Raw genomic sequence first — 56,404 nt, forward strand, 5'->3', positions numbered from 1 at the left:
GCTCTGGTTGTGAAAGAGCGTGCAGGGTAGACTTTGACATGGCGTATCATCCCTCTGTTGGTTGTGATCTTGGTCGAGATCAACCAACAGGATACGCCACCCTTTCAACCTGCCTCCATACACCAGAAATCACCATAACTCCCGGCGAAAATGGCGGCAGTAATCGAAAACTTGATATTTGAATTGCGCATTTGATTTGCTCCAGTTAAAAACTCGCAAGGCATTAATGTGCACACGAGGCTTTATTGTAAGAATTAACGGAAATAATCTTGCCGCAATGGGCAAAAATTCGGATTAAGACTCAGGAGCGGTTTTCTGGAGGGGGTGTGATAAAGGCCAGGTAAGGGGCTTGGTAGCTGCCCTCAAGTGCACTGAATAGCGGCTGGGAACCGGCATCGATCAGGCCACTAAGGCCTGTTGGAAAAAGACCGATACTGACGCCACAGCTGTTCAGCCCGTTGGCCGTCGGACAGGCCGTGTCTGAACCTGTGAAACAACTAGCCACGTCATCATAAGCAGATCCGTTGGTTCTGGTTGCATCGGCGATCATGGAACCGCAGTCCATCATGGACGCATCAACCTGAACGTCGGCCATTTCGGAAACAGCCAACGCCGGAGCGCTTATCACCATTATGAGTGATAACAACAAGAAAAAAATCTGGCTTTTCGTTATGGTCATTTAATTTCGGTCACTAAGTTATCAATCTCCAACACTGTGACACAACCTTCGCCACATCGTTCACCAGATCCTAGCAGTTTTTTATGCCAATGCCATTACTTTCTGGAAATTCAAAGTCGCGTAGTAAGGTCGATCCGTTTTTTTCACAAAACACTTGACCTTAAACTTTACTTCAACGTTATCTTTTTGAAATCGCTAGTTGTAGAGCTTTTCTCCGCTCCAGCGGTGAACGTAAGTGACGGAGAACGGTTCTGGGAAATGAGGGAATTATAATGAGTTGCTGTAACAAAACGAACTGCGACGAAAAGAGTAAGACGGTTCCGGATACCGGCTCACGAGGACTTATGGGGTTGCTGACAGGGCCACGGCGCTGGTGGGTGTTAGGTGCCATCGGTGTCACCGCCGGACTGATTTTTGGCTGGGATAAGCTTGTGCTGCTTGGGGTCGCGCCTATATTGATCTTCCTCCTGCCATGTCTGATCATGTGCGGTATGGGGTTGTGCATGAGCAAATGCAAAGACAAGAAAGGCTCGGTGGCCGCAGTTGAACAGGCGAGCGTGGCTGGTGATGTCCAGTCGGCAGCTTCTCAGTCCAAGGTCTCGGGTGCTTCACACTCGACGAAAGCATTCCGACAATGAATGTGCGCTACGAGGTATATCGTGGCGTTTAGCCTTGCACCTGAAAATAGCGCATCATTCCTGCATCTTCATGTTCCATGTTATGACAGTGGTAGATGTAAAGGCCGTCAAAGCGCTCGAACTTCATCGTCACCTGAACCGTTTCACGAGGCATAACCAAAACCGTGTCGTGCCAGCCACTGTCTACCAGGCCGTGCTGTAAGCTATCCCATCTGCCGCCTCGTCGCCCTACAACGTTGAACTGCAAGCCGTGAACGTGCATGGGGTGGGGCATTGGTGTGTTGTTTCGGAATTCCCAGATTTCCGTGTCTCCCAAGCGGACTTTTTCGCCATCTGCAACCGTGGTTCCGGCAAAGCGCCGACCATTGATGGCAAAACCCCGCATCATCGCGTGGCTTAACTCAAACTGCCTGACCGGTGTGGCATCGGTAACGGGTATTTTCTTGCGTGCCCGGGCAAGCTCCGCGGGCAGCGGCTCGATGGTGTTGGTTGAGTCGGTCACCTCCAGTGTCATCAGGGTGAAACGACTGCCGGCGGGCAGGGTGGCGTTACCCATCATCCCCATGCCCCCCATCATTCCGTCATTCATCATGCCGCCGCTCATCATTCCAGCTTCATAACTGTCGCTTACAAGCTTCAATGTGCTACCGGGTCGGGAATCGGAAAGATCTACCCAGATATCAAGCCGTTGCGCCGGAGCCAGAACCGCATAGGGTTTGTTTTCCGGTTGTTGAAGGAGGCCACCATCGGCTCCGATAACCGTGATGGATCGCCCGTCACTCCAGGCCAGCTTGTAAATGCGGGCATTGGAACCATTGAGAATTCGAAGTCGGTATGGGCGGGTGGCAACTTTGCGGGTGGTTGGGGGAGTTCCATTGACCAATATCCGATCTCCCAGAAAACCGCGCATGCGATCCATCATGGCACCCATGCCACCGTCGAGGTATACCAGTTCGTTGGCGCCCTCGAAGGTCCGATCCTGGAGCACCAATAACAGTTCATTATTACCGGCCGGCAGTCGTAGCCCCAACTCTTCGTCGTCTTCAACGATCAGGAGTCCAGCAAGCCCCGCGTAACTCTGGAACCCCACGCGCCCGCCCTGGTCGCCGTGAGCATGGGAGTGGTACCAGAACAGTCCGGCGCGGTCCAACACCTCGAAGCCAACGGTCATCATTTCGCCAGGGCGGATCGGCAGCCTAGGTTGGCCGTCTACGTCGGACGGCACATGAAGCCCGTGCCAATGCACAGTAGTGTCTTCCGGGAGCTCATTGTGAATATGGATTTTTACTGTCTGGCCTCGGCGCAGCCGAATCGTTGGCCCCAGGTAGCTGTCTGGGTTTTCGGAGATAGTGCCTTCCGGTCCTTTGAGTAATTCCGCCCTGTAGCGCCACACCTCACTGGGCGTGCCTGGAAGTATGGACAAAGAGTCGGGTGTTGCATAAAGATTCAGTTCAACATCGTATTCTTCGGAATCAAGGCCGAGTGTTCCCAATTCAGTCGCACTTACCCCGCCATCACAGCCTGTAAGCAGAAATCCCGGCGACAGCGTGAGAAGAAATCCGGTGCCTGCCATGGCCTGAAGGACTGTGCGCCGGTGGACTCTTTTCCGGCTCATCACTTGTTCCTCAGGTATTTGATCAGCGCCAGAATCGCGAGTATCAGAAGCACAGCCAGAAGAATCATGATAACCATCATGAATATCCCCATACCGCCCATGCCCTGCATCATGCCCTCTCCCATGCGCCCGGGCCCCTCAGCAAGAGCGAAGATTGGCAGGACAAGCCCTATCATTAAAATAAACAGCTTCTCAAAAACCTTCATCGCAGTGTCTCCGGGCTCTTCGCCGTTCATGTAATAAAAAGCGTGTCGAATGAGTCTTGAGCATCTGTTTGGATTTTGCAATAACGAGTCGTTCAAAAATCCCTTGACCTTAAAGTTCACTTCAAGGTTATGGTAACTAACAGTTATTGATGACTCAGCTTAAGGTGAATAAATGAAAACGTTCAATATCGGCGAACTCTCTGCCCAAAGCGGCGTGGCCAGTCATGCGATTCGCTTTTACGAGCGAGAAAATCTCATGCCTGAGCCTGCGCGAACCCAATCCAATTATCGCCGTTACCCCGAGGATGCGATTGCCAGGCTGCAGTTCATCATCCATGCCAAACAATGGGGTTTCACTCTTGATGAGATTCGTGAACTCCTGATGCTTCAGGATGCCAATGGTGACCGTGCAGAGGCCAAGCGCATCGCGAGCGAGCAACTGGAGAAAATCCGACACCAGATCCAGAACCTTTCCCGTATCGAGGCAGTCCTGTCACAAACTCTGGAGAAATGCTCGGGGGAAGGCCCGATGGAGGGTTGTCCTATTGTCGAAGCCATCGCCGAAAAGGGGTGACGCTGCGGTTTGCTGGCGAGATAAATTTGTGAGAAGCGCGCTGGATCAGCCACGCGGAGGAGCAGGATCGGGATGCAAAAAATAGAGATTGGTATTGAAGGAATGTCCTGCGCGTCGTGCGTAGGTCGCATTGAACGGGCTCTCACGACTCAGCTCGGTGTCTCGGCAGCCCAGGTCAACCTGGCCACTGAAAAAGCTACTGTGGAATTTGATCAGCCCGCCACTCCGGCTACCCTGGTCGACTCAATTGAGAATGCCGGTTATCAGCCACGGGTACAGTCCGCGGAAATTCCCGTTACCGGCATGACCTGCGGCTCCTGTGTGTCTCGGATTGAGCAGGCATTGAACAAGCAGCCCGGTATGGTCAAGGCCAGTGTCAATCTGACCACCGGGAAAGCCTTTGTGGAGTTCCTGTCGGACACCCTGTCGCTGCCGCGAATCCATCAGGCCATCCGGGACGCTGGCTATGAACCTCAGGAACCGGATACCAGCACTCAAGCGGAAGAGCAGGACAAGGAGGGCAATGACCTTCGCCGGAAAGTGATCTTTGCTGCGGCATTGACCATCCCGGTGGTTCTTATTGCGATGGGCAAGATGATTCCTGCTCTTGAGGCTATCTACGCCAATGTCTTGTCTCATCGGGGCTGGATGGCTATTGAATGGCTACTGACCACGCCGGTGCTGTTTTACGCCGGGTCGCGGTTTTTCCGGTCCGGCTACGCTGAGCTGCGCCATGCCAACCCAGGCATGAACAGCCTGGTCATGATCGGCTCCAGCGCCGCCTATTTCTACTCCGTTGCAGCATTATTGGTTCCCGGATTTTTCCCCGCCGGCACCGCCGAGAGTTATTTCGAGGCGGCGGCGGTGATCGTGACGCTCATTTTGCTGGGGCGCTACTTCGAGCACATCGCCAAAGGCCGGACGTCGGAGGCGATCAAAAAGCTTCTGCAACTGCAGGCCAAGACCGCCCGTGTCATTCGGAACGGGGAAGCCGTCGAGGTTCCGATTGAAGCGGTAGTGCCTGGTGACCGTATCCAGGTCCGTCCGGGCGAACGCGTTCCTGTTGATGGCGTGGTGGAAGAGGGTCAGTCCTACGTGGACGAGTCCATGATCAGCGGCGAGCCGGTACCGGTCGCCAAGCAGCAAGACGCCGAACTGGTGGGTGGAACCATCAACAAGAATGGTTCACTGACGTTTCGGGCTACCCGGGTGGGCGCGGACACCGTTCTTGCACAGATCATTAGCATGGTGGAATCGGCCCAGGCCGATAAGCCCCCGATTCAGGAGCTGGCTGACAGGATTGCCGGGGTTTTCGTACCTGTTGTGATCCTGCTTGCGATCCTGACGTTCATCACCTGGTTTAGCTTCGGGCCTGCTCCGGCACTGTCCTTTGCTTTCGTCACAACGGTCAGTGTGCTGCTGATCGCCTGTCCCTGCGCGATGGGGCTGGCCACGCCGACGGCCATTATGGTCGGAACCGGCAAGGGCGCCGAAATGGGCGTGCTGTTCCGCAAAGGGGCGGCGCTTGAGACGCTGGCTCGAATGGACACCATCGTCCTTGACAAGACCGGCACCCTGACCCGGGGACGGCCCGAGCTGACAGATTTCATCGGGGTGGAAGGCCGTGAGGATGAGGTGTTGGCCTGGGTCGCGGCTGTGGAAACCGAGAGCGAACATCCCATTGGGGAAGCCATCGTCAAGGGTGCCAGGGATCGGGGGCTCACGTTGCCAGCGGTCAGTGATTTCCAGGCAGAGCCAGGCTACGGGATCCAGGCTCAAGTGGCCGGGCACCGGATCAATGTGGGCGCGGACCGTTATATGCGCCGCCTCGGTATCGATTTGGCCAGCGTGGCCGACAACGCGGTGTCACTCGCTGAAGAGGCAAAAAGCCCGCTTTATGTTGCCGTCGACGGCCGCCTCGCCGCGCTGATTGCAGTGGCCGATCCGCTCAAGGATGGTTCGTTGGAGGCGATTGCTGTGCTTAAGGCCGCAGGGCTGAGTGTGGCCATGCTCACCGGTGACAATCGCGCTACCGCCGGGGCCATCGCGCGGCAGGCGGGTATTGAACGGGTGCTTGCGGAGGTATTGCCGGACCAGAAAGCGGCAGAAGTAAAGCGTCTGCAGGAAGACGGCGCACGGGTCGCTTTCGTCGGTGACGGCATCAACGATGCCCCGGCATTGGCCCAGGCCGATGTGGGTATTGCCATCGGCACGGGTACTGACATTGCGATCGAGGCAGGCGACGTGGTTCTGATGCGCGGCGACCTTCGGGGAATTGTGGATGCCGCCGCGCTCTCCCGGCGTACCCGCAAAACGATCCTCGGCAATTTCGTCTGGGCTTATGGGTATAACCTGGCACTTATTCCGGTGGCTGCGGGCGTTCTTTTCCCGTTTACCGGCTATCTGCTCAACCCCATGCTGGCCGCCGGTGCAATGAGCCTGTCCAGCGTATTTGTGGTGACCAACTCGCTCCGGTTGGGTCGGTTTAAACCCGCTAGCGGACAAACCGTGGCCAGCGACATGAACGACGGCAGTGCCGTACAGGCAAGCGCCTCATGAGAGAGCCAATACACAGAACCAGGAGATTGACATGATGACAAGTGAGGCATGCATGTTTGGAATGGCGGGAATGGGGTTGATATCCCTTTTGCTCATCGTCGCCCTTGTGCTTGGCGTCGCCGCCCTTGCCAAGTACCTGCTTTCCAGAAACAAAGATGAATCTGGAAGCGCGAGAAAGAACACCAGAGGGGATTATGAACACCACTCTGGAGCCTAAAATCCATCGGGATCCCACGGAAAGTAATGGAGAACGACTGAACGCAACAGCAAAAGTTGCCGGGGTTCTGCTTCTGTTGGTTGTTCTGGCCGCAACCTACTGGGTCATGCTGGAGACGGGAGCATTGGCCACAGTGACCAACAAAGTTGCGTTGCGGGAATGGATCGATCAACTGGGGTACTGGGGGCCGGTGGGCATCATCGGCTTGATGATCATGGCCATCGTCCTGAGCCCGATTCCCAGCGCCCCGATCGCCATGGTTGCCGGTGCGGTCTATGGTTCTCTCTGGGGGACGGTGATTGTGGTTGTCGGTGCCGAGGCTGGCGCATTGATCGCTTTTACCATTGCTCGGTCCCTGGGGTACGACGTTATCCATCGCTGGAGTCGGGTGCGCCCGATGTTGAGTTGGTTGGGTAAGGAGCGCTCCCAAAGTGCGTTGATGCTGGCCATTTTTGCGTCACGAATGGTGCCCTTCATCTCTTTCGATGCAGTCAGCTATGCAGCAGGCCTGACGCCCCTCGCGCTCTGGCGTTTCGTCGTCGCAACGCTGGCCGGAGTTATTCCGACGGCCTATTTGATTACAGCATTTGGCGGATTGCTCATGGCATCCGAGTCAGGGCTGATGACGATCATGCTGATTCTCGTCAGCGGCATTACCCTGTTGCCGGTTGTAGCGAAGCTGTTTTTTTCTCGACGCAGTGTGCTTAAGAGAGCGCTCGAACAATAACATTTGGAGGAACTTATCTGCGCATGTCCAGTCTCAATTGGCCGACGGACTATTGTGGATAGACGACGGTGAGTCGTTTCTGCCTGCTTGGCGACGCCCACTGATGTGGGTTATGGTACCGAAGTATGTTTTACACGTTAAAGGCATTTTATTCAGCTGTTCTCTAATCGGGATATCGACGCGATGAAGAAGCGGTTTTTGGGACTGGCAGCAATGCTGCTCGTAGCTTCTTTCCTTGTTTCACAGGGAGCGGCTGCGACCTCTTTTGAGGTGGAGCCCATGGCTGAGGCTTGTGTTCTTTTGCCGGATGCCCGGGCGATGCCTGACTGCGCCATGCTTCAGGCTCAGGGTAGCTGTAGCAGCACATGTATTTCTTCCCATGTCGCCAGATCTGTCATTCCGGATTTGCCAGTGTTATCGTCCTCTCCTTTTCCCAGGGGCTATTCTTCTCATTCCGGCCGTGTACTTTCAGGGCCAGACCCTTTTCCTCCCAAGTATTCAGCAACTTCCTGAACCTTTGATCGCCTGGGGTTCCCGCGTCGAGCAACTGTCGTTCGACCTTGAGCGGTATACCACCACGTAGTCAGTCACTCCTGGCGGTTTTACTGCCTGATGAATACCTAAAAATGGGAACGTACTTGTGATGTCACTCTTTTTGGAGCACTCCGTGTGGCGCATGACCATGCTCTGCCGTAAGTTTTCGATAGCACTTTTTTTAAGTCTATTTGCAGCTCTGGCGTCTGCGGCACCGACGATGGATCCAGGAGTCAAGGCGCTCCAGGAAAAAGTCGGTTTTACGGTGATCGAACGCTTCTCCACGCCAGCCGAGGGCGTTACCGGTTATGTCGTAAAGGCTGGGGACGGAAAAACCGGAATCGTCTATGGCCTCGGTGACTACGTTCTTTCCGGCGCGCTTCTGGAGAGCAACGGCAATGACCTGACCCGCGAATACGCTGCACGTTATATAGCGAATCCGGCCTACGCATCAGTTGCCGAGCAGCTTGCTCAGGATAGCCATCTGGTGAGCGAGGGCGGTGAGGGTGCTCCCGAGATCTACGTATTCGCAGATCCAAATTGCATTTTCTGCCACAAATTCTGGCAGCAGACCCGGAGCTGGGTAGCGGAGGGGAAAGTCAGGTTGCACTGGGTCATGGTTGGTTTTCTAAAGCCCTCCAGCCGGGGCTTCTCCGCCGCTATCATGGATGCAGAGGACCGGGCCGGCGCGCTGCAGGCATTTGAAGATAATTTCGGCAACAACGGTAATGGTAGCGGAATTTCTGAACTCACCCCCATCCCGGCGAACCTTGAGGCCGCGCTCGAACAACACAATCAGTGGATGGCCGAGTTGGGTTTCAGCGGAACGCCAGGGTTACTGTTCAGGGACACGAACGGCCAATGGCGAGGCCAGACCGGTGTGCCCAAGCTGGAAGCGCTCGGTAGGATGCTGGGGATCGCTGAGTAATGGATCAGTTTCCCTCATTAATTATCGCCGGCCAGATCATGATGGCGGTTATGGCAGGTTTGCTGCTGAACCTGACGCCCTGCGTGCTGCCCGCGATTCCCATCAAGGTCCGGACCATCCTGCGGGAGGCGGGCAGCCAGCGGTCACATCGCGTGCTCGCTGCACTGGCGTTCAGCGCCGGCACACTCACCTTTTTCCTGACGCTGGGTGGCCTGACCGCGCTGCTGCAGTGGAATTGGGGCACGTTATTCCAGTCGACGGTATTCGTGGCCGTCCTGGTTGCGTTGATGGTCGGCTTTGCGGTGGTCACCTGGCTGGATCTGCCTATCCCGGTCCCTGCGTTTGCCGCCTCGGCCCATGGCCGGCGTTACTTTGAGGCATACGTCTCAGGGCTGTTGAGCGCGGTTCTGGCCGCACCCTGTGCAGGGCCTTTCCTGGGTGGCGTTCTGGCTTTTGCCGTCACTCAGCCAGCGCCGGTGATCATGGGGATATTCGGCAGTATCGGGCTCGGGCTGTCATTACCCTACGCGGTACTGATGCTTAAGCCTGAGTGGCTGAGTCGGTTGCCGAAGGCGGGGCCCTGGACCCTCGCTATTCGTGAAGTGCTCGCGCTGGTTTTGCTGGCCGCGGCCGTCTTTTTCAGCGCGAGCCTGGTGCCCAAAGCGGTTTACCCATGGCTATGGTGGGCCTGGCTGGCACTGGTCCTATTATGGGGTATCCGCCGATTCATCCAGGGTAACGGCGCCGTGCGTGTGATCGCAGCTACGGCAGCAGGCCTTGCCCTTGCGGTGGCTGTGGTATTTGCCTCCCCGTTGGGGAACAGTGAGGGCGAACTTGTCTGGCAACCTTACTCACCAAAACTCCTGACAGACACAAAAGCCCGTGGCGCTCCTTATTTGCTGGAGTTCACCGCAGACTGGTGCATCAACTGCAAAGTGCTGGAGCGCACGGTGTACAAGGAGCCCGCTGTGGCCTCTGCCGTGCGGCGCGCCAACATGGTACCGATTCAGGTCGACGTGACAGCGAGTGACCCTGAGAAGGACGCATTGTTAACCGCGACGGGTGGGCAGGCCTTACCTTTTGCGGCGGTGATTGACGGCGACGGTACTGTTATCGCCCGTTTCACGGGGCTCTTTGACACCGACAGCCTGGTTGAGGCGATCAACCGCACCGGAAACTCACAACTTTAGATACTGGAGATCAAATATGGTGACCCGACCCAAGGCATGGCTGGCTGGCATAGCAGTTTTACTGATCGTAATCGCAGCCGCATTCGTGTTGATCGATAACAATACCGGAAATACCGCCAGCACTACCCAGACTGCACCGGCCAGTTCTGAAGGCCCGGCACCAGGTGCCAGAACCGGGTTGGCGGACTCTTCCGACAAGGTGCGCCTGAAAATTGTTGGCGAGAATAAAGCACTGATTGGTGATACCGGAGAAATTGTTCTGGCACTGGACATTGACCCCGGCTGGCATGTGAACGCCAACCCGGCCTCCATGGAGTTCCTGATTCCCACGGTCGCGAGTTCCGCGGTTAATGGCCAGTCGCTCGACATTCCGATTCAGTATCCACGTGGCCGGGTCAGTGACATTACCCTTGATGATACCGCCCTGGAGGTTTACGACGACGACGCGAGCATTCGGCTACTGCCCGACGAAACGCATACGGCTATCTTGAAAGAAGCCGGCAAGCTCGAAATGACAGTGCGGGTACAGGCCTGCAGTGACGAAGGCGTTTGCCTGGCACCGGCTGACCTGCCCCTTACCCTGAATCTGGACGATACCAACACACAATGACCCCAAGATTTTCCTTCCAAAAAGGAATTAAACGGAGAACCACTGTGAACCGCATAATAAGAGTATTCCTGATTTCCATGGTCGCCCTGGGGAGCCTCAAGGCTTATGCCCACTCCATGGAGGATGTCGAAGCGTCGTTAAATGAAAAAGAGCGGTATGCCCAGTTTGTCGATCAACCGGCCCCTCCGTTCGACCTGACCGGCACCGACGGCAAGACCCTCTCCCTGGCGGACTTAAACGGTAAAACCGTCGTGCTCAATTTTCTCTACACGCGTTGCACTGAGGCCTGCCCTTTGCACATGAACCTGATCCGGCAGTTGCAGACCGGGGTTGAAGAAGAAGGGCTAAGCGAAGAGGTGGTCTTCATCACCATCGCCACCGATCGCGAAGACGTCGCCGGGACCCGGAAGAACATGCGTGCCTACGGCGAAAACTTTGATCTCAACCCCGGCAATTGGCACTTTCTCTACCGGGCAAAGAACGAATCACCTGGGTTGACGTCGGAACTCGCTAAGGCCTATGGCGTTCAATTCACGGACACGGGTGACGGAGTCCAGGTACATGGTGTAGTCACTCATGTGATTGATCCACAGGGACAGATGCGTGCCCGCTTTCACGGCCTGAAATTCGAGCCTCAGCATCTGGTGACCTATCTTAAGGCCATCGCCATAGGCCCCAATGCCGCAGCCGATGATGGGTTCTGGAGCCGGCTGCATGGGCGTATCGAAGGCCTGATGCAGGGTGAGTAGTCTCTGTGGGCAGCAACGAGGCAAGAGGCAGACAACCGTGAACAGGAGCAACTGTCAATGTGGCAGCAACCTACACCTGTAGCCCGGGTACTGGCTGCAATGCTCGTTTTTGCTATTTCATTTGCCCCTGCTGTTTCGACGGCGGGGGACGTTCCAGAATCGGTCGGCCCACAGGGATTTCTGACCTGGGAAACAGCCCGGAATCTGCCCGAACTGGCATTCGAAGACGAAAAGGGCAAACCTTTAACGCTGGCAGATTTTCACGGCACAGTGGTGTTGCTCAACATCTGGGCGACCTGGTGCGCACCCTGCCGCGAGGAAATGCCGACACTGGACTCACTCCAGGCTCAACTGGGGGGCGAGCGATTCGAAGTGGTTGCTCTGTCGATTGACCATGCAGGCATCGGTGTTGTTGAAGAATTCTACCGGGAAACGGGTATACAACACCTTCGTAAGTATATTGATCCGTCCACACTGGCTACCTCAACCCTTGGCATAGAAGGCGTCCCTACGACCTTGCTGATTGATCATAAAGGTCGTGAAATTGGCCGTCTGGTCGGTGCCACGGATTGGGACAGCCCGACCATGGTGGATTTTATTAGCCGTGCCATCGCCAGGGTTCCGGACTGACTGCGGCCCGCGCGTTTGGAATAGCGGGTATCTGGTAGAGTGCACCCGAGCATCAGAATGAGACAAACTGACATATTGTCAGATTACTGCTGATGCGTGCTGCTCGCGTTGATTCCTGCAAGAACCCCGCACGCCTCAACTTCCCGGTCATCGTTGCAACTTGCTCTCAGTGAAACGAGTTGTTTCTCAAGCGCCTGCAGAGCGGTTATCTGCGACCGCACATGAGAGATATGATCGTCAAGCAAGGCGTTGACGGCAGTACAAGGCTGATGAGGGTTGTCCTGATAGCTCTGTAGTTCGTGAATTTCAGCCAATGACAGGTCCAGGATCCTGCAGCGACGGATGAAAGCCAGCCATTCACAATGCTTCTCGGTATAGGCGCGGTAACCGTTTGCCTGCCGATCAGGCGGCGGCAACAAGCCCTGCTGTTCATAGAAACGGATCGTCTGGGTATCGACCCCTACTGACCGAGCCAACTGTCCAATGCGCATCAGGTTCCTCCTCAACGGATTCTTTCGGCTTTATTGACCTTATAGTGACTATATGGTTTTAAATCATCACTCAATAATACTCAAGTGGAGTCGTATCATGAGCAAATCCTCTGAAGACGTCTGCGGCTGCGATGCAACGTCCCAAGCAGATACCGATAGGGGGAACTCCTCCGAAGCATCGGGAAGTTGGGTCAGCGTTTATGCCGTGCCGAAGATGGACTGTCCGTCAGAAGAACGAATGATTCGCCTGGCCCTGAATGGCTTTGATGAGATTCGGGCGCTGTCTTTCGATCTGTCGAACCGCCGGTTGAAGGTCGTGCACGATGGAGAGGCTGATCCTTTCACTGCGCAACTGACGACCCTGGGGCTGGGCGCCTCGCTTCAAAAAACCGTCGCTGCTGATCCGGAGACCATCAAGGCCGCTGAATCCTCCGTAGCCTCTGCTACCCAGGAGTCCGCCACCCTGAGGTGGTTGCTCGGCATCAATGCAGCCCTGTTCGTAGTGGAAATGACAGCCGGTCTGATCGCTCAGTCTACCGGCCTGATTGGTGAGTCCCTCGATAATTTTGCCGATGCGGCAGTCTACGGGCTCGCCCTTTATGCCGTTGGGCATGGCGTGAAAATGCAGGTACGCGCCGCGCATCTTGCGGGGGTACTCCAGCTGATTCTGGCTGTTGGCGTGCTCGCAGAGGTGGTGAGACGCTTCGTCTTCGGTAGTGAGCCGGAATCGATGGTGATGATGCTTATCGCATTCGTCGCACTGATTGCCAATACCACTTGTTTGCTGCTGATATCCAAACATCGAGAGGGTGGGGCGCACATGAAGGCAAGCTGGATATTCTCGGCCAATGACGTGGTGATCAACCTGGGCGTCATCACTGCTGGCGCCTTGGTCGCGTGGACCGGCTCCAATTATCCGGATCTGATTATCGGTACCATCGCGGGGGTTGTCGTGCTTAACGGAGCCAGACGCATTCTGGCCCTCAAGGGTTAGGCAACGTCCATGATTGGCAAATACCTCTCGCCGTATGCCCTGTTGTCCATCTCCGGCCTGATAGTCGCGTCTGACCAGGTTGTAAAATGGCTGGTCCAGCTATCAATGGCATATGGCGAGTCGGTTTCGGTGACACCATTCTTTTACTGGGTGCAGGTATGGAACACAGGTGCCGCATTCAGTCTTTTGCCAATAAAGAACTTATTGAATCGATTCCGTGGGATTGGAACAATCGCTCGTTAAGCCGCTTCCTTTTAACTCTTTATGAGAAATCCGGGGCAGAAGATTGAAACTGGAGACGAATTTGTTGCTTGGCATTAGAAGAATGGGTAAGCTCCGACCCTATGCATCGATCACAATTAATCACGCTCAAGAAAATTTTCTGGGTAACGTATTTGGCTGCCGCCCTGGTCTTCATCCAAGGCGCGCGATTGCATATGCATACTTATGATCATGAGCCGACCACGTCGGAACATGTGCATCAGGAACAAAGCCACGTCGACTACGGTGTTTCGGGCAAGAAACATCCTGACGAAGTGGGTCACATCGACCTGTCTCAACAAGGATCCCTGAAAAAACTGCCGCTTGGATCGATGGTCCTCGCCTTGTTTGCGTTAGTGATTCTACTTCTGCCGAGACGATTTTGCTCTCAGGTATTATGGCGCCTCTATCGCCATACGAGGTTTCTTTCTTCCCCTTTCAATCTAAGGCCGCCTCTGCGCGCGCCCCCTCTCTGAGAATCTGATATTTCCTGTTAGATGGTTTTGCCTGCGGAGACTTAACGTTGGTCTGTGCATTAGCAATACCACATGGCTTTTTATCTTGGATTCATTTGTGCGCGTGTCGTATCACCGACGCAGCGCTTAGGAGTGGATGATGTTCAATGTTTTTTTCTTGGCACGCCGAAAAAATCGGCGAGCGGTGGTGCTGTGGTTCCTGCTGTCCTGTACTGCGTCGGTATCGGTCATGGGTCAATCGCGGGGTATATGGACACTGGAAGACAGTATCCGGCGTGCGGTTGAGATTGCGCCGGAAATTCGTAGTGCGCAGGCGACTGTCAATGCCCGCCGGGGAGCTCTGCAACAGGCTGGTGTGTGGCCGAACCCGCAGATCGAATTGCGTGCCGACGACCGTATTGGCAAGGACGCGGGCACCGGAGGCACTGATTTCACCCAGTTTGCGATTAGCCAGCCGCTGCCACTGAGCGGTCGTATCGGGTACCAGAAGGCGGTTGCCGGGGCGGGACTGGACGCTGCTCAGGCCGAACAGAGCTATCAAAAGATTCGCCTGGAAACCCAGGTAGCGCAGCGCTATCACAGCATGCAGTTGGCCTGGGAACGCCTTCGCTTGGCGGAGGAACGCTTGCAACTTGCCGATGACCTGCAGAACACCGGACGCCGCCGCGCTCAAGCCGGTGAGCTTTCCGACCTGGAGCGCTTGCGCATGGATCTGATCCGGGAAGCCGCGCAACAGGCATTGAATAGTGCAGAAGGCGCATACAATGAAGCGCTCAGCAGATTTCGCGTCTATTTGGAGCTACCCGGAGAGGCGACACCTCGACTGACTTCCCTTCAACCGTTCGGCCTCGTCCACGCGCTGGAGCAGTTGCAGGCTGGTCTGACGAATCATCCGGCGCTGCTCGCCGCGAAACACCGAGTCGAGGCAGCGCGATCAGGTGTGGACTTGGCCCGTGCTGAGCGTTTGCCGGATATCAGCTTGCGCGTGTTTCGTGAGCAGGATTTACTCAACGGACGTCGTCAGGATGTCACTGGAATCGGCCTGGGTATCACCATTCCTCTCTGGGACCGAAACAGCGGTCGTATCGGAGAAGTCCGGTCACAAGTAATTGAGGGCCAGTCGGAGCTAGAGGTGCTGGAACGGAATTTGGAAAGTCGCTTGCAGCAGAGTTTTCTGAATCTGAATCAGCTCATTAAGCAGGGTGAGCATTACCGCACGCGAGTTTTCCAGCCTGCGCAAAAAGTATTCGAACTGACGCGCAAGGCATACGCCAACGGTGAGGTAGAAATCCTATCGGTAATCGATGCCAACAACACCTATTTTGACGCCCATGAACGCTATTTGGAACTGCTGCAAAAGGCCTGGTTGGAGGCTGCAGATTTGCGCCTGGCGGCCGGTCGTGCCCTTGTCCTCACTGAACAGGATACTGACAATGAATAAGCCACTAGCCATACTGTTTTTCCTGCTGATTCCGGCGCTGGCGCCGGCCGCTGAACTGGAGCTGACCCAGGAGCAGTTGACCAGCGCCGAACTTACGACCACCACTTTAACTACCCGCGAGCTGAAGCCGCGTCTGAAACTGACCGCTACCCTCACTGCCGACCGGCGCAAGAGCAACCGTGTTACCCCTGTCGTGGAAGGCATGGTGACCGAACTGCTGGCGGTGGAGAACGAGGCAGTGCGCAAGGGGCAGGTGCTGGCCCGCCTGCGCAGCAACAGCCTGGGCCAGGCGCAGGCCGACTATCTGGAAACGTTGGCCCGTTTCGAACTGGCGCGCGCCGAGCGCGCCCGTATCGAAGGCTTGTGGAAAGACGGCATCGTAGCCGAAAGCCGTTGGCTCAAAGTGGACAGTGAATACAAGAGCGCCCGCGCCACGCTGGATGCGCGGCGTCGCTTGTTGTCGCTTGCCGGCCTGTCTGATCCGCAGATACAGGCCTTGGCGCAGAAACCGGACCGCCTGGCGGAGTTCGAGTTGACCAGTCCTATTGATGGGATGGTCACCGGGGTCGAGATCGAGTCAGGTCAGTTGATTACCGCTGGGCAGACCGCCTTTCACGTGGACGACCTGTCCAGTCTGTGGGCCGAGGTACGCATCCCTGTCGCCAACTTGTCTGAGATCAAGCCGGGTGCGGAGGCCACGGTCCAGGTACAGGCCAGTCCCGGGCGTGGATACCGGGGCCGCCTGCAATCGCTTGCGGCTGAGGTGGACCGGCAAAGTCAAACCCTTGGCGGACGCATCTCGGTCGATAATCCGGACGGCCGGTTGCGACCCGGCATGTACGCCACCGTGACCCTGACCGGTGTGGCCTATCGAGGACTCATGGTGCCCGCCAGCGCTGTGTTCCGGGTGGGCGAGCAGGCCTACCTGTTCAAGGTGCTGGGCTCACGGCGCTATGCGCCAACGCCGATCGAGATCGGGCTGGAATCGGAAGGCTGGATTGCGGTGCCCAGCGGCATCGAGGCGAATTCCGAGATCGTTAGCGGCGGCGTGGCCGAGCTCAAATCCCACTGGCAGTACCAGGGGGGTGAGTAATCCATGATCGCTTCATTGATTCGTTTTTCCCTGATCCAGCGGCTAATGATACTGCTGTTGGCCGCTGCACTCATTGCCGGTGGGTTATGGGCGTTTCGCACGCTTCCCATCGATGCTTTCCCTGATATCGCCTCGCCCCAGGTGTTGGTGATCGTCAAGGCACCGGGCTTGTCGCCCACCGAGGTGGAAAGCCGCATTACCTTTCCGATTGAAAGGGAGATGCAGGGCCTGCCACGTCAGACCGTGCTACGCTCCACCACCAAGTACGCGTTGAGTTCCATCACCATCGACTTCGAAGACGGCACCGACATCTATTGGGCACGCCAGCAGGTGGCGGAACGCCTCAATCAGGTCTGGGGAGAACTACCCGCCGGGGTGGAGGGCGGATTGGGGCCCATCACCACGCCGCTGAGCGAGGGATACATGTATCGGGTTGAGGGCAAGGGCTACAGCAACCGGGAACTGCGTAGTATCCAGGACTGGGTGATCCGTCCGCGCCTACGTACCGTGGAGGGGGTGGCCGACGTCAATTCTCTGGGCGGCGAAGTCAAGGTGTTCGAAGTCGTTGCCGATCCTGAGGCGCTGTTGGCCCACGGCCTGGCAATTGATGACGTGGAACGTGCACTGAAAGCTAATAACCGCAATGCCGGCGGGGACCGGATCAACCGTAACGACGAGGTGCTGTTGGTGCGTACCGTGGGACAACTACTGGATATGGAGGATATTCGCAGCATCACCGTGGCGAGCCGTAATAGCGTCCCGGTGCACGTCACTGATGTGGCCACGGTCCGCATCAACTCCATGACCCGCTACGGCGCGGTAACCGCCGATGGCGAAGGCGAGGTGGTGACTGGCCTGGCGCTGCTGCGCCGGGGCGCCAACAGCAGGACCATGGTCGAAGGCGTCAAGCATGAGCTCGAGGCGCTCAAGGCGGCGTTACCCGAAGGTGTACGTATCGTGCCGTTCTATGATCGCTCCGAGTTGGTCCGCCAGGCGGTGTGGACGGTGGAAAAAGCGCTGGGCGAGGCTGTGGTCCTAGTGCTGTTGGTGTTGATAGTCATGCTCGGCAATTTACGCGCAGCCCTGACCGTGGCGCTAATTTTGCCGTTGTCGGTGCTGTTCACTTTTGTGATGATGCGTCTGTTTGGTGTCAGCGCCAATCTCATGTCTCTCGGCGGGCTGGCGATTGCCATCGGTATCCTGGTGGATGCTGCTGTGGTGGTGGTCGAGAACACTCATGCGCAACTCAGCCAGGCGCCCAGGGGGGTTGATCGTCTGCATCTGGTCTACCGCGCGACGCTAGAAGTGGCTACGCCAGTGATCTCTGCCGTGCTGATCATCATTGTGGTATTTCTGCCCTTGTTCAGCCTGTCCGGCCTAGAAGGCAAAATGTTTACGCCGCTGGCGGTGACCATCGCTTTTGCCCTTTTCGGCTCGCTGCTCCTGTCGCTGACGGTCATTCCGGTGATGGCCAGCTTGTTGATGCGGGGTGGCGCTGAGGAAGACAGCCGGGTGTTGAAGTTGTTGAAGCGCGGCTATGTGCCGGTCATGCGCTGGGCGCTGCATCATGGAAAGACGGCCGTGGGTGGCGCATTGATGCTGCTGCTCGGCGCCGCCCTGCTGTTTCCCCTGATTGGGAAGGAGTTCATGCCGGTCATGGACGAAGGTACCACGGTGGTCATCATCGAAAAGCTGCCCAGCATCTCGCTGGAGCGTTCCCTGGCGCTCGACGAGCCCTATCAAAAGGCCATGATGGAGCTGCCGGAGGTCACCGGCGTGGTGTCCCGAACCGGCGCCGACGAGCTGCGTATGGACCCCATGGGTTTGTATCAAACCGATAACTTTCTCATCACCAAACCACGGAACCAGTGGACGGTGAGCCTGGAGGAGTTTCAGGAGCGGTTGCGCGAGAAACTCGACCGCTTCGTCGGTATCGACTACGCCTTCACTCAGCCCATCGACATGCGGGTCTCCGAGATGTTGACCGGCGTGCGGGCTGCGATGGCCATTAAGTTGTACGGCGATGACCTGAAGGTACTGAAGGAAAAGTCCAAGCAGATCGAAATGCTCATCAATAACATTCCCGGGGCGGTCGATGTCTTTCGCGCTCCGTTGTCAGGCCAAACCTATCTGCAGGTTGAGATTGATCCCCAGGCCATTGCCCGATTCGGCATTAACATCGAGGATATCAACCAGCTTGTGGAAATTGCCGTCGGCGGCCGGGTTGTCACGGAGGTAATCGAAGACAATCGACGCGTTGGTGTGTTGTTGCGTTATCCGGAACAGGCGCGCACGTCGCCGAACGATATCGCGGCGCTAAGAGTGGAAACGCCCGCTGGGGAAAAGATTCCCCTTGATAGCGTGGCCGCAATCCGAGAAGTCGATGGGCCAGTTGGGATCACCCGGGAGTCGGCCAAGCGCCAGGTAGTGGTGCAGGCCAACGTCGAAGGTCGTGATATGGTGGGGTTCGTAGAAGAGATTCGTGCCACCCTGGAACGTGAGGTGCAATTGCCGACAGGTTACTACGTGACCTATGGTGGGCAGTTCGAGAACCAGCAGCGCGCTGCGGCCCGTCTGGCGTTGGTGGTGCCGATTGCCATAGCGCTGATCTTCGTGATGCTGTTCATCACGTTCCGATCCCTGCGCCAGGCCGGTTTGATTATCCTCAACATTCCCTTCGCCATGATCGGCGGCGTCGTCAGCCTGTATCTGTCAGGGCTGTACCTGTCGGTGCCGGCCTCCGTGGGGTTTATAACCCTGTTCGGTGTGGCGGTGCTCAACGGCGTGGTGATGGTGACTTACTTCAACCAGTTGCGTGAAGCCGGGAGAACGCTGCTCCAGGCTGTGCAGGAAGGCGCCGAGCGCAGGTTGCGACCGGTACTCATGACCGCATTAATCGCCAGCCTGGGTCTGGTGCCGCTATTAACGGCGACCGGGCCGGGCTCAGAGTTGCAGCGCCCGCTGGCGGTCGTGGTGATCGGCGGACTGTTCACGTCGACGCTTCTCACACTGGTGCTGCTTCCTACCTTATATGCCTGGATAGAAGGGCGGGCGCAGCGACGCCTCGCTCAGCCCACAACGGAGGACCACGCGTGAAGATTCTGACGCTTATTGTGCATGCCAATACCCAGCAGGAATTGGGCGATCAACTGCGAACCCTGAGCGAGGTATCCGGCTTTACGTTCAGCCATGTGGAAGGGCACGGGGCTCAGGTGGAACGCGACCCGTTTCTCTCGGCACGTGATAAAGTGGTCGGTTACACACCGCGGGTGCGAGTGGATATCCTGCTTGATGACGCGGATGTAAGTGTCGTACTGGAGGCGCTTCGCCAAGAGGAAAACACTGTGACCGGCCAAGGCGTGTATTGGACAATACCTGTGGAAGATGGAGGACACCTGTGATTTAGACCGCTGAAAAGTACCTGAGTAAGAAGAGGGATCTTGTGAAGAAGCTAAGATCCCTCTTAGCCCGGATTTCTCCAGTACCTTCCGCTTTTGATATAAGGCGTGAAGCTGGTATAGGCATCGTTAAATGGTTGCACGCCTGGAGTACGGCGCTCACCCCCCCCCCCCCTTCCCGATTCGTCATCAGCTCCCGTCGTGATAAGGGGTTCAAACGTTACACAGTGTTGTGCTCGTGGTGACATGGAAAACCGAATCAAGGATAAGGAAATGGGGCTGTTCGCCGACCGCACCTCCAGTATCCAGTGGTTGAGCAATCAGTGGCGGCTGGTCCTCCCCGACTTTGCCTATACCGTGTTCAAGCGCCTGCGGTAGAAACTGATCAAGTTCAGAGTCGTGATTATTATCCGCAATACCGTTGAATCCGGGTGTTGATGAGTGACAGCTCGAGTATTCTGCAGTGCCGGATCAAGGCAAGCCACTCAACATGCCGTTCAGTGTAAATTCGTTAGCCGTTGTTCTGACGATCCGGCGGCGGTAACAAGCCCTCCCGTTCATAAACACGGATGGTCTGGGTATCGACCCCTACAGACCGTGCCAACTGACTAATGCGCATCGGGTTTCTCCCCAACAGATGGTATCTGCTTTATTGACCTTATAGTGACTATACGGTTTTAAATCATAATCCGACAATACTCAAGCGGAGCGGTATCACGAGTAAATCCTGTGAAGACGCCTGTGGCTGTGACGCAACACCCGCAGAGGGTAACGCCGGATCGGAGGACTCTGAAGCGTCCGGCAGCTGGATCAGTGTGTATACGGTACCGAAGATGGATTGTCCTTCGGAGGAACGGATGGTTCGCCTGGCCTTGAAAGGTTTTGAAGACGTTCGCGGGCTGTCTTTCGACCTGTCTGATCGGAAGGTTGAGGGTTGTGCACGATGGCGAGGCGCTTTTTCTTCGGCAGTGAGCCTGAACGGCTGGTAGTGATGGGGATTGCGTTCGTCGCGTTGATCACCAATACCACCTATCTGCTGCTGATATCCAAACATCGGGAGGGCGGTGCCCACATGAAGGCGAGCTGGGTATTCTCAGTCAACGATGTGGTTATCAATCTGTGGGTCATTACCGCTGGCGCCTTGGTGGCATGGACTGGCTCCAATTACCCGGACCTGATCATCGGCAGCATCGCGGGGATTATCCTACTCAACGGTGCCAGGCCCATCCTGGCGCTTAAGGGTTAAACAATGTCCATCGTTGCCAAGAAACTCTTGCCGTATGGCCTGCTGGCTATTTCCGGCCCGATAGCGGCGTCTGACCTGTCCCGAAGGCAGAATTGGATAGGACTGGCTGAAGCCAGGTTGCGAACAATCCCATGAATGATGTAGCCGAAAAAAATGCAACAAACGCCTTGACTTTAAAGTCAACTTTAAAGATACCGTCTGTGCTGGCGAACCAATAAAGACAGCCAAAGCAAAGGAGAACGAAACGATGACATTGCAACTTGGAGAAACCGCTCCCGATTTCACTGTGGAATCCACCGAGGGAAACATTCAGTTTCATGAATGGCTTGGCGGCGATTGGGCCGTGTTGTTTTCACACCCCGCAGACTACACGCCAGTCTGTACCACAGAGCTCGGTGCCTTCGCCAAGCGTAAGGACGAATTCGCCCGGCGCGGTGTGAAGCTGATCGGGGTGTCTGTTGACCCGCTCGATTCACATAACGACTGGGCGAAGGACATCGAGAAAACCCAGGGCGCAGGGCTCAATTTTCCGCTCCTGGCGGACAAGGATCAGGTTGTTGCAGACCTTTACGGAATGATCCATCCAAAAGCCGACCCCAAGGTGACGGTTCGTACGGTGTTCGTTATCGATTCCGCGAAAAAAATACGTCTGACGCTGACGTATCCGCCCAGCACCGGGCGCAATCTGGACGAGATCCTGCGAGTCATTGACTCACTTCAACTGACTCACAACCACAAAGTTGCCACGCCGGTTGACTGGAAAAACGGCGAGGATGTGATTATCGTCCCGTCGCTTTCCAACGACGACGCCAGAGAGCGCTTCCCCGATGGATGGGATGAGCAGACGCCGTATCTGCGGGTTACCCGTCAACCCGGTCGGAAGTGAAGCGGAAACCGCTAACATTGCCCCCGGATGTATTTGATTAGCGCCCGGGGGCACTTTCAAACATTTAATCAGGATAAACAATGCTGCAATACCCGCAAATCGATCCAATAGCGATCTCTTTAGGTCCGCTACAGATCCATTGGTATGGCCTGATGTACCTTGTCGGTTTTCTCGCAGCGTGGTGGCTCGGGCGTCGTCGGGCTCATCGACTGGGATTGGATGCCGAGACCGTCGAATCACTGATTTTCTATTGTGCAATGGGCGTCATTCTCGGCGGCCGCGTCGGTTATGCGCTCTTCTACGGCTTTGACAAAGTGGCAGACAATCCGCTCTGGCTGCTTAAAATCTGGGAAGGGGGCATGAGCTTTCACGGAGGCTTAACCGGCGTCCTGATTGCAGCCTTGGTATTTGCGCGTAAGCAGAACCTGCGATTTTTCCAACTCACGGACTTTATTGCGCCATTGGTGCCGATTGGGCTGGGGGCAGGGCGCCTTGGTAATTTTATCAATCACGAGCTTCCGGGGCGGGTCAGCGATGTCCCTTGGGCCATGGTGTTTCCCAATATGGGAGCTGCGCCACGCCACCCGTCGTCACTTTATGAGTTTGCATTGGAAGGTGTCGTGCTGTTTGTCGTGTTGTGGTGGTTTTCACGCCATCCTCGCCGGATGGGCGCAACGTCTGGCCTGTTCCTGTTGCTCTACGGGGTCTTCCGTTTTGCGGTCGAGTTCGTTCGCCTCCCCGACCCGCAGTTGGGGTTCATCGCCTTTGACTGGATGACGATGGGGCAGTTGTTGACCCTGCCGATGGTCCTTGGAGGCCTTGCATTAATTGCCTGGTCAAGACGTCAACCGATCAATAACGCAACGGTAGCGATAGCCAGATAAAAGCTGTTTTGTTTACACGTTGACTCACTAAGGACATTTGACATGACAGAAACTATTACTCATTCCGGAGCCTGGGGTATAGCGGCAATCATGATCGTGTTGATCTCATGGGTCATGTACCGTTGGCTTGCTCCGAGTACCTGGCGCGAGTGGGGCAGTGCCGGAATAGTGCAGGCGTTCATTATTGCATTGTATGCAGAAATGTATGGCTTTCCTCTCACTGTGTATTTGCTCGTGAGGTTCTTCGATTTGGATGGCAGCGAGCTCAGCGCGAACCTTTGGTCCTCACTGCTCGGTGTCGGCGAGATGGGTATGCTTATCTCGATGCTGCTCGGCTATGGTCTGGCGGTGGTCGGCATCGGTCTTTTCCTCCAGGGATGGCGAGAACTCCACCGTGCGCATCAACAGAATCGGCTCGCAAAGGATGGACTCTATGGTTTGGTGAGACACCCGCAGTATACAGGCCTTTTCCTCATTCTGTTCGGAGAAGGAATCGTGCATTGGCCGACGCTGTTCTCCGTTAGCCTGTTCCCCCTCATCGTCCTTGCCTACAGCTTGCTCGCACGGCACGAAGAACGACAGGTTATTGAGCGGTTTGGTGAGGAGTACCGAACCTATCAGCAGAAAGTGCCAAGGTTTATTCCGCGAGTTGGCCGACTTACAAAGGTGATCGACAAGTCCAGCTCAGGTTTGGACCCGACCAAGAAGCCTTAGCCTTAGGTGATGTCGGGTTCCCATGGACAGTCACTGGATATCACTGCCTTCCGTCCAGTAGGTTTGTAGCCACTGTTGAGTGTAATGGTTGTAAAATAGATGTTTCCTGGTTGGGGAACGATGAGAGCCAAATTAAAAAGTGGTGGTAGTTGAGGGGGATATTTGTTTTTGACGTGTAATAAATAGCCGGGCCAGACACAGAAGGCAGATCAGGACGTTGAGACGTGGCTTCATTGGAGAGATAGTGATGACAGCTTTTTCAGGAATTGCCCGGGACTATGATGATCTCTGGCTTTTAACCGATGGCTACCGGGACTGGATGCTGGCCAAGACTCTTGGGCATTTGAGAATGCGCAAGCATAGCAAGTTCGCGGACCTGGGAGGCGGAACCGGTATGTTTGCTCACCTTCTGAAGCTAGGTGTGCCACTTGATTCTGATGCCATATGCGTGGATCCCTCCGACGCCATGTTCTTGAACGCAGGGCAGTACCGAGGCCTTCAGACATACTGTGAATCTGCGGAGACCTTTGCCCAGAGGCAGGTGCCGCTGGACCGGATTCTTATCAAGGAATCGATCCATCACGTCCGGAATCGTCAGAGCTTCTGGAAAAAAATAAGCTCAAGTTTAAGACCCGACGGCCGTGTTTTGGTGGTGACTCGGCCCAGTTTGCCCGAGCTCCCCCTTTTTAAGCGGGGGATGACGGCGTTTTCAGAAAGTCAGCCAGAACTTGACATTCTCCTCGAAGAAATCGCTGCCTCCAGCCTTAGCTCTGTGACAAATACAGAAGCACATTACGTTGAAATGCCGAAGGAACGTTGGTACGCCATGCTTCGGGCCCGGTTTATGTCGAGTCTGGCCGGCTTTACCTCTGGTGAAATTGAGCAGGGTATTCTGGAAATCGATGGCCAGCTTGACGGAAATCAGATTCGATTCACCGATCATTTGTTCTTTGTGGTGATAGAACACGAGTCAAAGTAATCATGCTGGGCTGGGGTGTACCGGGTTTTTTCATGAGAGGGATGTGGAGACGATGAAGGTCAAAGAAATTGCAAAAGTGGCGGAGGTCTCTCCGGACACTGTTCGTTTTTATAATCGCGAGGGATTACTACGGCCAAGACAAGATCCTCAGAATGGCTATTACGTGTATGGTTCGAAAGACCTGTGCCGTTTACGTTTTGTTCGTGTGGCTAATAAGCTGGGTTTGAGTCTGGATGAAATCAAAGTCCTTCTGAGTCAAACGATGGATGAAAGCTTCGCCAGCGGCGATTTGAAGGAACTATTTGCAGATCGCCTTGCCAGACTGGAGCAGGAATTAAATGAGCTCAAGCGACTTCGTGACGATATGAAAGCTGCAATTGAGGTATGGCAACAGATGCCTGATGGCAGTCCCAATGGTCATTCTGTCCAAGAATTAATAGAACGATGGAGCTAATGCCAATCCGGACAATGGAACGCTTGACCTTTGTGATTGGTGTGCCTTAAAATACCGAAAATTTATTTAAACTCAATAACCTGAGACTCTCCATTTGCCGCGCCCGATAATTCACAAAGCCATTATTAACCTGTTGTTGCTGATCATGGCGATGCAGCCGGTGCTGGCGTTCGGGCAATTCTCAACAGAACCAACGAACGCTCAGTCCCGAGCCGATCAAATGGTGATGATGGCATGCTGCGACGATGGTTTGCAGGAACTTTCTGGGCATTTCGAGCAGGGTATGGCTTGTGGTGATATGGCCTTGGTGGACTGTACTCTCGCCGCCAGTTTAGGCAGTTGCGGTGCCATGTTGTGCGCGCTGGTTTCTGAAAAATCGGGGGCGCCGACACAACCGGTTACCAGCCTGAAGCTCCTTCATCCTTATGATAATTACCTCAGTGTCATCTTCGACACCCTGACCCCCCCCCCCAACGCTTCAAAAGCCTGATTCGAGCCTTTTCGATTCGTTCGCACGTTCATACCAGGCTGCAGGCCACGAACGCGCGGTCATAAGCTTTAAACGAGGAAGTATCAATGCGCATTGCCCTGATGGCGATAGGTATCGTCGTGGTCTTTGGTCTTGGCTGGTTCGCTAGTCAGCAAACCATGTCAACGTCCGAATTAGCCGACTCTGGCAGTCCGGCTGAGGAACCGTCGGAGAAAGAGCCCTTGTACTGGGTGGCCCCCATGGATTCTGACTACCGCCGAGACAAACCTGGCAAATCCCCCATGGGAATGGATCTGGTGCCCGTTTATGAAGAAAATACCAGCCGGGACGATGGCGGGGTGCAGATAAATCCCTCCGTCCGGGCCAACCTCGGAGTTAAAACCCAGGCGGTTTCACAGGGGCCAGTTGCCATTCCAGTCCGCACGGTGGGTTATGTTACTGACGATGAGGATGAACTGGTCCAAGTGCACAGTCGTATTGCCGGTTGGGTCGAGGTGCTGCATGTCCGCTCACTGGGAGAAATGGTCAGCCGGGGTGAGCCGTTGTATGAGATCTATTCACCTGAGTTGGTGAATGCGCAGCAGGAGTTCCTGATGTCTGAACGCCTGAGAGGGGGCGCCCAGGCGAAGGCGACTCGCGGTAAGTTACGTGCGTTGGGAATGACGGACGACCAGATTGACAACCTGAAAAAAACCGGAAAGGTGCGTGAGCGCATCACCGTATTCTCCCCCGGTTCCGGCTATGTGGCGGCTCTGCCCGTTCGCGCAGGCATGTACGTTCGCCCGGATACTGAAATCATGTCGATAGGCAGCCGCGATTCGGTGTGGGTGATTGCGGAATTCTTCGAGCGTCAGGCCGGGCTGGTTGCAGTCGGTCAGGCGGTTGAATTCACGACACCATCTATGCCGGGTGTGCACTGGAAAAGTACTATCGATTACGTATATCCGGAACTGGATGGGAAGACGAGGACTCTGCGGGCCAGGGTGCGCGTTCCCAATCCCGAGGGCAGCCTGCGCCCCAATATGTTTGTCAATCTCACCATGGAGGCCCCCATCGGCGAGAACCTGCTCACCATTCCACGCCCGGCGCTTATTCAGCGAAGTGACAGTCAGCATGTGTTGCTGGCTGAGGGTGACGGGTACTTCCGTCCGGTGCCTGTCAAGATTGGCCAAGAAGCCGGAGACATGGTGGTTATTCGTGAGGGGCTGAAAGAAGGGCAGCAGGTGGTGGTGTCCGCCCAGTTCCTGATCGATTCAGAAACCAGCCTTGAGGCTGCCATGCTGCGACTTGAAGCAGACCAAAATAATGATGGCGCTGCAGACAACCTGCCGTCAGAGCTGATCAAAGGCGTTGGCCGGATCATGGAGCTAGACACCGGAAACGCGTCAATCACCCTCGATCATGGCCCGATACCCCAGCTTGGCTGGCCTGCCATGACCATGGCATTTGATCTCGCCGAGTCCGTGGATATAGGTGGTTTGACCACCGATCAGGCTGTCAACTTCGGGTTCCGAGAGACGCCGGAAGGCTATCTCGTGGAACGCATCGAACCTGCGCAAGATGCGCGATAACCGCTGGAGGAATCCATGAAACTGAAAAAACTGATGACGGCTGTTGTGTTCGGATTGTCTCTGGGGTCTGCTCTGGTAGCGGCCGATAACAACATGGGATCGATGCCCGGCATGGACACCAAAGAGTCCGCAGGCCCGGTCCAGAGCCGGGGTGTGATCACCGCAATCAACACCGAAAAACGCAAAGTAACGCTGAATCATGAGCCCATTCCGGAACTGAGCTGGCCGAGCATGACCATGGGGTTTTCCGTAGCGCCTGAGGTGGTGCTGGACGGCCTTAGCAAGGGCGACACGGTTGTCTTCATTCTGACGCCCTCTGGCAAGGGCCAGCAGGTGACGTCTATCAGTAAACAGTAGTGATAGCCCGGGGCGCCGCCATGCGGGCGTTTCCAGCCATCACCAAACCGGATTCAGCTTATGATTAATGCCATTATCCAGTGGTCGCTGCATAACCGATTTTTTGTATTGCTCGCCACCCTGATTCTGACTGGATGGGGGTTCTATTCCGTCAAAGAAACGCCCATCGACGCCATACCAGACCTGTCGGATGTGCAGGTGATCGTAAAAACCCCGTATCCAGGCCAGGCACCTCAGGTGGTGGAGGACCAGGTGACCTACCCACTCACTACCGCCATGCTGTCGGTGCCGGGTGCCAAGACGGTTCGCGGTTATTCGTTCTTTGGCGATTCCTTCGTCTATGTGATTTTTGATGATGACACCGACCTGTATTGGGCCCGTTCCCGGGTGCTGGAATACCTGAGTCAGGTGGCCGGGCAACTGCCAGATTCCGCCAAGCCAGAGTTGGGGCCGGATGCTACCGGTGTTGGCTGGGTCTATTCCTACGCTCTGGTAGACCGCAGTGGTCAGTATGACCTGTCGGAACTACGGGCCATTCAGGACTGGTTTCTGAAGTTTGAACTGCAAACCGTGCCCGGCGTATCCGAGGTGGCCAGCGTCGGCGGGATGGTCAAGCAGTATCAGGTGGTGGTGAACCCAGACCGCCTGCGCGCCCATGATATCACCCTGCAGCGAATCAACGCTGCCATTAACAGTGCGAACCAGGAAACCGGTGCTTCGGTTGTTGAGATGGCTGAGGCGGAATACATGGTGCGTGTCACTGGTTACCTGAAGAGCCAAGAGGACATGCGGCAGATCCCCTTGGGCGTCAATAGCAATGGCAAACCGCTGCTATTGAAGGATGTTGCGGATGTTCGGCTTGGCCCTCAGATGCGCCGGGGGATTGCCGAACTGAACGGAGAAGGAGAAGTTGCTGGTGGCATCGTGGTGATGCGTTTTGGTGAGAATGCTCTGGCCACGATTGAAGGCGTCAAAAAACGGCTGGAGGACATCAAAGACAGTCTTCCGGATGGTGTGGAAGTGGTACCCACGTACGACCGCTCCACCTTGATAAACAATGCGGTGGAAAACCTCTACGGCAAGCTGTTGAAAGAGTTCTTGGTCGTGATTCTGATCTGCGCCGTGTTCCTGTTTCACCTGCGTTCTTCACTGGTGGTTATCGTCAGCCTGCCAGTAGGCATTCTCGCCGCGTTTGTGGTCATGCATGCCCAGGGCCTCAACGCCAACATCATGTCCCTTGGCGGTATCGCTATCGCTATAGGCGCTATGGTGGACGGTGCCATCGTAATGATTGAAAACGTCCATAAACACATGGAGCGAACCCCGCTGACACCAGAAAACCGATGGGCCGTAATGTTTCGGGCTGCCGGGGAAGTAGGGCCGGCACTGTTTTTCTCGCTGATGATCATCACCGTGAGCTTTTTGCCGGTATTCACTCTGGAGGCCCAGGAAGGCAAACTTTTCGCGCCATTGGCGTTCACCAAAACCTACGCCATGGCAGCCGCAGCGGGGTTGGCCATTACTCTGGTGCCGGTGCTGATGGGATATTTCATCCGTGGCAGGGTAATACCGGAGCACCGGAACCCGATCAACCGGCTGCTGATTTTTCTTTACAAGCCAGCTATTGATTGGGTGCTGCGTCGGCCTGTGCTGATGCTCGCGGGTGGTCTGGTTATTTTGATAATCGGGTTCTGGCCTGCCAATAAGTTGGGCAGTGAGTTTATGCCGCCCCTGGACGAAGGGGATCTGATGTACATGCCGACGACTTATCCCGGTATTTCTATCGGTAAGGCCCGGCAAATTCTGCAGCAGACTGACAAGCTGATTGCCAGTATCCCTGAAGTGGAAACGGTGTTTGGCAAGATTGGCCGCGCTGACACCGCCACGGATCCAGCACCGCTGACCATGGTTGAGACGTTTATCCAGTTCAAACCCCGGGACCAATGGCGCCCTGGTGTGACACCGGAATCCCTGCGCCGTGAACTGGACGAAACGGTCAGGCTTCCCGGCCTTACCAATGCCTGGGTCATGCCGATCAAAACCCGCATCGACATGCTCTCCACCGGCATTAAAACCCCGGTAGGCATCAAGGTGGCAGGGCCAGACCTGAGCGTGATCCAGGGCATCGGGGAGGAGCTGGAGCGGGTGTTGTCCGAGATACCTGGCACCGCGTCTGCCTTTTCCGAGCGAGTGGCGGGCGGGCGCTACATCAAGGTGGATATCCAGCGCGAGGCCGCCGCCCGTTTCGGCCTGAATATCTCAGACGTTCAGTCGGTGGTGCGTACTGCCATTGGCGGCATGAATGTAGCCAGTACCGTGGAGGGCCTGGAGCGATACCCTATTAACCTGCGCTACCCTCAGGGTTACCGGGACTCGGTGGAACAAATGCGCCTGCTTCCCATCGTTACTCCCAATGGGCAGCGCGTTGCCTTGGCTGATGTGGCCGATATCCGGGTCGACCGGGGACCTCCCATGATCAAATCGGAAAATGCCCGCCTCAATGGCTGGACCCTGGTGGACATTGCAGGTCGGGATCTTGGCAGTTGGGTCAGAGAGGCTCAGTCGGTGGTGCGAGAGCAGGTGGATCTGCCTGCTGGCTACTCCCTGACCTGGTCCGGCCAGTATGAGTACATGCAACGTGCAAAGGAACGCTTAACACTGGTGGTACCGCTGACCCTGGCGATTATCGTGATCCTGCTGTACCTGAATTTCCGCAACATGACCGAGGTGGGTATTATATTGGGTACCCTGCCGTTCGGTATGATTGGCGGCATCTGGCTGATGTACCTGCTGGGCTACAACCTGTCCGTGGCTGTTGCTGTCGGCTTTATCGCTCTGGCCGGAGTGGCAGTGGAAATCGGTGTGCTGATGCTGGTATACCTGAATCAGTCCCTGCATAACGCTTTGGAGAGCGTCGATCATCAGCCATGGGAGCTGTCCGCGGATCGCCTGCGTCAGGCGATCAGTGACGGTGCTGCGCAGCGGGTTCGCCCGATCATGATGACCTTCTCCGCCATTGTTGCTGGTCTGGTGCCCATTATGCTGGGCGGCGGCACCGGTTCGGAAGTGATGCAGAGAATCGCTGGCCCGATGATTGGTGGCATGGTCACTACCTTGGTTCTGACCCTGCTGCTTATTCCTGTGATTTTCTATCTCTGGCAACGCGCCCGGCTGAAAAAACTCGCCAGAAAAGGAGTGATCCAATGATTAATCTTAATGGGCTCAAAGCCGTTATATCGGTGTTTATAGTATTTTCTATCCCGGCTTTTGCAGAACCCAGTGAAACAGTGGATGAATGGGTTGCGGAGGCGCTCGCCAATAACGCCTCCCTTAGTGCCCAGCGAGTCGCAATCGAAGCTGCGCAGGCCGAAGTGGAAGGGTCAGATACCTGGGCCGACCCAGTCGTCAAATACGGAATCGCGCCCGAAACTCTGGAGGGCTCCAACACGGTTGGGCACCGATTCGAGGTTAGTCAGAAGCTGCCCTGGCCGGATCAGTTGTCGGCGTCCCGAGGAGCCTCGGAAGCGGGCGTGCGTGCTGCGAGACAGGACACTCTCTGGCAGTCAAGGAAACTGACCGCTTCTGTCAAGCAGGCTTATGCCCGCTTGTGGTATTCGGAACGGGCGATTGAGTTGCATCACGAGACCCGCGCCCTGGTGGAACAACTAGTCGACATAACCCAGCAGAGATTGGAGTATGGCCAAGCTACACAAAGTGAGTTGCTCAGGGCAGAAGCGGAACTGGATGCGTTGGACGCGCAACTGGTTGAGCTGCAGGCCGATCAGGCTCGACTTTCTGTCAGCCTTATTCCTATGTTGGGGCGCAGACCGCAATCATCAGAACTGGTGTTGCACATGCCCGCCCGTACTCCGATGATGGCGGACACCCTCACCGGAACCCAACACCCGCTGATTCAGGCCGCTGAGGCCCGAACTGCTGAGGCCAGGGCCAGACTGGACGTTGCAGAAGCAAACCGAAGACCCGTTTTTACAGCCAGTGCCGGCTACAACAGCCTGTGGGCTGACGAAAGCAAACGCTGGATCCTGGGCGTGGGGATACAGGTACCGCTTAGCGGACAACGACAAAAAAGTGCGGTTCGCCGGGCGACAGCCGAGGTGTCCCAGCGACAGTGGCAAACCACTCAGACACACCGCGATTTGCTGGCGTCGATTGGCGACGTGAAAGCGGCCGTTAACGCAGGCTACGACCGTCTGGAAATTCTTGATCATCGACACCTTCCCACCCAGCTCGCCCATTGGGAAGCCAGCCTGAGCGAGTTGGCGATTGGCACTGGCAAGCTGGAGGATGCCATAGATAGCGCAAGACAGCTCACGGGCGTAAAACTCGCTCGTGAAGCGGTCATTCGTGACCTGTTCAGTGCCAGGGCACGATACGAAGCCTTGCGACCAATGCAAACCACCGGTGTATCAAATTAAAAGGGGAGTCACCATGACACGATTACTGGCAATGCTATCAACGCTGATTCTGTTTCCTGGGGTTGCGCTAGCGGCCCCGGAGACTGGGTTCTGGGAAGCCTGCAACTCGATGATGTCTGGCATGGGCTGGATGATGCTGCCCATGATGATTATGCCACTGCTGCTGATCACGCTCCTGATTCTGGGCATCCTGTCACTGATCAAGTACTTGCGAAACCGTTAACGGCGACACCGTTTAAATCTGCAAAGCAAAGCCAGATTCACTGCCATGCTCCGCAACATGGCAGTTTTCACATTACCCCGATGTCATCTGCATAACCCTTGCGTTTACCGCCGATATATTTTTAAATACGAATAACAATGATTTGCATTTAAATTAATTTATTGCGGAGTTTATGTGCTTACAATTAACCGGACGCGCGAGAAAGTCTCCCAGGGCCGCTCGGCGTATGGACTGCTTAACGCGGTGCCAACGCCATGGATGGTAGAGATGATCGGCCACGCCGGCTATGACTTTGTCATATTGGACACAGAGCACATGTCCACCAACCCAGAGTCCCTGGAGCACATGATTCGTGCCGCCGAGTGTGCTTCCGTCACACCTCTGGTGCGGGTGCCGGGGGTTGATCGTCCTGCGATTACCCGGGCTCTGGATAGCGGTGCTCAGGGGATCGTTGTGCCACGTATCCGTAACGCCGAAGAGGCACAGGAAGTTGTTCAGATGGCACGTTACGCTCCGGCGGGGCAACGTGGTATCACTGGCGGCCGGACGACCGGTTTCGGAACCCTCTCGCTGAAAGACTACCTCAGCCAGGCGAACCAGGAAATCCTCATTGTGCTCATGATTGAGGACCAGGAAGGCATGGATAACCGCGAAGCGATTCTGGGTGTTCCCGGTGTTGACTGGGTGCTTCCGGGAGCAGTCGATCTGTCGCAATCACTGGGCTGCCCGGGCGACCCGTTCCATCCTTCTGTCAATCATGCCATTACGGAACTGGCAGCGAGTTGCCGCCGGTGTTCAGTGGAGTTTTGCGCCTTGCCCCGAAGTCCTGACCAATTAACGGAATGGCAGGAGTGGGGGGCAGGGGTCTTTCTCCTGGGAGAAGACCGCAGTTTGCTCTTTAAATATCTCAAGTCCCACCTTGCGACCTGCCGTGCCGAATCGAGCCCGCTGTCTCCCTGAGGCAATCCTTCTTCAAGCCTGACAAGAGTTTTCCTATGCGCGATACCGTACTTTTTCTTGCTCATGTTCCAACGGAAGCCCTGAACCGGGGATTCCTGCCAGCGGCCCAGTCGATGGGGCTGAAAGTGATCCTGTTGACTGACCAGGCGGCGACGCATCACCACTACTTCAGTCAACCGGACCTTCCCGCCTATCCGGAACAGATTCTCCAATGTGATGTCTTCAATCCCCTGTCTGTTATTGATCTTCTCTCAGAACTCCCGGCGCCGGTGGGCATATTCTCCAACAGCGACCACCTGCAGACGGTGACCGCCCTGACCGCAGCCTACCTGAATCTGCCGGGCAAAGACTGGCAAGCCTGCTACCGGGCAAAAAACAAGGCGGTCATGCGCCAGTACCTGAAAGCGCTCGATGATGGCGCATGCTGGTTCCGGGCGGTGAATGATCAGGCGTCCCTGGCGGAAGTGATCAACGACGTTCCATTCCCATGTATTGCCAAGCCCCGTGAGGGCGTCGCCAGCCTCAATGTCAGGCGCCTCGACAACGCGGCGCAACTGCAATCGTTCTGTGATCAGTTCTGGCAAGGGCAAGCCGGGCAACCGTTGTTGCTGGAAGAATTTCTGTCAGGCCCCGTTCACACTCTGGAGACCATTGGGGACGGAAACAGCCTGATGGCGCTCGGGGGATTTGAAGTGCGGCTTTCCGAGCCGCCGCACTTTGTCGAACTTGAAGCGGCGTGGGTGCCCTTCCAGCCAGACAGTCCTCACCTGCAGGAGATGTTCAGGCAGGTACGGCGCTTCGGTGTCGGCCTTGGCTCCTGCCATTCCGAATTCGTGATCACCGACAGTGGCCCAAGACTTATCGAAATCAATTACCGCACGGTGGGAGACGGTCGCGAATTCCTGCTTGACCGTATGATGAATCATGGGCTGTTCCATGCCATCCTTCAGGCCCACGTTGGCAACCCTCTTGAATTATCCCCTCCCACGCAGGCCGCTCAGATACGCTACCTCAGTGCTTCAACCAGTGGGCGGGTTCGTCGTTCGGCCCACGGTCGCAGTGAGCCGTGCGGCGATGGTATTGCAGAATTTGAACCGCTGAGGGAAGTGGGGGATGACGTGCGCTTGACCCATTCAAACAAGGACTACCTGGGTGTGTTGCGGTTGTTTTCAAGCGATCCCTCCCGGGTAAAGGATACGTTGGCCGAATGGGCCACCGATCTTGAGGCAGAGTGGGAGATAGGCTGATGACCAGGGACACCGCTCTGTCTTCAACAGGCCTCGGAAAGTATCTGACCCAGAGGCTGGTCGATGCCCTGATCCGCGAGGACGTGGCTCGCTGCCAAAGTGATTCTCAGGCCGTCGGGACGGCCACAGTGCCTGGCTCTCCGGGAAGGCCTGCCACCTGGTTACGGTGGACGTTGGCGCGAGGTGTCCTGTGGTTGCCGGTCAATCCGGCAACCTTTATGCAGCGTTGGCAGTGGAGTGGTGACGCGCTCATCTGGCAGCCCGCAGATCAAACCGAAAGTGTCTCAGAAGTGGATCACTACGAACAGGTTCTGGCATGCCTCACCGCGGACGAACACGACGACTCTGGAGAGCAGTTGGCGGTCTATGCCGACGAGTGTAGAACGGCGGAGTCTCACGCCGCCTTCTGCCAGAAGGAGCGATTAAGGTGGTTTGACGAAATACGCCACCAGGGACAAAGCTGGAAGGACGTTTCCCGACTATCCGAGCGCCTGCTTTACTTTGATCGCCTCGCGGCCTTTCTAGATCACCCGTTCTATCCCAGCGCCCGCGCCAAGAGCGGTTTTGATGGGGCGGCACTGGCGGCGTACGCGCCTGAATTTGCCCCGCGTTTCCAGTTACGGTGGCTTGCCATCCCCGGCCCGGAAGTCACTGCGGTGGGCGAGCTCCCGGGTTGTTGGCCGGATTTCAGCGAGGTAGGGCTGGATAACCGGCTTGCTGACGGTCACCACTTGTTGCCGGTGCACCCTCATCTCTGGGATACCGCGCTGAGTGACTATCTGTCGAACACAGAGATCGGTGCCAGGGTCATCCGCGCACCAACGCCTGCGCTTTGGGTTCAGCCAACACTGTCAGTTCGAACCCTCCAGCTTGAAGCCGCGCCCGATGTTCACGTGAAAGTCCCTTTGACCATTCGCACACTGGGCAACCGGAACATTCGAACGGTCAAACCGAGCACGCTTTACGATGGTCATACGGTTCAGCAAATCCTGCAGGAGATATCCGGTAACGACCCTGTTCTTAAGGGGGCATTCACCGTAACCGACGAATCCTCAGGCCTTCACGTTGGCGACTTGCCGTGGCTAGGCTGCATTGTGCGACGGTTTTGCGGGTTTTCCGACCAGCAGCAGATTGTGCCGGTTGCCTCTTTGTTAGCCGACAGCCCGGACGGTCGTTGCGTTGCCCAGATGATCGCGGACGAGTTCAATCATGGCGAACTGACGGAGTGGGTGCGCCAGTACGTTGCGCTGACGCTGACGGTGCACCTGCGACTGTGGCTGGTCTACGGCATTGCACTGGAATCCAACCAGCAGAACTCCATGGTGTTGCTCACGCCAGGGCGGCCACCGCAGTTGCTTTTCAAGGACAACGACGCCCCCAGGGTGTGGCCAGACAGGCTATGCGGCGAGATATCGTCTATGGACTCAAAAGTCGCGCAACTCCGGGATCAACGCATCCTGGTCACCCATGAAACACCCCTGGCACAGATGTTTACCACCATCACCCTGCAACTGAACCTGGCCGTTATCCTGGAGGGCCTGGCCGCACAGGGGCTCGGATCACGGACCCAGTGGTACAAGTTGCTCCGTGAGGAACTGATCAGCGTACTCGGTCAGCTGGACGACGATGGTGTCAATACCCAGCCAGCGCGTGAGGTGCTGCTGGAGGATCGCCAGCTTTATACCAAGTATCTTCTCAGGGCAGGCAGCCTGGAGAGCAAGTCCCGCACGGGTGCCGCTGACATCAATAAATTCTATGGCAAGCTGGCTCCGAACTTCCTGAGGCAGGATTCATGAGCCAATCCGTCCTGCCGGTGGTCCTGCTCAGCCACTTTACCGCGGCATTGGTGGCGCTGGGGATGCCACCGTTTTTTGGACTGATTCTGACGGACACATTTGCGGTTGAACACACCGTCTGGGTGGGCTGGTTCTATATTATCCCGACAGTTTGTACAGCGCTGGCGGCGCCGTTCTGGGGCAAACTCGCGGATCGTTTCGGTCGCCGCTGGTCGCTCCTTCGGGCCCAGATCGGTCTCGCCGTGGCCTTCGTGATTGCAGGATTGGCGCCAGGCGTGATCACCTTTGCCATGGCGCTGATGGTTCAGGGCTTTCTGGGCGGAACCTTCGCGGCATCAAGCGCCTACCTCTCCGCCATCGCTCGCGGCCAAAACCTGAACCAGTCGCTGAACTGGATGCAAGGCTCGGCCAGGTCGGCCATGATACTGGCGCCCATCCTTTTTGGTTTCTTCATTACTTGGGTCCCAGCGCAGCATCTGTACCTCTACATGGCGGTTCTGCCCATCCTTGCGGCGCTGCTGGTATGGAAGCTTGCTCCCCCGGACGAGGTTTTGGGTGGGGCTCGTGGTCAGAAACAGCCTCGCGAAAGGGCTCCGGCATCCACCAGTTGGCGGCGGTTGAGGTTGCTTTACTTCGGTTTCAATTTCGCGCTGGTGGCCAGTTTTCCCTACTTTATTCCCTGGACCCAGGAACGAATGGGCAGTACCGCCGCCATAGCCGGCTTTCTTTACAGCCTCCCCCATGCCCTTTATCTGATTATTCTGGTCAGCCCACTGCGACGAAGCGTTTTTTTCGGTAGATCATGGAGCTTGCTCGCGGGCCTCGCACTGTTCGCGCTGTCATACGTTATTCAGGCGACCGCTGGGACGACGGTCGCGATTCTCGTCGGGCGATTGGTCATGGGACTGGGCATGACAATCTGTCTCTTTGCCCTCAATGCGGAAACCGCGCGCCTCACACGCATGGAAAGTGCAGGCCAAAGCTTTGGCGCCCTGGACAGCGCCGGAAAATGGGCCGGTGTCGCGGCCGGGGTGCTCGCGGGTGTCGCCACGGGTATGAGCAATCAGACAGCGCCACTTTGGCTGGGCGCTGTGGCGACCCTTTTCACCATCACACTCACCGTCACTCTCCGTCAATCTCGGCGGCTACCGGGCCGACGCCCCGGCCGTCGACAACCATGAACGCTTGGAAAAGGAATGAAGTCATGTCAGTGACAGCGTCACACCATTATTTCAGGGATCAGCACTGCGACTATCAGGCGGATCAAGCCAGTATGGAAGCCCTGTTGAATTGCTACTGCCGGGATATTGCCCAGCCGTCTGGGGAGTTGTTGGTTCAGGTCGGCGACGGAAGCCGGTCCTGGCCCCAGGGGCTTCGGGTCCGCCTGGCGCTGGAGCCAGCCAGTGTACTGAAAATCGGATTCCCTGATTGCGAAGAGGTCCTGCTGGTTCTGGTGGCGGGAGACTCACGGACATGCAACTACCGCTACCTATCTGCGCCATACTACAAGTCTGCGCTTAAGGGATGGCGGGTACTGGGGCTGGAGCAACTGGGCCGGATACTGCTTCATAAAATGGCGCAGCGTTTCAATGAACCATTTAACAGCGAGCTCTACCGGCAGATTCTTCTCAGCCGGAATGTCATGCGGAGCATCCTTGCATATACTCGCGTGCCCGCCGATTGGGGGCAGGGGCTGGAGGCGTTCCGTTGGTCTGAGCAGTCCCTGAGTTTCGGACATCGTTATCATCCGGCACCAAAATCCCGGGAAGGGTTCGACACCGAGGACATCCTGCAGTACTCCCCTGAAATGGGAGCGGGGTTTGCCCTCTATTACTTTGCGGTTCACCCGGACGACCTTCGTACCCGGGGTGACATGGCCGGGCCGGTAGCCGGGTCAGACGCGGATATTGAGGTGGACGTGCCAGACGGATGGGTCACCGTTCCTGTGCACCCCTGGCAGGCGCGCTACCTCATGCGTCTGCCCATCGTTCGCAGTGCCATCCGATCCGGGCGGATCTTGCCACTGGGCCAGGCCGGCCAACGGTTCTACCCAACCGCATCGGTTCGTACGCTTTACCAGCCGGGCAACCCCCATTTCCTGAAATTCTCAACCCATGTTCGCTTGACCAACTGCATCCGGAAAAACGCCGTTTACGAACTGGAAAGCGCCGTTGCCCTCTCCGCAGCCCTGAAGGCTCACCTTGCGCCCTCACTGGCCCGGTGGCGCGGGTTCCGGTTGCTGTACGAACCGGCTTACCAGACCCTTGATTTCACCGACCACTCCGAGCCGGATCGCCGAACGATTGCGGAAGGTTTCGGCGTTATCCTGCGGGACAACCTGGAACCCTACCTGGATACAGGCGTAACACCGATGCTGGCCGCAGCGCTGTTCAGCGATGATCGCTTTGGCCGCTGCCCAGCCACGGAGGCAGCGGGAGTCTGGGCTGCTGCCAAAGGAACCACGAATCAGGAAGCCAGGGTGCAATGGTTTGAGCAATATCTAGCCTTGCTAATCCCCCCTCTCTTTGAGTCGCTGTTCCACCACGGTGTGGCTTTTGAACCACACCTTCAGAACGTGGTGGTTGGCATCCGGGAGGGATACCCTGCTCAGGTCTTTATCCGTGACCTGGAGGGAACAAAGCTGGTGCCTGGTCGCTGGTCAGGAGCGCTGCCTGACTTTCTTGATGAACAAACGCTGGCGTCTGTTCATTACAGCCAGGACAAAGCCTGGAAACGCATTGCGTACTGTCTGTTGGTGAACCATCTGTTTCAGGCTGTGGCCTGCCTATCCCGGGGGCAGAACCACATCGAACTCCGGTTGTGGGACGCGCTTGCCAGGGAAGTACGCCAATGGCTCGCAGGCACCGACGATCCCTGGGCGGCCGATGTTCTGGGCAGGCTGTTGGCCGGCGAGCCCATTCCGAACAAAAGTAACCTGATGACCCGCCTTTTCAAGCGTCCAGACCGTGAGTCGCAGTACACCTGGGTACCAAACCCGCTGGCGATGACTCTGCCCCGAGCCGTAGACAGCAGGGGAGGGCAGTGCAATGCCTGAAGTACCTGTTTCCGTTCAGCGAGCGATCAACGAACTGAAAGTTCAAAACAGCGACCCGCTGTGCGCCTACGTGTATGACCTGCCTGGGCTCCGTAACCGGGCGCAGAACATTGTTGGGTGTTTACCACCCGGCTGTGAGATGTTCTATGCCGCCAAAGCAAACCCGGCATTGCCCGTGCTCCGTGCTTTGGCCCCCGTTGTGCGCGGCTTTGAAGTGGCGTCCGGCGGTGAGTTGAGCTGGGTACGCCGTCACTTTCCCGATACGCCTGTGATTTTTGGTGGTCCCGGCAAACTGGCCTCCGATCTGGAAAGGGCCATTGATCAGAACGTTGAGCTGATCCATGTGGAAAGCCTGCTGGAGTTGCAGCGTTTGTGCGACATAGCCAGCCGCAAGCAGGCTTATCAGGACATCCTGCTGAGGATCAATCTCGAACTGGCAGATACACCCTCTACACGGCTTACCATGGGCGGTGTGCCTACTCCGTTTGGCATGGAAGAGGCTTGTATACCCGACGCGCTTGCGCTGCTGGCAAGGCAGGGGAGGGTCAGGCTGCGTGGTTTTCATTTTCACCTGATGTCGCATCAACTCGATGAGAAACGCCACCTGACGTTGATAAAGCACTACCTGGAAACCGTTCGTACCTGGGAGGCCCAGTATGGACTGAGTCTTACCGAGATCAATGTCGGGGGCGGAATCGGGATTAATTACACCCAGCCTGATCAGCAGTTTGACTGGTCCGGATTCTGTACCGGCCTGGATGAATTACTTCAGGCCTACGTGGACCGCGCCTGGAGGATCCGGTTTGAATGTGGCCGTTTCATAACCGCTCCCTGTGGTTACTATGTTGGCGAGGTTCTGGATGTTAAACGCTGCGGCGAGGAATGGTTTGCCGTCTGCAGGGGCGGCACTCACCACTTCCGGACACCAGCGGCCCAGGCCCACAACCATCCGTTTGACATACTGCCCATCAACAACACGGACGCTGCAACGCCAGGCGTTACCGATCATTCCGTCACCCTGGTCGGTCAGTTGTGTACGCCCAAAGATGTGTTTGCCCGCCAGGTTCATATTGCGTCGCTCGGGGTTGGTGATCTGGTCGTATTCCGTTATGCCGGTGCTTACGCCTGGAACATTTCCCATCAAGCGTTTCTGATGCACCCCCACCCAGAAGAGTACTTCATAGAATAACCCGGTAAGCGGATCTTCAAGTCGCAATAATCTATTTTAATTGTAATACGAATTATTATCAGTAGAATGCTCAATCAAAATTTATACCACGTGCTGGAGAACACAATGTCGAAGTCCGAAGTCTCAAAATCGCTGCGCCGCCACCGACTGTCTGTTGCCATAGCCATGCTCCCCGTGTCGCTCCTGGCTATTGGCTCAGCACCTGTTCTGGCACAGGAGCAGGCTGATGCGCCCGTCCAGCTACCCGGCATCAACGTTACCGCCGACTGGCTGGGGCCACCGACTGAAGAGTCCGAGAGGACGTACACTGGGGCGCGCACGGTAGTGGAGGAGGAACAGCTCCAGGCGACCGGAGCGCTGAATCTGGACGATGCCCTGCGCCCGGTTCCAGGGCTTACGGTGCTTGATGAAACTGGCACCGGCATTCTGCCCAACATCGGCGTACGGGGTCTGAACCCGCTGCGTAGCGAACGGCTTCAGATTCTGCTGGATGGCTACCCAATTGCCATCGGCCCCTACAGCAACGTCGGCGTGTCGCTGTTCCCGGTGACGCTGCCGAGCCTGGAAGTTGTGGACATCGTTCGGGGCGGCGCCTCCGTTCACTACGGCCCCAACAACGTTGGCGGAGTGGTGAATTTCGTCACCAAACCGATTCCGGCGGAAACCTCCCAGACCCTTCGTGAGCGGGTGACCATCGCGGAAGAAACCGGCAACGTCTTTACCGATACCTATTACCGCGTCGGCGGCCGGGCGACCGACAAGCTCGACCTTCAGTTTCAGGCCAACGTCCAGCGTGGTGACGGATTTCGCGACCACTCCGACACCGAAGTGGATAATCTGATCCTGGACGCCCGCTATTACCTGAACGACCAGCATGAACTGGCCACCCAGCTGCAATACTACCGCGTCGAGGCCGAACTTCCCGGTGCCCTGACACCGCAAGCGTATGAGCAGGACCGTACCCAAAGCCAGCGACCTCACGACGGATACGAAGCGGACATGAGTCGCGCCACCTTCACCTGGACGTACACGCCGGTCGACAACGTGGAATTCCAGTGGCGCAATTTTGTCCATGACGCCGACCGCACCTTCTTCTTCGGCCAGAACCTGAGCGGCACCGGCCACTGGGCGGACCCAGGGCTGGATTCGACCCACGTTGCGGATTCACCGCGTTTGTTTACGGTATTGGGCACGGAGCCCCGGCTTGCTATTCGCCATGGCCGCCACGACATTACCCTGGGTGCACGATTTGTCAGCGAGGATGTGGAGTTCGACGTTAATCGCCTGGAATTTTCCTCCGGTAACCGTTCCGTGGCGCGCGACTGGCACCTGGACACCCGGGCCATGGCATTTTACATCAGTGATACCGTGTCGTTCCTGGATGACCGCCTGACGGTGACGCCGGGCCTGCGTTATGAAGATGTCGACATGGACTTCCGTGACAACCTTACCGGCAACACTGAGGAAAACAATGCTGATGAGCTGTTGCCGGGCCTGACCGTAGGCTATCAGGCGTCTGACGATCTGTTTGTCTTTGCCAACAGTCAGCGTTCCCTGGTGCCGGTCCAGATTGCCCAGACCACCCGTGAGGGTGCCGTTGCCAATGAAACCTCGTGGAACCACGAGCTGGGCGCCCGCCTGCAAGTCACACCCGACCTGCTGTCTTCAGCAACCCTGTTCCGCATCGATTACGAGGATCAGATTCAGTTTAACCGTTCGACCAGTCGTTTCGAAAACCTCGGAGAAACCCGCCACCAGGGTGTCGAGCTGACAAACCGCTGGAATCTCAACAGCCAGTGGGAGCTGGGCCTTGGCTATACCTTCCTCGATACCGAACAGTTGACCGGCGACAACGAGGGCAACGAGCTGCCCAATGCTCCCACCCATAAAGTCAGCGCCGATGCGGTGTACAGCTACCAGGCCTGGGATGCCAGCCTGAACTGGGTGTATGTCAGCTCAAGCTATAGCGATGCAGACAACACGGAAGAAGAAACCAGCAATGGCAGCGCCGGTGAGTTGCCGGACTACCATCTGGTCACCACCAGAGTCGGTCGCGATTTCGCCATTGGCGGTGATCGTGTGCTGAACCTTGGCCTGGCCGTCAACAACCTGCTGGATGAGGATTACTATTTCCGGGGCGTGGACGTGAGTCCCGTCGGACGTGTACCCCAGCCCGGCCGAAGCTTTATCCTTGAGGCACAGCTCGACTTCTGATGGCCTGCTTACGGAACCGGATCGCAACGATCCTGCTCGTTGTTTTGCTATCGCCTGCGTCAGGATGGGCGCAGGATGAGACTATCCGGTTGACGGACGACCGCGGGGAGACCCTGCGGTTGTCCGCACCGGCGGCCCGGCCCGCTGCGATTTCAACCTTTGGGGCGGATGTCGCACTGGCGCTGGATAAACCGCCGGTGGCGGTCACCGACTACGGACTGCAGGGCGTGCCCGACTACCTGGCGTCACAGTTGGATGGGGTGACGGGGCTAGGCCCCCGACATCAGCCCAATCTGGAAGTGCTGTCGTCGGTCCGGCCGGATCTTGTCATTGCCATTCGTCGTTATACCGAGAAAGACGGCGACCAGATCGAAGCCATCGCCCCGATGCTGGCCCTGGACCTGATCACGGTTCAGGACAGCCTGCGGGGTGTTGAGTTAGCGGGGCAGGCACTGGGTGCACCGGCGAAAGCCAGCGCACTCAATGCCCGCTTTCTCGATCGCGTTCAGTTACTCGCGGATCGCAACACATCGAAGCCTACCGAGACGGTGGCGCTGCTGACCAGCGGTAGTGAAACGCCCTTTGTCTATTACGATCATTTTCTGCCGACGGCATTGCTGGAGCGTCTGGGTTTCGACAATGTCGGTGGCCAGACGCCGAATCCCGACAGTGGCATCCCACTGGGCTACCGGATTAGTCTTGAAGCCTTGCTGGAACTGAACCCGGATACCATTCTGCTGTTGCCCACCAGCCGTCAGCGCGCGTTCACGATGAACCCCATCTGGCCTTATCTCAAGGCCGTGCGGACTGACCAGGTCTACGAAGTGCCGCACTACTGGAAAGAGGGTGCCGGTCCGATTGCCCGGGAACGTATCCTGGACGATATCCAGCGACTGTTGCTGACGTCGGAAGCCGAAAAATGACGGGTGACGATTCAACCACACGTCCCATGGGCCTTTATGGAACAACGGTACTTCTTCTCGTGCTGTTGTTCTTCGTTGGCCTGATGGCGGGCTCACGATGGGTGTCGCCGGCCTTGTTGTTGTCAGCCATCAACGGCAGCAGCGACTTGCTGACGCGCATCACCGTGCTGGAACTGCGGTTGCCGCGCAACCTGCTCGGTATTCTCGGTGGTGCCGCTCTCGGGGTTGCAGGTGCTGTCATGCAGGGCGTTACCCGGAATTCACTGGCATCCCCCGGCCTGACCGGCGTGATCGCCTCCGCAGCCCTGGCGGTCGTGTCGCTTCGAACCCTGAGTTCACCGGGCGCCATGTGGCTGCCGTTGATGGCCCTTGGCGGCGGCCTGCTGGGCGGAGCCCTGACGTTCGCCATCGCTGGCCGCCGCCAGCTTCAGCCCGAACGGGTAGTACTGGCCGGCATCGCTGTCACGTCACTGGCTACGGCACTGACCACGGGCCTTCTGTTGGTTTCCGGTGCGGAAGCGGCAGAGCTCTACTATTGGCTGGCGGGTAGCCTGATGGGGCGGGGCTGGCTTCAACTCCAGATGGTGCTGCCCTGGCTGCTGCTTCCGCTCGGTGCCCTGTTTGTGATGCAGAGGCCCTTCCGTTTGCTGCAACTTGATGATGATCTGGCGCTGGCCATGGGGCTGGCCGTCGGTCGCTGGCGCCTGATTTTTCTGATGCTGGCTTTACTGCTGGCTGCTGCACTGGTCGCTTTCACCGGCCCGATCGTGTTTATTGGACTGGTGGCGCCGCACATTGCCAGACGGCTCGCCGGCAACCAGATCCAGCACTGGCTGCCCCTGAGTGCTCTGTTTGGAGGGATGTTGTTGCTGGCGGCGGATATCCTGGCTCGGCAACTGGCCTTTCCCCAGCAGCTACCCGTCGGTATGCTGACGGCCCTTATTGGGGCCCCCTGGCTGATCTATCTGCTCAATTCGCGAACCTCACCCCGGAGTGCATAAGGTGACCCATCCGGCTACGACAACTCCTCGGGCAGGCCGCCGCGGCATTCGGATTCCAGGCACTGGCTCTGTTGCCCGGCTGCTTCTGGCTGGTGGGCTCAGTCTGGTTGTTGTCGTCGTCGCGGGCGTCCAACTCGGAGCGGTGGACCTGACATGGTCCCAGGTGTGGTCCGGGTTGACCGGTGACAGTTCGCAACACGTTCAGCGAGTGGTCTTCGAATTACGGTTGCCCCGTACCCTGACCGGCGCCCTGATTGGTGTTCATTTCGCCCTGTCGGGTTGGTTGTTACAGTTGCTTAGCCGCAACCCGTTGGCAGAAGCCGGCATTCTCGGCATCTCCGCCGGCGCCAGCCTGGTGGCGGTCGTCGCTTTTATTATCGGAGACTGGGTGGTATCCAGTGCCGATCCTTACAACAACACATCGTTTGCCCTTCAGTATTTGCCCCTGTTTGCCATGGCCGGCGGGTTGGTAACGGCGCTCGCGGTTTATTTCCTTGGCATGCGGCATGGCCAGTTGTCACCGGTCAAAATGACACTGACCGGCGCAGTCATTGCCGGTATGTTGCATGCACTGACCACCGGTGCGCTGGCGTTCTGGGGCCACGCCCATACTGAGCTGGTTGCCCAATGGCTGGCCGGATCACTGTACGGTTCGCAATGGCAACACCTCCGCACGTTGCTGCCATGGACAGCTATTGGTCTTGTCGGTGTCGCGCTGCTAGTGCGCCCCCTGAAAGTCATGCAGCTTGACGATCAACACGTTCGCACCCTGGGCCTGGGCCTGAACCGTTGGCGAGCCTTTGCTCTGCTGATTGCCACCCTGCTGGCGGCCAGTGCTGTCGGAGTTGTGGGGCCGGTTGGCTTCATCGGCTTGTTGATCCCTCACATCAGCCGACGGCTGGCGGGTGCCAATCTTCCGGTTCAGTTGGTCTTGTGTGTACTATTGGGAGCGGTGCTGGCGGTACTGGCGGATTTACTCGGCCGGACGCTGTTTACACCGTATGAAGTGCCCGTGGGCGTGGTTTCCGCTGTCCTTGGCGTACCGTTTTTTCTCTATCTGTTATCGCGTCAACCCTGAGGCCCGGATCCTCCATGTTACGAACCGAGCATCTCTCTCTTGCCTACGGCGACAAGCCGGTTGTGAGCAACGTCTCGCTGGCCATTCCCGAAGGTGGGATTACCTGCCTGCTGGGCCCCAACGGTTCTGGTAAAAGTACCTTGCTGAAAAGTTTCGCGGGCCTGCTATCGGCCCGGTCCGGCCAGGTTTACCTGGATGATCGACCCGTCGAACAATGGGACCGAAGCAAGCTGGCCTTAAGACTTGCCATGCTTCCCCAGAAACCGATTGTGCCCAATGGCATCCGGGTTCAGGATCTGGTGGCGCTGGGTCGTTTTCCACATCGCAAATGGTGGCAACGCAACCTCACCACCGACAACAACGCAACCTTCGAAGCCATGGCAATGACAGGGGTTTCCGAGTTGGCGGAACGACCGGTGGAAGCGCTGTCCGGAGGGCAACAGCAGCGGGTATGGATCGCCATGGCGCTAGCTCAGGAAACCGACATTCTTCTGTTGGACGAACCCACCACGTTTCTGGACTGGGGCTATCAGTTGGAAGTACTGGAATTGCTGACCAAACTGAATCGAGAGCACGGACTGACAGTGGTGATGTCATTGCATGATCTGAATCAGGCCGCACAATTTGCCGACCGGATTGCGGTTCTGGCTGACGGTCGGCTCGAAACCATCGGTAGCCCTGAGGAGGTTATTACCGAGCCCCTGATCAACCGGGTATTTCGGGTTCATACCCAGGTTACAAAGGGGCGGGGCGGTCGTCCGTTCTGTTCCGGATTTGCTGAGTCTTTCCATGACGGTTCAGCATCGAACGATCACGGTCTGACCCGCGAGCCTCGTCTTACAGGTTCCGTGTTTCCAGACCGCGCAACGTAAAGCCGGCGTCATTGACCAGTTCTTTAAGGGAGTCTTCGCTGATTTGTTTGTCGGTGTCTGCGTTGAAGACAACCAATCCTTCATTCAGTTTGATGTCGAGACTGTCGCTCTCTACCCCTTGGATGGTCAGTATTTTTTTCTCGATGCCATAAGCGCAGTAAGGACAGGCCAGACCGTCAACGCTTAGCTCGTATCGAAATTCGGCTGACCAGGCAGGTAATGCCAGTGCCATCAAAAAAATCACAGATAACAGTGTCCGCATATCAATCACTCCTCTAAAGTTACAGATGCCATTCCAGTTCGATCAAGGCGCGATAGTCGTCCGCCTCCTGACCTTTCGGGAAATCCTCGTAAATCTCCGCCTGAACACCGGCCTTGACGGCAACGTTGCGGTAGGTCCACATCAAACCAGGGGACAGAAAAAGCTGATCGCCGCCCAGTTCACGGGAAGTGCCATCGACAACCCCGTTCGTACGGTCGAGACGTTCATAATTAAGCTCCAGCATCCAGACCCAGTCTGGCTCGCGATATTCTGTGGGGGTAAACCGAATGCCGCCCACCAGATCGACCTTTGTTTTATCCGGGCGTTCAGCCCCGTTGGCGGCATCGCGGTTAAAACGGTGGCGCACGGGGGCCCAGCGGCCCGACCACCACATACACACTCCCGAGCAGAATCTAGAGGCAAAGCAGCCGAAAATTCCAAGGGTTACTCTGTCGTCTTCATGATGTTTGCAGAATAGCCCGCGCCACGCACAGCCTCTGCAAGCTGCTCGTCCGAAATTTCTGATTCGTCAACTGCCACCCGGGCTTCACCGCTTTCGTGGGAAACAGAACACCCCTTTACACCTGTTTGCTGTTCGAGAACATGACGGACAATTTCCTCGCACCCGTGGCAATGCATGCCACCGATTGAAAGCCTGATTGTCTGCATGCCTATCTCCTCACTCACTGTCGGCCTGCTAGCAGGTACTGCGTTCTGCTCCAGCGCTTCAAATATGGAGCAGCACCGCAAAGGGCCCTGCCCGGGACACCGGTCCACAAGTGCCGCAAGTCCCTGTCGGATTTGTCGTAGCTGGTCAATCTTCTGGTCTACATCGCGCAGCTTTGCCATTGCCCGTTGCTGCACATTACTTGCGTCGGCGCGGGGGGCGTCGGCATCTCGCAGCTCAAGCAGCTCGGCGATCTCTTTCAGGGAGAACCCCAACTCTTGCGCACGGCGAATAAAATGTAATCGCTTTACCGTGGCGTCCGAGTAAATCCGATAGCCACCTTCCCTGGGACGTGACGGTTGTTCAATGAGCTTGCGGCGTTCGTAAAAACGAATCGTCTCGACACCGACACCCACCACGTCAGCCACTTTGCCAATTGTCATGTCAGTCATGGCGGCATCCTCAACTCGCGAATTCTCAGCTCACATTAGTGCCCGTACCACGGTACGGGGTCAAGAGTGCTGAACATTCTATAGGAGTGCAGGGCTTGACTCCGTAGCCGACTACGGAAGTATTTTGAAGATAGCCAGAAAAGTCATGAAAGGAACCATCGTAATGTCAGAGTTGAAATCAGAGTCCAAATCCGGTCGCGGATCGTTAGTCGCAGGGGGGGTGGCAGCAGTGCTCGCATCGGCCTGCTGTCTTGGCCCCCTAGTTCTGATCTCGCTGGGTATTTCCGGCGCCTGGATTGGCAACCTTGCCGCTCTGGAGCCCTACCGGCCGTGGTTCATTGGTGCTGCTCTGGTGGCGATGGTCTTTGCCTGGCGTCGGATATACCGGCCTGCACAGGATTGCGATCCGGGCGAGGTCTGCGCAGTACCGCAAGTGCGAACCGCTTACAAGATCACCTTCTGGATCGTCGCGCTGCTCGTACTGATCGCGTTGGCATTCCCTTTCGTCTTACCGCTATTTTACTGAGAGGCCATACATCATGAAAAAGTCCCTGATCACTGCCGTACTGTTCACGCTGTTCAGCATGCCTGCCTTGGCGTCGCAAAAGACGGTGACCTTGTTGGTTCCCGGAATGACTTGTTCGGCTTGCCCGATCACCGTCAAAGCCGCTCTCAAGAGGGTCGATGGGGTAAGTTCTGTCCAGGTCCGCTATGAGGAGCGTGATGCGACGGTTACTTTCGACGATGAGAAAGCCACCGTTGAAGCAATAACTGAGGCCACGAACAACGCGGGCTACCCGTCCACACTGATACAGTCCGGGGCGAAATAGGAGTAGTGTTTATGAGTGATAACGATCTGCACATTGCCGTGATTGGCAGTGGTGGTAGTGCCATGGCCGCCGCGTTGAAATCGGCGGAACGTGGAGCCCGGGTGACGCTGATAGAACGCGGCACCCTGGGTGGCACCTGCGTCAATATCGGCTGTGTGCCCTCGAAGATCATGATCCGCGCCGCCCATGTTGCCCATTTGCGCCGCAGCAGTCCGTTCGACGAGGGCATTGCGGCGGTCGAGCCTTCTATTAACCGGCCCCGGTTGCTGGCCCAGCAACAGGCCCGGGTCGATGAGCTTCGTCACGCCAAGTATGAAGGAATTCTCGAAGACAATCCGGCCATTACGGTCTTGCGGGGTGAGGCTCGGTTTATCGATTCCAATACCTTGCAGGTTACCGGAACTGACGGCACGGAAAGCGAAGTACGCTTTGACAGAGCGTTCATTGGTGCCGGTGCGCGGCCAGCTATTCCTCCGGTTCCGGGCCTTGCCGATACGCCGTACTGGACGTCTACCACGGCGCTGGCCAGCGACACCATTCCAGATCGACTGATTGTCATCGGGGCGTCTGTCGTGGCAGTGGAACTGGCCCAGGCGTTTGCCCGGCTGGGCAGCGAGGTGACCATCCTGGCGCGCAGCCGGCTGTTTTCCCGTGAGGACCCGGCTGTTGGCGAGGCCATTGAAACCGCGTTCCGGGCCGAGGGTATCAAGGTTCTGAATAACACGCAGGCGAGTCAGATCAATTATACCAATGAGGAGATCGTTCTCGCCTCGAACGCGGGGGAACTGCGGGCCGATCGGCTTCTGGTGGCCGTGGGACGCACACCAAACACAGACAGACTGAACCTGGAGGCTATCGGCGTCGAGACGGATCGCGGGTCCATCATCGTCAATGAGAAGCTCCAGACCCGGGTGCCGGGCATATACGCCGCCGGCGACTGCACCAATCAGCCCCAGTTTGTCTATGTGGCGGCCGCCGGTGGCAGTCGGGCAGCGGTCAATATGACCGGTGGCAATGCACGGCTGGATCTCAGCGCCATGCCAGAGGTGGTCTTTACCGATCCGCAGATTGCGACCGTCGGTTTGTCTGAAACCGACGCCGAGGTAAGGGGTTTCGTCACCGACAGCCGTACTCTGACTCTCGACAACGTGCCAAGGGCACTGGTCAATTTTGATACCGGGGGCTTCATCAAGCTCGTTGCGGAACGTGAAAGCGGACGGTTACTGGGTGTGCAATCCGTGGCGGGTGAGGCCGGCGAACTGATCCAGACCGCGGTGATGGCGCTACGTGCGGGCATGACCGTCAACGAGATCGCCGATGAACTGTTTCCGTACCTGACGATGGTAGAAGGTTTAAAGCTGTGTGCTCAAACCTTTACCAAGGACGTCAAACAGTTATCCTGCTGTGCGGGATAAGGCAAGCCAGCCCATGGATTGCATGGGCAAATGCTCTATTAGTAACCTTGTTTGATGAAGTAAACTGATACCGTAGTCAACTACGGAGTAAGCCCGCATGGCGAATAACGTAAAACCACTGACTATCGGTGGACTGGCCAAGGCGAGCGGTGTCCATATCGAGACCATTCGCTACTACCAGCGGCGGGGCCTGTTAACGGAGCCCCAACGGCCTCCCGGTGGGATCAGACGCTACGGTTCTGCCGATATTGATCGATTGACGTTCGTGAAATCGGCGCAGAACCTGGGCTTTAGCCTCGACGAGATTATCGACCTGCTTCGACTGGAAGATGGCGCCCACTGCCAGGAGGCCAGTGTCCTGGCCGAGCACAAATTGCAGTCCGTGCGTGGGAAGATCAAAAAATTGGAAAGAATTGAGAGTGTTCTGAGCGATATGGTCGCCCGGTGCCATGAACAAAAAGGGGACATTGCCTGCCCGCTCATCGCGTCATTGCACACCGGGATCAGCAAAGCCCCGGAGGTTTGAGGGGATCGTCATTGAGATGTTGTGAGCAGGGCACCTTCACTGTCGGAAAAACGTTATCCGAGTCCTCCCAGTACGGGGAACGTGGATAGCATCCAGGTAGCAAATCGGGTCATCTGGCCGGTTAATACCATTATGCCCATCACAATTAACACCAAACCAGCCAACGCTCTCAACGGTCTGCTCCAGCGGCTGAGCCCGCGTACTCGCTTGCGAAAATGTTCAATGAACAACGCTGTTCCAAGGAATGGCAGCGCCAGCCCTAACGAATACAGGGCCAGATACAGCATCCCTGTTTCGGCACTGGCGTGCGTAGAGCTCAGGGCCAGAATGGCCCCGAGTATGGGGCCGATACAGGGCGTCCAGCCGACGGCAAAGGCCACGCCCAGCACAAAGGCTGCCGTCGGCCGTCCACCTTCGAGTGTCTGCCCCAGTCGCCAGTCGCGTTGCAGCGCGGGCATACTCCACCAACCCAGCATAAACAGCCCCATCAGCACAATCAGTGCGCCTGCCACCAAATTGGCTTCCCGGCGATAGGCCATCAGCCATTGGCCCAGGAGGCTGGCGCTTGCGCCGAGCGCGACGAAAACCAGGCTAAACCCCAGTACAAAACAGAGGCTCAGCCAAAAAGCCTTCAGCCGGTTCGAGGTGTCACTCACCGCCCCGCCGGTAACCACGGACAAATAGCCGGGCACCAGGGGAAGAGTGCAGGGGGAAAAGAAAGACACAAGGCCGCCGATAAAAGCGGCCAGAGTGCCCCAGGTTGCGAGGTCCGGCATATCAGAACTCGTATCGTTTGACGCTTTGAGCCTTGCCGTCGGCGGTAAATGCCATCACGTCATAGTTGTCCTGTCTGCCTGTTTCCATGCCCGGAGAGCCATGGGGCATGCCAGGCACGGCGAGTCCGAGTGTCTTGTTGCCGAATGGGTGAGAATGTGACTCCAGGTAGGCCTTGATGTCATCGGCTGGAACATGACCCTCGATTACCACGCCGTCGATAATGCCGGTATGGCAGGATGCCATGTCTCGAGGGACCTGGTGCTGAATCTTGATTTCGTTAATGTTGCTTGTGTTCTCAATGTTCACTTCAAATCCATTGCGCTCAAGGTGTTCCGCCCAGTCGGCACAGCACGAGCAATTGGGGCTCTTATAAACCGTTATGGCATGAGCGGTTTTACCAGATGCGTCGTTTTCGGTGGTGGGCTCTGAGGCTTGAAGTTCAAATCCAATAGCAAACGCGCTCACAATAAGCGCGATTGAGCCAGCGGCGATAGAAGCTTTCATAATGTGTTCCTGTAAAAAATTGAGTAGGGCTGGTGCCTTATTATTAATTTGGCACCAGTCGTTTTAAACGTGAAGGTTCTCATCGTAATCTCCTGCGGGCAGGCCTGGGCCTCGTTAGGCATTGCCAGAACTGCGCCTGTATAGGAACGGATATTCGGGAGCCGAGCTTTGTTGCCCGACCATAACAACACAGCAAATCAGAAGAGAGTGTCTGGTGGGGGTGTTAGAACGTCGGCGATAGGACTTTGATACACCGCTATGGTTAGTGCGGTATGAGAGAGTGCAGTGCGCTGGAAAGGCGGGACCGAGTTTACGGCTACGATTCCGTGCAGCGGCATGAAGGCGCACTGGGCTGCGATTCGCAAACAGCTCATGTTTTTAGGGCTGCTGCAGTTCATCGGTATTTTGGCGTCTCTGGTTTCTGCATCAATTGCAGAGGCATGATTCATTCCGTTGCAATGAATCATGCTGTTGGTCGTGTGCGTGGTGGAACCACTCGTCACGCCAGCATGTCCCTGTGACAGGGAGCCGAGCAAAAGCAAAATACTTAGCAATGCTGCGGTGACGTTGCGGAGGCGCATGGATTGTTCCACTTCAAACTGTGACGCCAAAGTATAAAACCCCGGAGCAGCTCATACGTCAAGCATTGGGTTTGGTTTTAAGGTTGTAAGTGGAACTTTATGCCAGGGAACAGCGCAAGGGTCGTTATTGTTGAGAGGGTAACTGGTACCCCCGGCAGGACTCGAACCTGCTACCTTCCCCTTAGGAGGGGGACGCTCTATCCAGATGAGCTACGGGGGCTGATCGTCAGAAGGCGGGTATGATAGCGGGCTGAGTGATGTGTCTCAAGGGCTTGCGGAATACTTCCAGAATAGAAGGAGATCGCTGTGACAGAAATTCGGCTGAAGCGTGCCTATGATGAGCCGGCTCGTTCTGACGGGCCAAGGCTGTTGGTTGATCGGGTATGGCCTAGGGGAGTCACGAGGGAAAAGGCCAATTTGACCGAGTGGCTGAAGGGCTTGGCGCCTTCCAATGAACTTCGGAAGTGGTTCGGTCACGATCCAGCCAAATGGGACAGTTTTCTGGAAAAGTATCGACAGGAACTGACATTGACCGATAATGCGGACCTTAGCACTCTGGCTTCCTATGTTGATAAGCACGAACGAATCACACTGGTATTTGCAGCCAAAGATACAGATCATAATAATGCGGTAGCGCTGAAACAGTTTATTGAGGCAAGGCAGTTACCAGTTTGATCGGGCACCGGGGATATAAGACGCATTGAAGACAGCATTGCACGAACCTTCAGAGCCGGCGCAGCGCGTGAGCTGCATTGTGCCGGTATGGCGGGAGGCCGCTACCATTCGCGACACCCTGAATCATTTGCGGCCGCTCAGGGCGGCAGGTCATGAAGTGATTGTGGTGGACGGTGGCAGTGATGATGGTACCGCCAGGCTGGCGGACGGGCACTGTGACCGTGTTATCCAGTCCCGCCGTGGGCGGGCTGTGCAAATGAACGCCGGCGCTCGAGTCGCGCGTGGCGATGTCCTTCTGTTTCTGCACGCTGATACCCGGTTACCGGAGTCTGCCCTCGTGGCACTGGATCAGTTCAATGCAAGCCGTAAGGCATGGGGGCGATTTGATGTACGCCTCACCGGTCAGCGCGTGCTGTACCGGGTGATCGCCTGGTTCATGAATCAACGCTCCTGGGTGACTGGCATCGCCACTGGCGACCAGGCTCTGTTCGTGCGTCGGCCGGTGTTTGAGGCCCTGCGCGGCTTTGAAGAATTGCCATTGATGGAGGACGTGGAACTATCCTCCCGGCTGAGGTTGGTGTCACGACCGTTCCGTATTACCGATCCGGTGGTCACGGACAGCCGACGCTGGGAACAGCACGGTGCCTGGCGTACCATCCTGCTGATGTGGCGACTGCGCTGGCGCTATTGGCGCGGCGACTCGCCGGAAACCCTTGTTGCCCTCTACCAATCGGATGTCCGTAATGCCCGTCAATCCTGATGCTTCAGCACTGGTTATGCAGTTTTCCAAATGGCCGGAAGCGGGCCGGGTGAAAACCCGTCTGATGCCGGAACTGGGCGCAGAAGGGGCTATGGAGGCACACATCAGGCTCAGCCTGGCCGTGCTCGATAATCTGGTGGCCAGTGGTTATACCGTCCGTTTCCTGTGGGACCGGGAACTGAAGAGTACACCGGAAGGGGCTACCCCCGTCCTGGAAAGGCTTGAAGCCCACGGCGTTGCACAAGCCCTGCAGCAGGGCGACGTACTGGGAGAGCGCATTTTGCAGGCGCTGGAAGCAGGGTTGCGTGGGTTTGGTAAGGCGATGATTGTGGGCAGCGATTGCCCCTCTGTCGATGCGGACTATGTGCGCACGGCGGTGGCAGCGCTGGACGAGGTGGATGTGGTGCTGGGCCCGTCGGAAGACGGCGGCTATGTTCTCATCGGTGCTCGTCGGGTCATCCCGGGTATGCTGGCCGACGTCGCCTGGGGAACGGACAAGGCATTGTCGCAAACCTGCGACCGCCTTACGCAGGCGAATGTGTCGTTCAGGTTACTTCCGCAACGATGGGACGTGGATGAACCCGAAGACTGGCACCGGTTCATGGGCCAGTCTTCAGGCTGAGCGCTGATCAGGCATCGGGAACAGCACTGCGTTGCAGCAACTGTTCAATCACACTGTCGTTGTTTTTTACCTCGGCTGCGGTGAACACCCGCAATGCCTGTTTACGGTCAATGACCTGCTTCTGCAAAGTATTAACCAGAGCTTCCCGGCTCACGCGTTGTATAGCCTTGGCCAGTCTCTCCCGTGAATTGAAGTCGGTCGCGCCCCGGTCGATTTCACGCCAGTAACGCTCCGAGATTTCCCCAAGTTGCCGATCCTGTTCCATCAGCTGGCTGGTGACAGCCTGTTTCTCGCGCGCCAGATCCTGCTCCGAGAGGTTGGATAGCGTGTCCTTGAACGTTGTGGAAAATTCTCGTAGGGCTTGATCTATCTGGTCGCCACTGGCTTCAGGGGATTGCACCACGAAGCCCAGCGCCGGGGTTTCCAGCATTTCGAACGGGGTGGCGTAGACGATATAGCCAAGCTGGCGATTGGTACGGAGCTCTTCGTAGAACGGGCTGCTGATAATCTGCCCCAGCAGGCGGAACACGGCGCGTTCTTCAAAGCCGGTGTTATCACCCTGTACATAGAGGGTGTAGCCAGTGTCCGGATGGTCTACCTCCAGCGGTAACACGGTTTCACCCTCCGGTAAGGCACGAACGCGGCTGCGCTCGACCGTTGTCAGCTCGCTGTCGTCCAGCACCATGGCATGGATACGGTTAGTGAGGTTAAGGGCGGAAGCTTGTGTCATATTGCCGTGTGCGAGCATTACCGGGTCAACCTGAGCCAGGAACGCCTCGGCAAAGGATTTGAGTTCATCCAGCGTGACTTCCCGGGCGGCCTTAAGTTTCTCTTCTGTACTCCAGGCGCCCTCGATCAGCAGGCTCTGGATGCGTTCAGAGGTCTGCTGCACAGGCCGTTCCTTGGCCTTGTTCAGTAGCCCATCGATCATGTTTCGCCGGGCTATGCGGAAGCGCTGGTCGGTGAGCGTGGGGTCCGCTACCTGGGTCAGGATGCGGGTCATCAGGGTATGGAGTTTGTCGCTGTAACCGCCGACGCGGACGGTGATGCCCCGAAGGTGGGGGTATATGCTGTAGTCGAGCCCCGCCAGTTGGGCGGGATAGGCCCAGGCGTTCACGTTGGTGTTGATGGCATCCACCAACAGCGACGACAACACATTGCTGCGAGCGGATGCCCGTGTCGCCGGGGTTCGCAGGCTGAGGTACACGTTGGCCTTGGGCGTTTCAAACCGGGTGTCCCGAGCGTACCAGACCTCCATACCACTGACCTTGCCCATTGAGACCGGTTGCTCCATGGTCGCGCCGTCGATCATGTCGAGTTCTTCGGGAATAAAGGGGTTGTCGAGCGGCAGGGCCAGCCTCGACACCATGGGGTTGTCGTCCCGTTGCCGAATGTCCCGGATGGCGAGAGGCTTCAATTTCCAGGCGGCGTCGTACCACTGGGTCAGGTTGGGGCCTTCAATGTTCGGCTCTGTTTCCAGGACGGACACCAGCACGTTATCCGGGGTAAGACGATCAAGAATGCGCCGGTATTTATCAGGGACGTAGCTCTCCATCATCCACGGTGCCTGGAGCACGTCTTCCGGCGCCACGTGCCGCATTTGCCGAGACAGATGCATGACTTCCTGCACGGGCTGGCTTTTTTCCCGGAAGCGGAAGTCGATCTGCGCCAGTTGTTTCATTTCTTCGAAACGGGTCCGGGAAATGCCTTCCTCACGCACCTCGTCAATGTAGGCAAAGGTCAGTTCC

At 56.8% G+C, this 56,404-nt stretch carries 56 protein-coding genes, 1 tRNA gene and 4 pseudogenes (1 of these 61 cut by a window edge); 49 read left to right on the forward strand and 12 right to left on the reverse strand.

Annotated features, from left to right (window positions below):
* Nucleotides 1-182, forward strand: a 182-nt coding sequence (locus tag AC13D2_RS08505; protein WP_482938470.1) for a hypothetical protein, incomplete at its 5' end; no start/stop codon positions are given.
* Between the two features lie 119 nt (nucleotides 183-301).
* Here AC13D2_RS08505 and AC13D2_RS08510 read toward each other — a convergent pair.
* Nucleotides 302-679 (reverse strand): hypothetical protein, encoded by a 378-nt coding sequence (locus AC13D2_RS08510; protein ID WP_482938471.1) that lies wholly within the window; start codon nucleotides 677-679, stop codon nucleotides 302-304.
* Nucleotides 680-1,023: 344 nt separating this feature from the next.
* Here AC13D2_RS08510 and AC13D2_RS08515 point away from each other — a divergent pair, with 344 nt between their 5' ends.
* Nucleotides 1,024-1,317, forward strand: a complete 294-nt coding sequence (locus AC13D2_RS08515) for a hypothetical protein (RefSeq protein WP_292048831.1) — start codon at nucleotides 1,024-1,026, stop codon at nucleotides 1,315-1,317.
* 28 nt (nucleotides 1,318-1,345) lie between these two features.
* Here the strand turns inward: AC13D2_RS08515 and AC13D2_RS08520 are convergent, their stop codons facing one another.
* Both AC13D2_RS08520 and AC13D2_RS08525 read right to left on the reverse strand, forming a co-directional pair.
* Entirely contained in the window at nucleotides 1,346-2,932 is a 1,587-nt protein-coding gene (locus AC13D2_RS08520; protein ID WP_292048830.1) for a multicopper oxidase family protein, read from the reverse strand.
* The gene (locus AC13D2_RS08525) at nucleotides 2,932-3,138 is read right to left on the reverse strand and encodes a hypothetical protein (protein WP_292048829.1); all 207 of its coding nucleotides are present in this window, start codon (nucleotides 3,136-3,138) and stop codon (nucleotides 2,932-2,934) included. The genes AC13D2_RS08520 and AC13D2_RS08525 overlap by 1 nt, the downstream gene beginning before the upstream one ends.
* A gap of 172 nt (nucleotides 3,139-3,310) precedes the next feature.
* Here AC13D2_RS08525 and AC13D2_RS08530 point away from each other — a divergent pair, with 172 nt between their 5' ends.
* From AC13D2_RS08530 to AC13D2_RS08570, 9 genes are all read left to right on the forward strand, one after another.
* Nucleotides 3,311-3,712 carry a heavy metal-responsive transcriptional regulator gene (locus AC13D2_RS08530; protein ID WP_292048828.1) on the forward strand — a complete coding sequence of 134 codons (402 nt, stop codon included), beginning with the start codon at nucleotides 3,311-3,313 and terminating at the stop codon, nucleotides 3,710-3,712.
* A 72-nt stretch (nucleotides 3,713-3,784) separates the two neighbouring features.
* Nucleotides 3,785-6,271, forward strand: coding sequence for a heavy metal translocating P-type ATPase (locus AC13D2_RS08535; protein WP_482938472.1), 2,487 nt, complete (start codon nucleotides 3,785-3,787; stop codon nucleotides 6,269-6,271).
* Nucleotides 6,272-6,302: 31 nt separating this feature from the next.
* A complete protein-coding gene (locus AC13D2_RS08540; protein ID WP_292048826.1) occupies nucleotides 6,303-6,488 on the forward strand; it encodes a hypothetical protein in 186 nt (61 codons plus the stop codon).
* Nucleotides 6,466-7,215 carry a TVP38/TMEM64 family protein gene (locus AC13D2_RS08545; protein ID WP_292048825.1) on the forward strand — a complete coding sequence of 250 codons (750 nt, stop codon included), beginning with the start codon at nucleotides 6,466-6,468 and terminating at the stop codon, nucleotides 7,213-7,215. The genes AC13D2_RS08540 and AC13D2_RS08545 overlap by 23 nt, the downstream gene beginning before the upstream one ends.
* A 676-nt stretch (nucleotides 7,216-7,891) precedes the next feature.
* Nucleotides 7,892-8,677 (forward strand): thiol:disulfide interchange protein DsbG, encoded by a 786-nt coding sequence (dsbG, locus tag AC13D2_RS08550; protein WP_292048842.1) that lies wholly within the window; start codon nucleotides 7,892-7,894, stop codon nucleotides 8,675-8,677.
* Nucleotides 8,677-9,867 (forward strand): protein-disulfide reductase DsbD family protein, encoded by a 1,191-nt coding sequence (locus tag AC13D2_RS08555; RefSeq protein WP_292048824.1) that lies wholly within the window; start codon nucleotides 8,677-8,679, stop codon nucleotides 9,865-9,867. Before dsbG ends, AC13D2_RS08555 begins: the two co-directional genes overlap by 1 nt.
* Before the next feature lie 16 nt (nucleotides 9,868-9,883).
* Nucleotides 9,884-10,477, forward strand: a complete 594-nt coding sequence (locus tag AC13D2_RS08560; RefSeq protein WP_292048822.1) for a protein-disulfide reductase DsbD domain-containing protein — start codon at nucleotides 9,884-9,886, stop codon at nucleotides 10,475-10,477.
* Between the two features lie 44 nt (nucleotides 10,478-10,521).
* The gene (locus AC13D2_RS08565) at nucleotides 10,522-11,226 is read left to right on the forward strand and encodes an SCO family protein (protein WP_292048821.1); all 705 of its coding nucleotides are present in this window, start codon (nucleotides 10,522-10,524) and stop codon (nucleotides 11,224-11,226) included.
* Nucleotides 11,227-11,283: 57 nt separating this feature from the next.
* On the forward strand, nucleotides 11,284-11,856 hold the full coding sequence (locus AC13D2_RS08570) for a TlpA family protein disulfide reductase (protein WP_292048820.1): 573 nt from the start codon (nucleotides 11,284-11,286) through the stop codon (nucleotides 11,854-11,856).
* An 83-nt stretch (nucleotides 11,857-11,939) separates the two neighbouring features.
* Here AC13D2_RS08570 and cadR read toward each other — a convergent pair whose 3' ends face one another.
* A complete protein-coding gene (gene cadR, locus AC13D2_RS08575; protein ID WP_292048818.1) occupies nucleotides 11,940-12,347 on the reverse strand; it encodes a Cd(II)/Pb(II)-responsive transcriptional regulator in 408 nt (135 codons plus the stop codon).
* A gap of 97 nt (nucleotides 12,348-12,444) precedes the next feature.
* Between cadR and AC13D2_RS08580 the strand changes: the two genes are divergently transcribed.
* From AC13D2_RS08580 to AC13D2_RS08615, 8 genes and pseudogenes are all read left to right on the forward strand, one after another.
* On the forward strand, nucleotides 12,445-13,341 hold the full coding sequence (locus AC13D2_RS08580; RefSeq protein ID WP_292048817.1) for a cation efflux transmembrane domain-containing protein: 897 nt from the start codon (nucleotides 12,445-12,447) through the stop codon (nucleotides 13,339-13,341).
* Nucleotides 13,342-13,350: 9 nt separating this feature from the next.
* Nucleotides 13,351-13,527: pseudogene (locus AC13D2_RS08585) on the forward strand (signal peptidase II); the annotation flags it as partial.
* Between the two features lie 125 nt (nucleotides 13,528-13,652).
* A complete protein-coding gene (locus AC13D2_RS08590; protein WP_292048816.1) occupies nucleotides 13,653-14,078 on the forward strand; it encodes a hypothetical protein in 426 nt (141 codons plus the stop codon).
* A gap of 139 nt (nucleotides 14,079-14,217) precedes the next feature.
* Nucleotides 14,218-15,519, forward strand: coding sequence for a TolC family protein (locus tag AC13D2_RS08595; protein WP_482938473.1), 1,302 nt, complete (start codon nucleotides 14,218-14,220; stop codon nucleotides 15,517-15,519).
* Complete coding sequence (locus tag AC13D2_RS08600) at nucleotides 15,512-16,612, forward strand: efflux RND transporter periplasmic adaptor subunit (RefSeq protein ID WP_482938474.1); 1,101 nt, start codon at nucleotides 15,512-15,514, stop codon at nucleotides 16,610-16,612. The genes AC13D2_RS08595 and AC13D2_RS08600 overlap by 8 nt, the downstream gene beginning before the upstream one ends.
* Before the next feature lie 3 nt (nucleotides 16,613-16,615).
* Nucleotides 16,616-19,708, forward strand: coding sequence for an efflux RND transporter permease subunit (locus tag AC13D2_RS08605; protein ID WP_482938475.1), 3,093 nt, complete (start codon nucleotides 16,616-16,618; stop codon nucleotides 19,706-19,708).
* Complete coding sequence (locus AC13D2_RS08610) at nucleotides 19,705-20,013, forward strand: DUF3240 family protein (RefSeq protein ID WP_482938476.1); 309 nt, start codon at nucleotides 19,705-19,707, stop codon at nucleotides 20,011-20,013. Before AC13D2_RS08605 ends, AC13D2_RS08610 begins: the two co-directional genes overlap by 4 nt.
* A gap of 176 nt (nucleotides 20,014-20,189) precedes the next feature.
* A pseudogene (locus AC13D2_RS08615) lies at nucleotides 20,190-20,385 on the forward strand (transposase); the annotation flags it as partial.
* Nucleotides 20,386-20,425: 40 nt separating this feature from the next.
* Here AC13D2_RS08615 and AC13D2_RS08620 read toward each other — a convergent pair.
* Nucleotides 20,426-20,629 (reverse strand): annotated as a pseudogene (locus AC13D2_RS08620) (MerR family transcriptional regulator); the annotation flags it as partial.
* 94 nt (nucleotides 20,630-20,723) lie between these two features.
* On the opposite strand from AC13D2_RS08620, the pseudogene AC13D2_RS08625 reads away from it, so the two are divergent.
* The 23 genes and pseudogenes from AC13D2_RS08625 to AC13D2_RS08735 all read left to right on the forward strand — a co-directional run bounded on the left by AC13D2_RS08625 (nucleotide 20,724) and on the right by AC13D2_RS08735 (nucleotide 46,585).
* Nucleotides 20,724-21,256, forward strand: a pseudogene (locus AC13D2_RS08625) (cation efflux transmembrane domain-containing protein).
* 247 nt (nucleotides 21,257-21,503) lie between these two features.
* The gene (locus AC13D2_RS08630) at nucleotides 21,504-22,142 is read left to right on the forward strand and encodes a peroxiredoxin (protein WP_482938477.1); all 639 of its coding nucleotides are present in this window, start codon (nucleotides 21,504-21,506) and stop codon (nucleotides 22,140-22,142) included.
* Nucleotides 22,143-22,222: 80 nt separating this feature from the next.
* Nucleotides 22,223-23,026 (forward strand): prolipoprotein diacylglyceryl transferase, encoded by an 804-nt coding sequence (gene lgt, locus AC13D2_RS08635; RefSeq protein WP_300499568.1) that lies wholly within the window; start codon nucleotides 22,223-22,225, stop codon nucleotides 23,024-23,026.
* A 42-nt stretch (nucleotides 23,027-23,068) separates the two neighbouring features.
* Nucleotides 23,069-23,740 carry a methyltransferase family protein gene (locus AC13D2_RS08640; RefSeq protein ID WP_482938478.1) on the forward strand — a complete coding sequence of 224 codons (672 nt, stop codon included), beginning with the start codon at nucleotides 23,069-23,071 and terminating at the stop codon, nucleotides 23,738-23,740.
* A gap of 247 nt (nucleotides 23,741-23,987) precedes the next feature.
* Nucleotides 23,988-24,719: a class I SAM-dependent methyltransferase gene (locus AC13D2_RS08645; RefSeq protein ID WP_482938479.1), complete on the forward strand. Its 732-nt coding sequence runs from the start codon at nucleotides 23,988-23,990 to the stop codon at nucleotides 24,717-24,719.
* Nucleotides 24,720-24,771: 52 nt separating this feature from the next.
* Entirely contained in the window at nucleotides 24,772-25,173 is a 402-nt protein-coding gene (locus tag AC13D2_RS08650) for a MerR family transcriptional regulator (protein ID WP_300499582.1), read from the forward strand.
* Between the two features lie 94 nt (nucleotides 25,174-25,267).
* On the forward strand, nucleotides 25,268-25,663 hold the full coding sequence (locus AC13D2_RS08655; protein WP_482938480.1) for a hypothetical protein: 396 nt from the start codon (nucleotides 25,268-25,270) through the stop codon (nucleotides 25,661-25,663).
* An 86-nt stretch (nucleotides 25,664-25,749) separates the two neighbouring features.
* Nucleotides 25,750-27,234, forward strand: a complete 1,485-nt coding sequence (locus tag AC13D2_RS08660; RefSeq protein WP_300499556.1) for an efflux RND transporter periplasmic adaptor subunit — start codon at nucleotides 25,750-25,752, stop codon at nucleotides 27,232-27,234.
* Between the two features lie 15 nt (nucleotides 27,235-27,249).
* Complete coding sequence (locus tag AC13D2_RS08665; protein ID WP_300499554.1) at nucleotides 27,250-27,591, forward strand: copper-binding protein; 342 nt, start codon at nucleotides 27,250-27,252, stop codon at nucleotides 27,589-27,591.
* Between the two features lie 60 nt (nucleotides 27,592-27,651).
* Complete coding sequence (locus AC13D2_RS08670) at nucleotides 27,652-30,798, forward strand: efflux RND transporter permease subunit (protein ID WP_482938481.1); 3,147 nt, start codon at nucleotides 27,652-27,654, stop codon at nucleotides 30,796-30,798.
* On the forward strand, nucleotides 30,795-32,027 hold the full coding sequence (locus tag AC13D2_RS08675) for a TolC family protein (protein WP_482938482.1): 1,233 nt from the start codon (nucleotides 30,795-30,797) through the stop codon (nucleotides 32,025-32,027). Before AC13D2_RS08670 ends, AC13D2_RS08675 begins: the two co-directional genes overlap by 4 nt.
* Nucleotides 32,028-32,040: 13 nt before the next feature.
* Entirely contained in the window at nucleotides 32,041-32,250 is a 210-nt protein-coding gene (locus AC13D2_RS08680; RefSeq protein WP_482938483.1) for a hypothetical protein, read from the forward strand.
* Nucleotides 32,251-32,424: 174 nt separating this feature from the next.
* A complete protein-coding gene (locus AC13D2_RS08685) occupies nucleotides 32,425-33,210 on the forward strand; it encodes an HpcH/HpaI aldolase family protein (protein ID WP_482938484.1) in 786 nt (261 codons plus the stop codon).
* Between the two features lie 35 nt (nucleotides 33,211-33,245).
* Complete coding sequence (locus AC13D2_RS08690) at nucleotides 33,246-34,457, forward strand: ATP-grasp domain-containing protein (protein ID WP_482938485.1); 1,212 nt, start codon at nucleotides 33,246-33,248, stop codon at nucleotides 34,455-34,457.
* Entirely contained in the window at nucleotides 34,457-36,253 is a 1,797-nt protein-coding gene (locus AC13D2_RS08695; protein WP_482938486.1) for an IucA/IucC family protein, read from the forward strand. Before AC13D2_RS08690 ends, AC13D2_RS08695 begins: the two co-directional genes overlap by 1 nt.
* A complete protein-coding gene (locus tag AC13D2_RS08700; protein WP_482938487.1) occupies nucleotides 36,250-37,434 on the forward strand; it encodes an MFS transporter in 1,185 nt (394 codons plus the stop codon). The genes AC13D2_RS08695 and AC13D2_RS08700 overlap by 4 nt, the downstream gene beginning before the upstream one ends.
* 23 nt (nucleotides 37,435-37,457) lie before the next feature.
* Entirely contained in the window at nucleotides 37,458-39,308 is a 1,851-nt protein-coding gene (locus AC13D2_RS08705; RefSeq protein WP_482938488.1) for an IucA/IucC family protein, read from the forward strand.
* Complete coding sequence (locus tag AC13D2_RS08710) at nucleotides 39,301-40,497, forward strand: type III PLP-dependent enzyme (RefSeq protein ID WP_482938489.1); 1,197 nt, start codon at nucleotides 39,301-39,303, stop codon at nucleotides 40,495-40,497. The genes AC13D2_RS08705 and AC13D2_RS08710 overlap by 8 nt, the downstream gene beginning before the upstream one ends.
* A 105-nt stretch (nucleotides 40,498-40,602) precedes the next feature.
* Nucleotides 40,603-42,711, forward strand: coding sequence for a TonB-dependent receptor family protein (locus AC13D2_RS08715; RefSeq protein WP_300499665.1), 2,109 nt, complete (start codon nucleotides 40,603-40,605; stop codon nucleotides 42,709-42,711).
* Nucleotides 42,712-42,800: 89 nt separating this feature from the next.
* On the forward strand, nucleotides 42,801-43,634 hold the full coding sequence (locus AC13D2_RS08720) for an ABC transporter substrate-binding protein (protein ID WP_300499667.1): 834 nt from the start codon (nucleotides 42,801-42,803) through the stop codon (nucleotides 43,632-43,634).
* Nucleotides 43,631-44,635 (forward strand): FecCD family ABC transporter permease, encoded by a 1,005-nt coding sequence (locus AC13D2_RS08725; RefSeq protein ID WP_482938490.1) that lies wholly within the window; start codon nucleotides 43,631-43,633, stop codon nucleotides 44,633-44,635. Before AC13D2_RS08720 ends, AC13D2_RS08725 begins: the two co-directional genes overlap by 4 nt.
* Nucleotide 44,636: 1 nt before the next feature.
* Nucleotides 44,637-45,713, forward strand: a complete 1,077-nt coding sequence (locus AC13D2_RS08730; protein ID WP_482938491.1) for a FecCD family ABC transporter permease — start codon at nucleotides 44,637-44,639, stop codon at nucleotides 45,711-45,713.
* 14 nt (nucleotides 45,714-45,727) lie between these two features.
* Complete coding sequence (locus tag AC13D2_RS08735) at nucleotides 45,728-46,585, forward strand: ABC transporter ATP-binding protein (RefSeq protein WP_482938492.1); 858 nt, start codon at nucleotides 45,728-45,730, stop codon at nucleotides 46,583-46,585.
* Here AC13D2_RS08735 and AC13D2_RS08740 read toward each other — a convergent pair.
* Genes AC13D2_RS08740 through AC13D2_RS08750 form a run of 3 tightly spaced genes read right to left on the reverse strand, consistent with a single transcriptional unit; the run spans nucleotide 46,551 to nucleotide 47,966 of the window.
* On the reverse strand, nucleotides 46,551-46,847 hold the full coding sequence (locus AC13D2_RS08740; protein WP_300499674.1) for a heavy-metal-associated domain-containing protein: 297 nt from the start codon (nucleotides 46,845-46,847) through the stop codon (nucleotides 46,551-46,553). The two genes, AC13D2_RS08735 and AC13D2_RS08740, sit on opposite strands and share 35 nt — an antisense overlap.
* Before the next feature lie 19 nt (nucleotides 46,848-46,866).
* Nucleotides 46,867-47,241, reverse strand: coding sequence for a hypothetical protein (locus tag AC13D2_RS08745; protein ID WP_300499677.1), 375 nt, complete (start codon nucleotides 47,239-47,241; stop codon nucleotides 46,867-46,869).
* Nucleotides 47,242-47,291: 50 nt separating this feature from the next.
* Nucleotides 47,292-47,966, reverse strand: a complete 675-nt coding sequence (locus AC13D2_RS08750; protein WP_300499680.1) for a MerR family transcriptional regulator — start codon at nucleotides 47,964-47,966, stop codon at nucleotides 47,292-47,294.
* A 163-nt stretch (nucleotides 47,967-48,129) separates the two neighbouring features.
* On the opposite strand from AC13D2_RS08750, the gene merT reads away from it, so the two are divergent.
* The 4 genes from merT (at nucleotide 48,130) to merR (ending at nucleotide 50,737) form a co-directional block, all read left to right on the forward strand.
* Complete coding sequence (gene merT / locus AC13D2_RS08755; RefSeq protein WP_007151713.1) at nucleotides 48,130-48,492, forward strand: mercuric ion transporter MerT; 363 nt, start codon at nucleotides 48,130-48,132, stop codon at nucleotides 48,490-48,492.
* Nucleotides 48,493-48,505: 13 nt separating this feature from the next.
* Nucleotides 48,506-48,796, forward strand: coding sequence for a mercury resistance system periplasmic binding protein MerP (gene merP, locus AC13D2_RS08760; protein WP_007151712.1), 291 nt, complete (start codon nucleotides 48,506-48,508; stop codon nucleotides 48,794-48,796).
* Between the two features lie 11 nt (nucleotides 48,797-48,807).
* Nucleotides 48,808-50,211, forward strand: a complete 1,404-nt coding sequence (merA, locus tag AC13D2_RS08765; protein WP_482938493.1) for a mercury(II) reductase — start codon at nucleotides 48,808-48,810, stop codon at nucleotides 50,209-50,211.
* Between the two features lie 97 nt (nucleotides 50,212-50,308).
* Nucleotides 50,309-50,737 carry an Hg(II)-responsive transcriptional regulator gene (gene merR, locus AC13D2_RS08770; RefSeq protein WP_482938494.1) on the forward strand — a complete coding sequence of 143 codons (429 nt, stop codon included), beginning with the start codon at nucleotides 50,309-50,311 and terminating at the stop codon, nucleotides 50,735-50,737.
* Nucleotides 50,738-50,790: 53 nt separating this feature from the next.
* Here the strand turns inward: merR and AC13D2_RS08775 are convergent, their stop codons facing one another.
* The 3 genes from AC13D2_RS08775 to AC13D2_RS08785 form a co-directional block, all read right to left on the reverse strand.
* On the reverse strand, nucleotides 50,791-51,513 hold the full coding sequence (locus AC13D2_RS08775; protein WP_482938495.1) for a cytochrome c biogenesis CcdA family protein: 723 nt from the start codon (nucleotides 51,511-51,513) through the stop codon (nucleotides 50,791-50,793).
* Nucleotide 51,514: 1 nt separating this feature from the next.
* Nucleotides 51,515-52,018 carry a DUF411 domain-containing protein gene (locus AC13D2_RS08780; RefSeq protein WP_421910546.1) on the reverse strand — a complete coding sequence of 168 codons (504 nt, stop codon included), beginning with the start codon at nucleotides 52,016-52,018 and terminating at the stop codon, nucleotides 51,515-51,517.
* 724 nt (nucleotides 52,019-52,742) lie between these two features.
* A tRNA-Arg gene (locus AC13D2_RS08785) sits at nucleotides 52,743-52,819 on the reverse strand.
* 86 nt (nucleotides 52,820-52,905) lie between these two features.
* Here AC13D2_RS08785 and AC13D2_RS08790 point away from each other — a divergent pair.
* Genes AC13D2_RS08790 through AC13D2_RS08800 form a run of 3 tightly spaced genes read left to right on the forward strand, consistent with a single transcriptional unit; the run spans nucleotide 52,906 to nucleotide 54,656 of the window.
* Nucleotides 52,906-53,274 carry a DUF488 domain-containing protein gene (locus AC13D2_RS08790; RefSeq protein ID WP_300499083.1) on the forward strand — a complete coding sequence of 123 codons (369 nt, stop codon included), beginning with the start codon at nucleotides 52,906-52,908 and terminating at the stop codon, nucleotides 53,272-53,274.
* Nucleotides 53,275-53,299: 25 nt separating this feature from the next.
* Nucleotides 53,300-54,034, forward strand: coding sequence for a TIGR04283 family arsenosugar biosynthesis glycosyltransferase (locus AC13D2_RS08795; protein ID WP_300499086.1), 735 nt, complete (start codon nucleotides 53,300-53,302; stop codon nucleotides 54,032-54,034).
* Complete coding sequence (locus AC13D2_RS08800) at nucleotides 54,018-54,656, forward strand: TIGR04282 family arsenosugar biosynthesis glycosyltransferase (RefSeq protein WP_482938496.1); 639 nt, start codon at nucleotides 54,018-54,020, stop codon at nucleotides 54,654-54,656. Before AC13D2_RS08795 ends, AC13D2_RS08800 begins: the two co-directional genes overlap by 17 nt.
* Before the next feature lie 7 nt (nucleotides 54,657-54,663).
* On the opposite strand, the gene AC13D2_RS08805 is transcribed toward AC13D2_RS08800, so the two are convergent.
* A protein-coding gene (locus AC13D2_RS08805) for an insulinase family protein (protein ID WP_300499091.1) crosses the window boundary here: on the reverse strand, nucleotides 54,664-56,404 show its 3' portion. It continues 1,112 nt past the right edge of the window; only the last 1,741 of its 2,853 coding nucleotides appear in the window; its start codon lies beyond the right edge, outside the window; its stop codon occupies nucleotides 54,664-54,666.

Source organism: Marinobacter sp. B-12 (assembly GCF_056857915.1).

Excerpts from the sequence above, each read along its gene's own strand:
- AC13D2_RS08605 (WP_482938475.1), top strand. The coding sequence starts at position 16,616 with ATGATCGCTTCATTGATTCGTTTTTCCCTGATCCAGCGGCTAATGATA.
- AC13D2_RS08520 (WP_292048830.1), bottom strand. The coding sequence starts at position 2,932 with ATGAGCCGGAAAAGAGTCCACCGGCGCACAGTCCTTCAGGCCATGGCA.
- AC13D2_RS08570 (WP_292048820.1), top strand. The coding sequence starts at position 11,284 with ATGTGGCAGCAACCTACACCTGTAGCCCGGGTACTGGCTGCAATGCTC.
- AC13D2_RS08800 (WP_482938496.1), top strand. The coding sequence starts at position 54,018 with ATGCCCGTCAATCCTGATGCTTCAGCACTGGTTATGCAGTTTTCCAAA.
- merT (WP_007151713.1), top strand. The coding sequence starts at position 48,130 with ATGTCAGAGTTGAAATCAGAGTCCAAATCCGGTCGCGGATCGTTAGTC.
- AC13D2_RS08715 (WP_300499665.1), top strand. The coding sequence starts at position 40,603 with ATGTCGAAGTCCGAAGTCTCAAAATCGCTGCGCCGCCACCGACTGTCT.
- AC13D2_RS08750 (WP_300499680.1), bottom strand. The coding sequence starts at position 47,966 with ATGACTGACATGACAATTGGCAAAGTGGCTGACGTGGTGGGTGTCGGT.
- AC13D2_RS08640 (WP_482938478.1), top strand. The coding sequence starts at position 23,069 with ATGACAGAAACTATTACTCATTCCGGAGCCTGGGGTATAGCGGCAATC.
- merR (WP_482938494.1), top strand. The coding sequence starts at position 50,309 with ATGGCGAATAACGTAAAACCACTGACTATCGGTGGACTGGCCAAGGCG.
- merP (WP_007151712.1), top strand. The coding sequence starts at position 48,506 with ATGAAAAAGTCCCTGATCACTGCCGTACTGTTCACGCTGTTCAGCATG.
- AC13D2_RS08680 (WP_482938483.1), top strand. The coding sequence starts at position 32,041 with ATGACACGATTACTGGCAATGCTATCAACGCTGATTCTGTTTCCTGGG.
- cadR (WP_292048818.1), bottom strand. The coding sequence starts at position 12,347 with ATGCGCATTGGACAGTTGGCTCGGTCAGTAGGGGTCGATACCCAGACG.
- AC13D2_RS08595 (WP_482938473.1), top strand. The coding sequence starts at position 14,218 with ATGTTCAATGTTTTTTTCTTGGCACGCCGAAAAAATCGGCGAGCGGTG.
- AC13D2_RS08670 (WP_482938481.1), top strand. The coding sequence starts at position 27,652 with ATGATTAATGCCATTATCCAGTGGTCGCTGCATAACCGATTTTTTGTA.
- AC13D2_RS08705 (WP_482938488.1), top strand. The coding sequence starts at position 37,458 with ATGTCAGTGACAGCGTCACACCATTATTTCAGGGATCAGCACTGCGAC.
- AC13D2_RS08725 (WP_482938490.1), top strand. The coding sequence starts at position 43,631 with ATGACGGGTGACGATTCAACCACACGTCCCATGGGCCTTTATGGAACA.
- dsbG (WP_292048842.1), top strand. The coding sequence starts at position 7,892 with ATGACCATGCTCTGCCGTAAGTTTTCGATAGCACTTTTTTTAAGTCTA.
- AC13D2_RS08745 (WP_300499677.1), bottom strand. The coding sequence starts at position 47,241 with ATGTGGTGGTCGGGCCGCTGGGCCCCCGTGCGCCACCGTTTTAACCGC.
- AC13D2_RS08580 (WP_292048817.1), top strand. The coding sequence starts at position 12,445 with ATGAGCAAATCCTCTGAAGACGTCTGCGGCTGCGATGCAACGTCCCAA.
- AC13D2_RS08560 (WP_292048822.1), top strand. The coding sequence starts at position 9,884 with ATGGTGACCCGACCCAAGGCATGGCTGGCTGGCATAGCAGTTTTACTG.
- AC13D2_RS08535 (WP_482938472.1), top strand. The coding sequence starts at position 3,785 with ATGCAAAAAATAGAGATTGGTATTGAAGGAATGTCCTGCGCGTCGTGC.
- AC13D2_RS08695 (WP_482938486.1), top strand. The coding sequence starts at position 34,457 with ATGACCAGGGACACCGCTCTGTCTTCAACAGGCCTCGGAAAGTATCTG.
- AC13D2_RS08630 (WP_482938477.1), top strand. The coding sequence starts at position 21,504 with ATGACATTGCAACTTGGAGAAACCGCTCCCGATTTCACTGTGGAATCC.
- AC13D2_RS08515 (WP_292048831.1), top strand. The coding sequence starts at position 1,024 with ATGGGGTTGCTGACAGGGCCACGGCGCTGGTGGGTGTTAGGTGCCATC.
- AC13D2_RS08675 (WP_482938482.1), top strand. The coding sequence starts at position 30,795 with ATGATTAATCTTAATGGGCTCAAAGCCGTTATATCGGTGTTTATAGTA.
- AC13D2_RS08775 (WP_482938495.1), bottom strand. The coding sequence starts at position 51,513 with ATGCCGGACCTCGCAACCTGGGGCACTCTGGCCGCTTTTATCGGCGGC.
- AC13D2_RS08645 (WP_482938479.1), top strand. The coding sequence starts at position 23,988 with ATGACAGCTTTTTCAGGAATTGCCCGGGACTATGATGATCTCTGGCTT.
- merA (WP_482938493.1), top strand. The coding sequence starts at position 48,808 with ATGAGTGATAACGATCTGCACATTGCCGTGATTGGCAGTGGTGGTAGT.
- lgt (WP_300499568.1), top strand. The coding sequence starts at position 22,223 with ATGCTGCAATACCCGCAAATCGATCCAATAGCGATCTCTTTAGGTCCG.
- AC13D2_RS08510 (WP_482938471.1), bottom strand. The coding sequence starts at position 679 with ATGACCATAACGAAAAGCCAGATTTTTTTCTTGTTGTTATCACTCATA.
- AC13D2_RS08555 (WP_292048824.1), top strand. The coding sequence starts at position 8,677 with ATGGATCAGTTTCCCTCATTAATTATCGCCGGCCAGATCATGATGGCG.
- AC13D2_RS08545 (WP_292048825.1), top strand. The coding sequence starts at position 6,466 with ATGAACACCACTCTGGAGCCTAAAATCCATCGGGATCCCACGGAAAGT.
- AC13D2_RS08780 (WP_421910546.1), bottom strand. The coding sequence starts at position 52,018 with ATGAAAGCTTCTATCGCCGCTGGCTCAATCGCGCTTATTGTGAGCGCG.
- AC13D2_RS08540 (WP_292048826.1), top strand. The coding sequence starts at position 6,303 with ATGATGACAAGTGAGGCATGCATGTTTGGAATGGCGGGAATGGGGTTG.
- AC13D2_RS08690 (WP_482938485.1), top strand. The coding sequence starts at position 33,246 with ATGCGCGATACCGTACTTTTTCTTGCTCATGTTCCAACGGAAGCCCTG.
- AC13D2_RS08530 (WP_292048828.1), top strand. The coding sequence starts at position 3,311 with ATGAAAACGTTCAATATCGGCGAACTCTCTGCCCAAAGCGGCGTGGCC.
- AC13D2_RS08525 (WP_292048829.1), bottom strand. The coding sequence starts at position 3,138 with ATGAAGGTTTTTGAGAAGCTGTTTATTTTAATGATAGGGCTTGTCCTG.
- AC13D2_RS08660 (WP_300499556.1), top strand. The coding sequence starts at position 25,750 with ATGCGCATTGCCCTGATGGCGATAGGTATCGTCGTGGTCTTTGGTCTT.
- AC13D2_RS08710 (WP_482938489.1), top strand. The coding sequence starts at position 39,301 with ATGCCTGAAGTACCTGTTTCCGTTCAGCGAGCGATCAACGAACTGAAA.
- AC13D2_RS08700 (WP_482938487.1), top strand. The coding sequence starts at position 36,250 with ATGAGCCAATCCGTCCTGCCGGTGGTCCTGCTCAGCCACTTTACCGCG.
- AC13D2_RS08740 (WP_300499674.1), bottom strand. The coding sequence starts at position 46,847 with ATGCGGACACTGTTATCTGTGATTTTTTTGATGGCACTGGCATTACCT.
- AC13D2_RS08600 (WP_482938474.1), top strand. The coding sequence starts at position 15,512 with ATGAATAAGCCACTAGCCATACTGTTTTTCCTGCTGATTCCGGCGCTG.
- AC13D2_RS08665 (WP_300499554.1), top strand. The coding sequence starts at position 27,250 with ATGAAACTGAAAAAACTGATGACGGCTGTTGTGTTCGGATTGTCTCTG.
- AC13D2_RS08650 (WP_300499582.1), top strand. The coding sequence starts at position 24,772 with ATGAAGGTCAAAGAAATTGCAAAAGTGGCGGAGGTCTCTCCGGACACT.
- AC13D2_RS08735 (WP_482938492.1), top strand. The coding sequence starts at position 45,728 with ATGTTACGAACCGAGCATCTCTCTCTTGCCTACGGCGACAAGCCGGTT.